Source organism: Nocardiopsis baichengensis YIM 90130, from assembly GCF_000341205.1.
Classification (GTDB): domain Bacteria; phylum Actinomycetota; class Actinomycetes; order Streptosporangiales; family Streptosporangiaceae; genus Nocardiopsis_A; species Nocardiopsis_A halophila.
In genome coordinates this window covers 171,032-228,702 of record NZ_ANAS01000009.1, presented here as the reverse complement: position 1 = coordinate 228,702, position 57,671 = coordinate 171,032, and the positions used below count along the sequence as shown (strand labels likewise).

Here is a 57,671-nt window from a genome sequence, read left to right as displayed (position 1 = left end):
GCGCTCGACCAGCTCGGCGGCGTTGCCCTCGCGCACCCCGCCGCCGGGCATCACCGCGATCCGCCCGGCCGAGCGGCGCACCAGTTCGGCGATGAGCTCGGCCCCCTCGGGCGCGCTCGCCTGCTGGCCCGAGGTGAGCACCCGGTCCACCCCCAGCCCGATCAGCTCCTCCAGCGTGCCCACCGGGTCGGCGCACACGTCGAAGGCCCGGTGGAAGGTGGTCCCCAGCCCCTCGGCGGCGGCGAGCAGCCGCTCCATGGCCGCGTGGTCGACGCCGCCGTCGGGGGTGAGCGCGCCCAGCACCACCCCGTGCGCCCCGGCCCGGGCGAACGCCCGCACGTCGCGCTCCATGGCCTCCAGCTCGCCGGCGTCGTAGACGAAGTCGCCGCCGCGGGGCCGGACGATGGGGAAGACGGCGATCTCCGGGGCGGCCGCCAGGACCGCCTCGACGGTGCCGATGCTGGGGGTCAGGCCCCCGTCGACCAGGGCGGTGACCAGCTCCACCCGGTCGGCGCCGGCGCGCTGGGCGGTGCGCGCCCCTGCGGCGCCCTCCACCACGATCTCGAAGGCGGTGCCGGCGCGGGCGGTTCGGGTGGTCACGGCGGGGGAGGGGACGGGGTCGGTCACGGCGGGCGCCTCCTGACGTCGCGGGTGCGGTCTAGACCAGTACACCATCCCCGCGGCGGACACGGGCGCCGCCGCGGCGATGGGAGGATGGCCGGGTGATCGTCATCACCCGATACACCGTTCCGCCCGAGCAGGTCGAGGACTTCCGCGCGCGTGCCGCCGAGGCGCTGCGCGTCCTCGGCGCCCGCCCCGGCTTCCTCGGCTCGCGGGTGGGCCGCGCCGCCGACGACCCCCGGCTGTGGACCGTGGTCACCGAGTGGGAGGGCGCCGGGTACTACCGGCGGGCCCTGTCCGACTTCGAGGTGCGCATGGCCGCGGTCCCCCTGCTCTCCCAGGCCAGGGACGAACCGACGGCCTACGAGATCGTGAACGTCCCCACGCCCGGGGGTGGCTGAATCGGTCGCAGGGGCCCCCGAGCCCGCGTATCGTCGTGGGGAGCGCGGGGCCGTCCGTGACGGCGCCCTCACCGGCCGCCCGGGGCCCGGGCGGCCGAGCCACCGAACCGACACCACCGAATCGCCGAAGCGCGATCCGCCGACCGCCAGCCGGATGGAGAGTCAGAGAGAACATGGCCGCCAAGTCTGAGGCAATGGACAAGCTCGTCAACCTCGCCAAGCGCAGGGGTCTGGTGTACCCCTCCAGTGAGATCTACGGCGGTCTGCGCGCCTCTTGGGACTACGGCCCGCTGGGTGTGGAGCTGAAGCAGAACATCAAGCGGCAGTGGTGGAGGTCGATGGTCCAGGAGCGGGACGACATCGTCGGCCTGGACTCCAGCGTCATCCTCGCCCGCGAGGTGTGGGAGGCCTCCGGCCACGTGCAGGCCTTCGTGGACCCGCTGACCGAGTGCCAGTCCTGCCACAAGCGCTTCCGCGCCGACCACCTGATCGAGGCCTACGAGGAGAAGCACGGCCGCGAGCCGGAGAACGGCCTGGGCGACATCGCCTGCCCCAACTGCGGCGCCAAGAGCTCCTTCACCGAGCCGAAGATGTTCAACGGGCTGCTGCGCACCTACCTGGGCCCGGTGCAGGACGAGTCCGGGCTGGCCTTCCTGCGCCCCGAGACCGCGCAGGGCATCTTCATCAACTACCTCAACGTCCAGCAGAGCGCCCGCAAGAAGATCCCGTTCGGCATCGGCCAGGTCGGCAAGTCCTTCCGCAACGAGATCACCCCGGGCAACTTCATCTTCCGCACCCGCGAGTTCGAGCAGATGGAGATGGAGTTCTTCGTCAAGCCGGGCGAGGACGAGGACTGGCACCAGTACTGGATCGACCAGCGCATGCAGTGGTACCTCGACCTGGGCGTGGGCAAGGACAACCTGCGGCTGTACGAGCACCCGCAGGAGAAGCTCTCGCACTACTCCAAGCGCACGGTCGACATCGAGTACCGGTTCAACTTCCAGGGCGCCGAGTGGGGCGAGCTGGAGGGCGTCGCCAACCGCACCGACTACGACCTGACCACCCACTCGGAGAAGTCCGGCGCCGACCTGTCCTTCTTCGACCAGGAGAGCAACGAGCGCTACATCCCCTACGTCATCGAGCCGGCGGCCGGCGTCGACCGCGCCATGCTGATGTTCATGCTCGACGCCTACCGCGAGGACGAGGCGCCCAACGCCAAGGGCAAGATGGAGAAGCGCTCGGTCATGGCGCTGGACCCGCGCCTGTCGCCGGTCAAGGCCGCGGTGCTGCCGCTCTCGCGCAACTCCGACCTCTCGCCCAAGGCCCGCGACCTGGCCGCGCGCCTGCGCAAGCGGTGGAACACCGAGTTCGACGACGCCGGCGCGATCGGCCGCCGCTACCGCCGCCAGGACGAGATCGGCACCCCGTTCTGCGTCACCGTCGACTTCGACACCCTGGAGGACGACGCGGTGACCGTCCGCGAGCGGGACACCATGTCGCAGGAGCGCGTCTCCCTGGACCGGGTGGAGACCTACCTGTTCGAGCGGCTGCCCGCCGGCTGCTGAGCGCGCGCCCGTCGCGGGCATGAGGGAGCGGGCATGAGAGAGGCGGCCGGACCCGGGGGGATATGGTCTCCGGCCGCCTCCGCTACGGGTTCCCCCGGCGCACACGCCGGAAGAACCTGTTCTCACGCTAGCCCGATACGCGCCGTCGGGTAAGGGGTGTCCGCCTCCGCGCCCGGCCGTGTAAGCGAATCGTGATTCCGTGCGTGACCGGCACCGGGGGAGAACGCGTCCCACCGGCCGCCTCCGCCGGGGCCGCGGCCCCGGCGGAGGCGGGGACCCGGGTCTCAGCCCTGGGCGTAGACGACCATCGACACCGCGATGTAGTGGCACACGTAGGCGGCGATGGTCAGCGAGTGGAACACCTCGTGGAACCCGAACCAGCGCGGGGCCGGGTCGGGCCGCTTGAGGCCGTAGACGACGGCGCCGGCGCTGTAGAGCAGGCCGCCGGCCAGCACCAGGATCCAGGCGGCCGGGTGCAGCCCGTGGACCAGCTGCGGGACGAACAGCACCGCCACCCAGCCGATGGCCAGGTAGAGCGCGGTGGACAGCCAGCGCGGGGCGTTCAGCCAGAACATCTTGAACAGCACCCCGGCCACCGCGCCGCCCCAGATCAGCGCGGTCATCGCGGTGCGCAGCGGGTCCTGGAGCACCAGCACCACGAAGGGCGTGTAGGTGCCGGCGATGATCAGGTAGATGTTGGCGTGGTCCATGCGGCGCAGCACCGCCACGGCGCCCGAGGACCACCGGCCCACGTGGTAGACGGCCGAGGTGCTGAACAGCAGCACCGCGGTGGAGGCGTAGACCGCCGCGCACACCCGCGCGGCGGTGGTCGGGGCCAGGCAGACCAGGACGATGCCCGCGGCCAGCGCGGGCGGGGCGGTGCCCAGGTGCAGCCAGCCGCGCAGGCGGGGTTTGACCGCCCGCAGCAGCTCGGCCGCGCCGTGGCGGGCGGAGTGCTGTGCGGATGCGCCGGACTGCGGCTGTCCTGCGGTCACGGGTTCGCCTTCTTCCTCGCGTCGGTGCGGGGCCCGGGAGGCGGCGCGCGGCGCCGCGGGGGGCGGCCCCCGACCGACTCTACCTACGGAAGCGTAGGTTACCGACGGGAAACAATGTGCGCTGCGGCACAGGGGGACATGATCTTTTCCCGAGGCCTGGGCCGCGGCACGGCGGGCGCCGCCTGCTACCGTGCTCTCAAGCGTCCCTGGCCGTGCCGATCGTCTGCGACCCCTATTCCGTTTTCCGACCCAGGGGAACGTCTACCCTTCCTGAACCATTGGTCTAGACCATTGAAAAGCTGATGACCAGTGAAGATGGAGAGAGGATTCGGGGAATGAAGGGGGCAGGCGGGCGGATTGGTCCAGGGAGGCGACGAGGTCGAGCGGTCCCGTCGGAGGAGATCCACGTGCTCAAGTACGTCTACGAGTTCAGCGAAGGCAACAAGGACCTGAAGGACCTGCTGGGCGGCAAGGGCGCGAACCTCGCCGAGATGACCAACCTGGGACTGCCGGTCCCGCCCGGGTTCACCATCACCACCGAGGCCTGCCGCGCCTACCTCGAGGGCGGCGCCATGCCCGAGGGCCTCGCCGGCCAGGTCGAGGACAAGCTCAAGGCCCTCGAGGCCGCCATGGGCAAGGGGCTCGGGCAACCCGACGACCCCCTCCTGGTCAGCGTCCGCTCCGGGGCCAAGTTCTCCATGCCCGGCATGATGGAGACCGTCCTCAACATCGGGCTCAACGACGCGTCGGTACGCGGGCTCGCCGCCCAGTCGGGCGACGAGCGCTTCGCCTGGGACTCCTACCGCCGCCTCGTCCAGATGTTCGGCAAGACCGTGCTGGACATCGACGGCGACCTGTTCGAGGAGGCCATCGAGGAGCGCAAGCGCGCCAAGGGCGCCGCCGCCGACCTCGACCTGGACGCCGAGGACTTCCGCGCCCTGGTCGAGGACTTCAAGGCCATCGTGCGCCGGGCCTCGGGCCGCGACTTCCCCGCCGACCCGCGCGAGCAGATGGAGCTGGCCGTGCGGGCCGTCTTCGACTCCTGGAACGCGCCCCGCGCCGCGCTCTACCGCCGCCGCGAGCGCATCCCCGCCGACCTGGGCACCGCGGTCAACGTGTGCGCCATGGTCTTCGGCAACCTCGGCATGGACTCGGGCACCGGCGTGGCCTTCACCCGCGACCCGGCCACCGGGCGCCAGGGCGTCTACGGCGACTACCTGCAGAACGCCCAGGGCGAGGACGTGGTGGCCGGCATCCGCAACACGGTGCCGCTCGCCGACCTGGAGCGCATCGACGCGGCGAGCCACGCCGAGCTGATGGACATCATGCGCACCCTCGAAGAGCACTACCGCGACCTGTGCGACATCGAGTTCACCATCGAGCGCGGCAAGCTGTGGATGCTGCAGACCCGGGTCGGCAAGCGCACCGCGGCCGCCGCCTTCCGCATCGCCGACCAGCTCCTGGCCCAGGGCATGATCACCGCCGACGAGGCGATCCTGCGGGTCAACGGCGACCAGCTCGCCCAGCTGATGTTCCCCCGCTTCGACGAGGGCGCCCCGCGGGACCGGCTCGGGCGCGGGATGAACGCCTCCCCGGGCGCCGCCGTGGGCCGCGCCGTCTTCGACTCGGCCGCCGCCGTCAAGCGCGCCCGCGCCGGGGAGCCGGTCGTGCTGTGCCGCCGCGAGACCAACCCCGACGACCTGGAGGGCATGCTCGCCGCCGAGGGCATCCTGACCAGCCGCGGCGGCAAGACCTCGCACGCCGCGGTGGTCGCCCGCGGCATGGGCACCACCTGCGTGTGCGGCGCCGAGGAGCTCGACATCGACGTCCGGAACCGCCGGATGACCGCGCCCGGGGGCCGGGTCGTGGAGGAGGGCGACGAGATCTCCATCGACGGGAGCACCGGCGAGGTCTTCCTCGGCCGGGTCCCGGTCGTCGACTCCCCGGTCGTGCGCTACTTCGACGGCACCCTGGACGCCGAGTCCGACGAGGCCGACGACCTGGTCCGCGCCGTGCACCGGGTGATGGGCCGCGCCGACGCCGACCGCCGGCTGGGCGTGCGGGCCAACGCCGACACCCCCGACGACGCCGCGCGCGCCCGGCGGATGGGCGCCCAGGGCATCGGCCTGTGCCGCACCGAGCACATGTTCCTGGGCGAGCGCCGACCGCTGGTCGAGCGCCTCGTCCTGGCCGAGGGGGACGACGAGCGCACCGCGGCGCTGGAGGCGCTGCTGCCGCTCCAGCGCACCGACTTCACCGGGATCCTGGAGGCCATGGACGGCCTTCCGGTGACCATCCGGCTTCTCGACCCGCCGCTGCACGAGTTCCTGCCCGACCTCACGGAGCTGTCGGTGCGGGTGGCCCTGGCCGAGGAGCGCGGCGAGCGCGACGAGGAGGACGTGCGCCTGCTGCAGGCGGTGCGCCGGCTGCACGAGCAGAACCCGATGATGGGGCTGCGCGGGGTGCGGCTGGGCCTGGTGGTGCCCGGCCTGTTCACCATGCAGGTGCGCGCCATCGCCCAGGCGGCCGCCGAGCGGCTGCGGGCCGGCGGCGCCCCGCGGCCCGAGGTGATGATCCCGCTGGTGGGAACGGTCCAGGAGCTGGAGATCATCCGCGAGGAGGCGCTGGGCGCCGTGCGGGAGGTCGCCGAGGAGTACGGCGTGGAGCTGGAGTTCCCCATCGGCACCATGATCGAGCTGCCGCGGGCGGCGCTGACCGCCGGGCAGATCGCCGAGAGCGCCGAGTTCTTCTCCTTCGGTACCAACGACCTCACCCAGACCGTCTGGGGCTTCTCCCGCGACGATGTGGAGGCCTCGTTCTTCTCCGCCTACCTGGAGAAGGGCGTGTTCGGCGCCTCGCCGTTCGAGACGATCGACACCGAGGGCGTCGGCCGGCTGGTGCGCACGGCCGTGGAGGAGGGCCGCGCCGCCCGCCCCGGCCTGAAGCTGGGCGTGTGCGGCGAGCACGGCGGCGACCCGGCCTCGGTGCACTTCTTCGACCGGGTGGGGCTGGACTACGTCTCCTGCTCGCCGTTCCGGGTCCCCGTCGCCCGCCTGGAGGCCGGCCGCGCGGCCGCCGAGGACGCCTGAGGCCGCTCCGGGCCGGGGGCGCGCCCCGCGGCCCGGACCTCCTTCCGGCGCCCTGGGCCGGGAGGCCCATGTCACGACATGTGACCTCCCCGTGATATACGCTCGGCCCCCAGGGTGAGCCGCACGTCCACTACTCTGTGGGCGCCGGGCGCGGACGCCCGGTCCGGCGCCGATGTCGGTTATCGTCAGGCGGAACCCACACGAACGGTCCCGGGGGTGAAGGTGCGGACAGCCGGCGAGGGGCGCGCGGACGACCCGCGCGAAGGGGGGCCAGGCGGTTCCCCGGACGCCGAGGCGACCCGGGTCTTCGAGCGCTCCCGGCCCGCCGGCGGAGCGGAGGCCACCCGGGTCTTCACCCGGGACGCGGCGCCCGTCCCGGAACCCGTTCCCGGGCCGCTGGAGGAGCTGGACGGGCCCGACGGGCCCACCGCCCCTGAGGGCCCACGCGGTCCCGGCGGCCCCGGGGAGGGGGAGGGCCCCGCCGGGCGCGGAGGCGGCGGTGGCGGCCCCCGGTCCCGTGGGCCCCGGCGCTGGTTCCGCCTGCGCCCCGGGCGCATCATCGCGCTGCTGCTGGTCGTGGCCATCGCCGTCCCGCCCGGCACCTGGGCCTGGGTGTGGTGGACCGCCCGCCAGGACGCCCGCCCGCCCTCCGACGCGATCCTGGTGCTGGGCGCCAGCCAGTACAACGGCCGCCCGTCGCCGATCTTCGAGGCCCGGCTGGAGCACGCGGCCCACCTGTACGAGGAGGGCGTGGCCCCGACCGTCATCACCGTCGGCGGCAACCAGCCCGGGGACAACTACACCGAGGGCGGGGCCGGGCGGGACTGGCTGGTCGAGCAGGGGGTGCCCGCCGGCTCCGTGGTCGCCGTGGAGGAGGGCAGCAACACCCTGCGCAGCCTGGAGGCGGTCGACGAGGTGGTCGACGCCAACGGGTGGCAGAGCGTCGTGATCGTCTCCGACCCCTGGCACAGCCTGCGCTCCCGCATCATGGCCGAGGACCAGGGCATGGAGGCCGCCACCTCCCCGGTGCGCTCGGGCCCGGCCGTCCTGGAGCGCCGCACCCAGCTCTGGTACATCACCCGGGAGACCGGGGCGCTCTGGTACTACTGGCTCTTCGGCGACACCGACGACGCCGACATCGGCTACGGGACCGACGCCGCGTGATGGACCGTTCCACCGACGAGCGGGCGGCCGACGGGTACACCCGCCGGGACCGCGAGCGCCGTGCACCCGAGCCGCCCAAGAGCCGCGGGCGCGGCCCCTTCGAGCGCGACCGGGCCCGCGTCCTGCACAGCTTCGCGCTGCGCCGGCTGGCCGCCAAGACGCAGGTGGTGCGCCCCGGGGCGAGCGACTTCCCGCGCACCCGGCTGACCCATTCGCTGGAGTGCGCCCAGATCGGCCGCGAGCTCGGCGCCGCCCTGGGGTGCGACGCCGACCTGGTGGAAGCGGCGTGCCTCTCCCACGACCTGGGGCACCCGCCCTTCGGGCACAACGGGGAGCGCGCCCTGGACGCGGCCGCGGCCGCCTGCGGCGGGTTCGAGGGCAACGCCCAGAGCCTGCGCATCCTCACCCGCCTGGAGGGCAAGGTGGTCGGCGGGGACGGGGCCGGTGCCGGGCTCAACCTGACCCGGGCCACGCTCGACGCCACCGTGAAGTACCCCTGGCAGCGCGGCGGGGGAGACGGGCACAAGTTCAACTGCTACCCCGACGACGCCCCGGTCTTCGCGTGGGTCCGCCGGGACGCCCCCGAGGGCCGTACCTGCTTCGAGGCGCAGGTGATGGACTGGGCCGACGACGTCGCCTACTCGGTGCACGACCTGGAGGACGGGCTCTACGCCGGGATGGTGCGCCTGGAGGCGCTGCGCAGCCCGGCCGAGCGCGCGGCGGTGTGCGCGAGGGCCTCGGGCCGCTACACCGGCGCCGGCACCGGGGAGCTGGAGGAGGTGTTCGCGGCGCTGCTGGCCGAGCCCTTCTGGCCGCGCCGCTTCGACGGCGGCCTGGAGTCGCTGGCGGCGCTGAAGAACCTGACCAGCGAGCTGATCGGACGCCAGTGCCGGGCGGCCGAGCGCGCCACCCGCGACCGGTACGGCCCGGAGCCGCTGACGCGCTACGCGGCCGATCTGGTGGTGCCCCGGCGGGCGCTGCTGGAGTGCGCCCTGCTCAAGGCGGTGGCCTGGCACTACGTGATGGACCGCTCCGAGGCGCAGGCCTACCAGGCCCAGGAGCGCGAGCTGATCGCCGAGCTGGTGGAGCTGGTGCTGCGCGGCGCGCCCGGGACCCTGGACCCGCCGCTGCGCCCGGCCTTCGAGAACGCCGCGGACGACGCGGCGGCCCTGCGCGTGGTCGTGGACCAGGTGGCGTCGCTGACCGACACCTCCGCCGCCGCCTGGCACGCCCGCCTGAGCGGCTGAACCGGGCGGGCGCTCCCGGGGTGTCGCCGGGGCGCCGGCGCACCGTCGATGCCGCGTCGGCCGCGCAGGCCGGAGGGGGCGGCCGCACCGCGTCGGCGCGGGATCGGCCCAGGCCGCTCCGCTGGACCCGGAGCCGCGGCACGACCTGGGCGACGTGGCCGAAGTCCCGGTCGCGGGGGACCGGGACGGCGCCGTTGCGCAGTGCGACAGCGGAGAACGGGCCGACGGCGGACACGCCGACGGCAGAGCCCCGGGCCCGATCGCTCCAGAACGGCCGGGCCGGCTCGGAGGCGGTCGACCGCCTCCGTCCCGGTGGACCGCAGAGCGGTTCGCCGGGCTTGCGGACGAGCGGTCCACGGGTCCGCGCCGGGCCCGGCAGGGGGCAGACGGACCGGGCCCGCTCCCGGAGAACCGGTCAGGCCGGCCTTGGGCGGTCCTCCTCCTGGTCACCGTTGTCATCGCTGCCCGGTTCGCCGACGCCGAACACGTCGGTGAAGCGGGGGCCTCGCATCTCCTCCAGGTCGCCGTCCCAGCCCGTTCCGTGCAGGCTGAGCAGGAGGTCCCGGTCGGGCCTCGGGCCGACCGCGCGCCTGAGCGCCAGGTCCACGGCCTCTTGTGCGGTGCGGGCACCGAACCCGTCCATCACGGCCGCGATGAGCCCGTCGTCGATCTCGATGGTGAACCTGCCCATGCACGCACCGTACACAGGCGCTGCGGCTCCTTCCCCGGCTTCGCCCCGATTCCGGCACCGTTTTCCCCACCCCCCTTGACGCCGTCTATGTTAGCGCTAACAATGTCTGCCACGTCACACCCCCGAGTGCAGTGGAGGACCAATGGCGGCCCCACCCGGGCGCATGCCCGTCATGGCCGACGTCGCGCGGGCGGCGGGGGTCTCGCACCAGACCGTCTCCCGGGTGCTCAACGGGCACCCGAACGTGCGCGCCGAGACCCAGGCGCGCGTGCTCGCCGCGATCGAGGACCTGGGCTACCGGCCCAACTCCTCGGCCCGGGCCCTGGTCACCCGGCGCACCGGGGTGATCGGCGTGGTCGCCGTGGACACCGCCCACTACGGGCCGGCGCGCACCCTGACCGGGATCGAGCACGCCGCCCGCGCCGCCGGCTACTACCTCAGCGTGGTCACCCTGACCGAGGCCTCGGCCGAACAGGTCCGCGACGCCATGGACCACCTGGCGCGCCAGGCGGTCGAGGGCTACGTCGTCATCGCCCCGCAGCGCTCGGTCCTGGAGGGCATGCCCGAGTGGGCCGGCGGGGCCCCGGTCGTCGCCGTCGAGGGCGGGGAGGCGCGCGAGCTGCCGGTGGTCTGCGTGGACCAGGAGGGCGGCGCCCGGGCGGCCGTGCGCCACCTGCTCGGCCTGGGCCACCGCACCGTCGGCCACATCGCCGGCCCCCGCGACTGGCTGGAGGCCGAGGCCCGCGTCGCCGGGTGGCGCCGCGCTCTGGAGGAGGCGGGCGCCCCCGCCGCCGAGCCGCTCTACGGCGACTGGCGCCCCCGGTCCGGCTACGAGCTGGCCCGCCGCCTGGTGGAGGAGGGGCGGCCGCCCGGCGCCCTGTTCGTGGCCAACGACCAGATGGCCGTGGGGGCGCTGCGCGCCTTCGGGGACGCCGGCGTGCGGGTCCCCGAGGACGTGGCCCTGGTCGGGTTCGACGACGTCCCCGAGGCCGCCTACTACGCGCCCCCGCTGACCACGGTCGCCCAGGACTTCGGCGAGGTCGGGCGGCGCGGCATCGGCGTCCTGCTGGACCTGCTGGAGAGCGGGGGCGCCGCCGCCGAGTCCGCCGCGCGCGAGGTGGTGCCCGCGCGCCTGGTCGTCCGCGCCAGCTGCGGGGCCTGAGCCGCAGCCGAACGCACCGCGAAGCGCCCCCGAGACGAGCGCCCCGAGAGGACCCCCCCGTGACCGACTCTGTTAACGCTCACACAATCCCCGACGACGCCGCCGTGGTCGGCGTCGACTTCGGCACCCTGTCCGGCCGCGCCGTCGTGCTGCGCGTATCCGACGGCGCCGAGCTGGGCTCCGCCGAGCACCCCTACGCCCACGGCGTGCTGAGCGACCGGCTGCCCGCCGGCGGCCCGGAACTGGCCCCCGACACCGCCCTGCAGGTCCCCGAGGACTACCGCGAGGTGCTCCGCCGCGCCGTCCCCGCCGCCCTCGCCGACGCCGGCGTCGCCCCCGAGCGGGTCGTGGGCGTGGGCACCGACTTCACCGCCTGCACCGTGCTGCCCGCCACCGCCGACGGCACCCCGCTGTGCGAGCTGCCCGGCCTCGCCGACCGCCCGCACGCCTACCCCAAGCTCTGGAAGCACCACGCCGCCCAGCCCGAGGCCGACGAGATCAACGCCCTGGCCGCCGAGCGCGGCGAGCCCTGGCTCGCCCGCTACGGCGGGAAGATCTCCTCGGAGTGGGAGTTCGCCAAGGGCCTGCAGGTGCTGCGCGAGGACCCGGAGGCCTACGCGCGCGCCGACCGCTGGATCGAGGCCGCCGACTGGATCGTCTGGGAGCTGTGCGGGCGGGAGACCCGCAACGTCAGCACCGCCGGCTACAAGGGGATCCACCAGGACGGCGCCTGGCCCTCCCGCGACTTCCTGGCCGCCCTGGACCCCCGCTTCGCCTCCTTCGCCGAGGACAAGATCGCCTTCCCGCTGTCGCAGCAGGGCGGGCGGGCCGGCGGCCTGACCGCCCGCGCCGCCGCCTGGACCGGCCTGCCCGAGGGCACCCCGGTGGCGGTGGGCGCCATCGACGCCCACGTTACCGCAGCCTCGGCGGACACCGTCGCGGCCGGGGAGATGCTCGCGGTGATGGGCACCAGCACCTGCCACGTGATGAACGCCGAGGCCGGCGCCGGCGCCCCGGCCGAGGTCCCGGGCATGTGCGGGGTGGTGCACGGCGGCATCGTGCCCGGACTGTGGGGCTACGAGGCCGGACAGAGCGGCGTGGGCGACATCTTCGCCTGGTTCGCCGACTCCTTCGCCGGGGGATCGGCCTCCCGGGAAGCCGCCGAGCGCGGGCTGTCCCTGCACGACCTGCTCTCCGGCCGCGCCGCCGGCCGCCCGCCCGGCGCGCACGGCCTGGTGGCCCTGGACTGGCACAGCGGCAACCGCTCGGTCCTGGTCGACCACGACCTGTCCGGCGTCCTCGCCGGGCTCACCCTGGCCACCCGGCCCGAGGACGTCTACGCCGCCCTGGTGGAGGCCACCGCCTTCGGCGCCCGCACCATCGTCGACGCCTTCGAGGCCTCCGGGGTTCCGGTGCGCGGCTTCACCGTGGCCGGCGGCCTCAAGCGCAACCCCTTCGTCATGGGCGTCTACGCCGACGTGCTCGGCCGCCCGCTGCACCTGGCCGACTCCGACCAGGGCCCGGCCGCCGGAGCCGCGATCCACGCCGCGGTCGCCGCCGGGGCCCACCCCGACCTGCCCGCGGCCTCGGCCGCCATGGGCGGCCGCACGCGGGAGGCGGTCCGCCCCGACCCCGCCCGCACCGCCGCCTACGACCGCCTCTACGCGGTCTACACCGAGCTGCACGACCACTTCGGCCGCGGCGGCAGCGGCGCACTGCACCGGCTGCGGGAGATCCGCAACACCGCCCTGGCCGAGGACCCCGCGGCCGGCGCCGTCCCGCCCCAGGCCGCGCCGGCCGGCACCGATCCCGCCGACACGGCACCCACCGACACCGCCCCGTCCCGGGCCGCGGACGCATGAGCCCCCGACCGGAGGAGCCGATGACCCAAGCACCGCTGCCGCCGGAGGCCGCCGAGGCCGCCGCCCGCACCCGCGACCGGGTGTGCGCGCTCCACGCCGAGCTGCCCCGCTGGAACCTGGTCACCTGGACCAGCGGGAACATCTCCGAGCGGATCCCCGGCACCGACCTGTTCGCCATCAAGCCCAGCGGGCTGTCCTACGACGAACTGACCCCCGCCTCCATGGTGGTCTGCGCCCTGGACGGCACCCCCGTCGACGGCGAGCACAGCCCCTCCAGCGACACCGCCGCGCACGCCTACGTCTACCGGGAGATGCCCGAGGTCGGCGGCGTGGTCCACACCCACAGCACCTACGCCACCGCCTGGGCGGCCCGCGGCGAGCCCGTCCCGTGCGCCATCACCGCCATGGCCGACGAGTTCGGCGCCGAGATCCCGGTCGGCCCCTTCGCCCTGATCGGCGGCGACGACATCGGCCGCGGCATCGTCGCCACCCTGCGCGGCCACCGCTCCCCGGCGGTCCTCATGCGCGGCCACGGCGTCTTCACCGTCGGCAAGGACGCCAAGGCCGCCGTCAAGGCCGCCGTGATGTGCGAGGACGTCGCGCGCACGGTGCACATCGCCCGCCAGGGCGGCCCCGTCGAGCCGCTCCCGCAGGAGCACGTCGACGCCCTCTACGACCGCTACCAGAACGTCTACGGGCAAAGGAGACAGCACCCGTGAGCGACCTTCCCCGCATCGGCCTGCTGGGCATCATGCAGCCGCTCTACGACGACATGCTGCCCGGCATCACCGAGCGCCAGTACGCCTACGCCCAGGAGGTCGCCTCCTCCCTGGAGGGCGTTGCCGAGGTCACCGCCGCGCCGCCGGTGCGCGGCCGCGAGGACGCCGAGGCGACGGTGCGCCGCTTCGAGGACGAGGGGCTGGACGGCGTCCTGGTGGTCATGCTGACCTACGGCCCCTCGCTGCGGGTGGCCCGGCTGTTCCAGCACATGCGCCTGCCGGTGTGCCTGGCCAACATCCAGCCCGAGCCGCGGATCACCGACCGCTGGGGCATGGCCGAGATGACCTACAACCAGGGCATCCACGGCGCCCAGGACACCGCCAACGCGATGGTCCGCGCCGGCCTGCCCTTCGACGTGGTCACCGAGGACCGGGGCAGCCCCGCCTTCCGCGAGCGGGTGGGCCGCTGGGCGCGCGCCGCGCGCGCGGCCACCGCGCTCACCGCGCTCAAGGTCGGCGTCTTCGGCTACCCCATGAACGGCATGGGCGACGCCCGCGTCGACGAGAGCGAGCTCCTGCGCCACCTGGGGCCCGAGGTGGTGCACATCGCCCAGGGCGAACTCCACCGCACCATGGCCGCCCTGACCGAGGGGGAGGTCGCCGAGCTGCTGGAGGCCGAGCGCGGCCGGTTCGAGATCGACGAGCGCCTGTCCAAAGAGGAGCTGGACGACCACGCCCGCCTCCAGCTCGGTATCGAGCGGGTGCTGGAGCGCCACGGCTGTGCGGCCTACTCCACCCACTTCGACGCCCTGGGCGAGGACGGGCGGTTCGCCCGGCTGCCCATGGCCGCCGCCTCCAGCCTGATGGCGCGCGGCTACGGCTTCGCGGGCGAGGGCGACGTGCCCGCCGCCGCGCTGGTCTACGCCGGGCACCGGCTGACCGGCCTCGGGCACTTCACCGAGATGTACGCGATGGACTTCCCCCGCGACGCGATCCTGATGAGCCACATGGGCGAGGGCAACTGGAAGGTCGCCCGGGACGACGAGCCCGTGCGGCTGATCAAGCGCCCGCTGGCCATCGGCGGCCTGGACGACCCGCCCACCCTGCTGTTCCGCATCCAGCCCGGCCCGGCGACCCTGGCCAGCCTGGTCACCCTCGGCGGCGGCCGGTTCCGGCTGGTGGTCGCCGAGGGCGAGGTGCTGGACGAGCCGCCCATGCCGTCCCTGGAGATGCCCTACGGCATGTTCCGCCCCGACAGCGGGGTGCGCGGCTGCATGGACGGCTGGCTCGCCGCCGGCGGCACCCACCACATCACCATGACCCCCGGCCGCACCGCCGCGGACTGGGAGTCCTTCTGCACCGCCTCCGGGGTCGAGTACCGCCCGGTCTGACCCGTCCGCCCCACCGGCCGCCGGCTCCTCCCCGGCGGCCGCCCGACGCCCCTCCGACGGCGCCGCCCTCCGCGCGGGGGAGCGGCGGCGCCCACCCTTCCCCCCTTGACTCCGCGACGTCCCAGGAGCACCCCATGAACGTCGACCCGCCTTCGGCCCCTCCCCCCGGCGTCGGCCGCCGCTCGCTGCTGGCCGGCGGGCTCGCCGCCGCCGGCCTGGCCCTGACCGGCTGCGGCGCCGGCACCGCCGTCGAGACCGGTGCGCGCACCCCGATCCGCCAGTGGAACCTGTTCACCGGGGGCGACGGGGCGCGCATGGTCGAGATGCACGAGCGGTTCGCCGCCGAGCACCCCGAGTACGACCTGCGCCCCACCACCTACCTGTGGGGCAACCCCTACTACACCAAGTTCGCCATGGGCGCCGCCGGCGGCCGCTCGTTCGACATCGGCACCCTGCACCTGTCCCGGGTCAAGGGCATGGGCGCCGGCACCCTCATCGACCCGGTCCCGCGCGACGTGCTCGCCGAGTTCGGCATCACCGAGGAGACCGTCCGGTCCTCCCTGTGGGAGAAGGCCACGGTCGACGGGGAGCTGTACGCGATCCCGCTCGACACCCACCTGGTGGTCACCTACTACAACCGGGAGGTCTGCGAGCAGGCCGGGGTGCTGGAGTCCGACGGCACCCTGGTGCGCACCTCCGGCGTCGAGGAGCTGTTCGACGTGCTGGCCGCCGTCAAGGAGGTCACCGGGCAGTACGGCATCGTCATGGACACCACCGGGGCCTGGCGCCAGTTCTGGTCGCTCTACCGCCAGCTGGGCGGGGAGATGACCCTGGAGGGCGAGCTGGGCATCGACGACGACAAGGCGCTGCAGAGCCTGGACTTCCTGCGCCGCGTCAGCCAGGAGGGCCTGGCCCCCGAGGCCTCCGACGCCCCCGCGACCCCGGCCAACTTCCAGAACGGCATCGCCGGGCTGATGCTGGCCGGGAACTGGGAGCTGCCCACCTTCCAGGACGCCGGCATGGACTTCGGGATGCGCCCCTTCCCCGGCGTCTTCGGCGACGAGCTCGGCCAGGGCGACTCCCACGTGTTCGTCCTCCCGCAGCGGCGCGACCGCGACGACGAGGCCGTCCGGGCCGCCGTCGCCTACGCCGCCTGGATGCTGAAGAACAGCCTCGTCTGGGCCGGCGGGGGCCACACCCCCGCCTACCTCCCGGTGGTGGAGAGCGAGGACTACGCGGCGCTGGAGCCGCAGTCGGAGTACCGCGCGGCCGCCGAGAACGTGCAGCTCGACCCGGACGCCTGGTTCAGCGGGTCGGCCGCGGCCCTGATGTCCGAGGCCAACTCGGTCATGGCCGGCGTGCACAACGGCTCGTCCACCCCCGAGCAGACCCTGGAGGGCTTCAAGCGCGCGGTGCAGAAGCTCATCGACACCCCGCCCCCGGCCTGAGCCCGCGCCCCCCGGCGCCCCGAACGGCGGGGCCCGAACCGACACCCCGCACCCCCTGACGACCGGCGGCCCGCACCCCCGCCACCGCCCCCGGCCCGGCCGGGCCCGGCCCCGCGAGGGGCCCACCCCCTCAGGCACGCTTCCGCGACCTTGGAGTCCGCCATGACGGCACCCCCGACGGCGGGCCAGGCGAGCAGATCCGACCCCCACGGAACCTCCGCCACCGGCTCCCCGCCCCGGCGCGCGCGCAGCCGCGCCGACCTCGCAGGCCCCGCCCTGGCCCTGCCCTTCGCCCTGCTCTTCGCCGTGTTCCTGCTCTGGCCGCTGGGCGCCGGGCTGTGGACCAGCTTCACCGACCGCTCGCTGACCGGGGCCGCGCCCTCGTTCGTCGGCCTGGACAACTGGGCCGAGATGGCCGCCGACCCCATGGTGTGGCGGTCGCTGTGGACGACCCTGCTGTTCACCCTGATGACCACCCCGCCGCTGGTGGCGGTCGCGCTGCTGATGGCGGTGCTGACCCAGCGGGCGGTGCGCGTGGGCTGGTTCCTGCGCTTCTCCTTCTTCTCGCCCTTCCTGCTGCCGGTCGCGGTGGTCTCGCTGATCTGGGTGTGGATCTACCAGCCCGGGTTCGGCATGCTCAACGGCGTCCTTACCGGTGCGGGCCTGCCCGAGGTGAACTGGCTCGGCGACGAGGGCACCGTGCTGCTCGCCATCGCGGGCACCACCGTGTGGTGGACGGTCGGCTTCAACTACCTGCTCTACCTGGCCGCGCTTCAGGGCATCCCGGGCCAGGTCTACGAGGCGGCCTCGCTGGACGGGGCCGGCGCCTGGCAGCGGTTCCGCCGCATCACCCTGCCGCTGCTCAACCGCACCACCGCGATCGTGGTGCTGCTGCAGATGGTGGCCTCGCTCAAGCTGTTCGACCAGGCGTACCTGATGACCAACGGCTCGGGCGGGCCGGACTACGCCGCCCGCCCGATCATCGGCTACATCTTCGACAGCGGCTTCACCAACCTGCGCATCGGCTACTCCTCGGCGATCTCCTACCTGTTCTTCGCGGTGATCATCGCCGTCTCCGTCCTGCAGTTCTGGCTGTTCACCAGGAAGGAGAACACCGCATGAGCGCCCCGACCGCGACCCCGGCGCCCGCCGCCGCACCCGCCCCCGCCCCCGCGGCGGCCGCGCCCCGCCGCCGGCGGCGCATCTCCCCGACGGGGGCCGCCGCCACCGTCTCCGCCCTCGTCCTGGCCGTGCTGTGGCTGCTGCCCCTGGTGTGGGCGCTGCTCACCTCCTTCAAGCCCGAGGCCGAGACCACCGCGGTGCCGATCCGCTGGCTGCCGATCGGGCCGACGGTCGAGGCCTACCGCCAGGTCATCGCGCGCGGCGACATCCAGCAGTGGCTGTTGAACAGCACCGTCATCTCCACCCTGGTGACCGCGCTGACCCTGGTGCTGTGCGCCCTGGCGGCCTACGCCTTCTCCCGCACCTCCTTCCGCGGCCGCAACGCCCTGCTGCTGCTGTTCATCGCGGGCATCATGGTGCCCCCGCAGGTGCTGATCGTGCCGCTGTTCGACCAGATGCGGCTGCTGGGCATGGTCGACACCTACTGGGGCGTGGCGCTGCCGCAGGTCGTGGCCCCGGTCATGATCTTCATCCTCAAGCGGTTCTTCGACGCGATCCCGCACGACTACCTGGAGGCCGCCCACCTCGACGGCGCCGGGCACCTGCGGGTGCTGGTCTCGGTCGTGCTGCCGATGTCGGGGCCCATCCTCGCCGCGGTCGGCATCTTCACCTTCGTCCAGGCCTGGAACAACTTCCTGTGGCCCTTCGTGGCCACGACCGACCCCGCGCTGATGACGGTCCCGGTCGGCCTGGGCACCGTGCAGGGCGCCTACGGCATCCAGTACGCCCAGCAGATGGCCGCCGCCGTGCTGGGCGCGGCGCCCCTGATCGCCGTCTTCATGCTCTTCCAGCGCCAGATCGTCAAGGGCGTGACCGACGCGGGCCTCAAGTAGCCGCACCGGCCCGCCCGCCCCCGGCCCCCGGCCCCGACCCGCACCCCGAAACACCCACCGGAGGTACCCCCCATGCCCCGCACCCCGATGACCGCGGCCGTCGCCGCGGCCCTGGCGGTCCTGGCCGCCTGTGCGGCCACCCAGCAGGCCGCGGCGGACCCCGCGGCCCCCTCGTCCGCCCCTCCGCCCCCGCTCACCGGCGACGTCCGCGTCCACGACCCGGCCCTGGTCGCCGGCGGCCCGGGGGAGGACTGGTACGTCTTCGGCACCGGCGACCAGGCCGTCGGCGACGGCAACGTCCAGATCCGCACCTCGGCCAACGGGAACCACTGGGAGAACGCCGGCACGGTCTGGGACACCAAGCCCGCCTGGCTCTCCGAGGAGGTCCCGGGCGTGGAGAACCTGTGGGCGCCCGAGGTCTACGAGCACGACGGCACCTACTACCTGTACTACTCCGCCTCCACCTTCGGCTCCCAGCGCTCGGTCATCGCCCTGGCCACCAACACCACCCTCGACCCCGACGACCCCGACTACGCCTGGGTCGACCGCGGCAAGGTCTTCGAGAGCCACGAGGGCGACCCCTACAACGCCATCGACCCCGGGATCGTCGAGGACGGGTCGGGGAACCCGTGGATGGCCTTCGGGTCGCACTGGGGCGGCATCTACATGCTCCCCCTGGACTGGCCCGGCGGGAAGCCCGCCGACGGCGCGCAGCCGTTCAGGATCGCCGACCGCGGCGAGGGCGACAACCGCATCGAGGCCCCCTACATCGCCGAGCACGGCGGCGACTACTACCTCTACGTCTCCTTCGACGCCTGCTGCCAGGGCACCGACAGCACCTACAAGATCGCCGTCGGCCGCTCGGACGCGCCCACCGGCCCCTTCACCGACGCCGAGGGCGTGCCCATGACCGAGGGCGGCGGCACCGTCATCCTCGCCGAGCGCGGCGGGGACGTCGCCGCAGGCGGCCAGTCCCTGTCCGAGGGGCGCATCGCCTACCACACCTACGGGCCCTACGGCACCCCCGGCGACTTCCGCCTCGGAATCGAGCGCGTGCGGTGGACCGGGGACGGCTGGCCCGTCCTGGCCCACTGACCCCCGCCCGCAACCCCGGCTCCCCGCCGCGGGAGCACCGCCCCGGGGGCGGCCCGCCGCCCCCGGGGCCACCGGCCCCACCGACCCGCCCCAGAGAGGACACCGCGTGCACAAGGCCGAACTCACCCTCGACCCCGCATTCGCCGTGGCGCCCGTCCACCGCCGGCTCTTCGGCTCCTTCGTCGAGCACATGGGCCGCTGCGTCTACACCGGCATCTACGAACCCGACCACCCCGCGGCCGACGCCGACGGGCTGCGGAGCGACGTCGCCGCGCTCGTCCGCGAGCTCGGCGTGACCACCGTCCGCTACCCGGGCGGCAACTTCGTCTCCGGCTACCGCTGGGAGGACGGCGTCGGCCCCAAGGAGGACCGGCCCGTCCGCCGCGAGCTGGCCTGGCACAGCACCGAGACCAACCAGTTCGGCCTCGACGAGTTCATGCGCTGGACCCGCGGCCTGGGCATCGAACCGATGATGGCCGTCAACCTGGGCACCCGCGGCATCCAGGAGGCCCTGGACCTGCACGAGTACGCCAACCACCCCGGCGGCACCGCCCTGAGCGACATGCGCATCGCCAACGGCGCCCCCGACCCGCACGCGATCGGCATGTGGTGCCTGGGCAACGAGATGGACGGCCCCTGGCAGCTGGGACACAAGACCGCCCGCGAGTACGGGCGCCTGGCCGCCGAGACCGCACGCGCCCTGCGCACCGCCGAACCCGGGCTGGAACTGGTGGCCTGCGGCTCCTCCGGCCGCTCCATGCCCACCTTCGGCGCCTGGGAGGCCGAGGTGCTGGGCGAGTGCTACGACGAGGTCGACTTCGTCTCGCTGCACGCCTACTACGAGGAGTACGACGGCGACCTGCGCAGCTTCCTGGCGGCCCCCGCCGACATGGACCGCTTCATCGAGGAGGTCGTGGCCACCGCCGACCACGTCGGGGCGCGCCGCAAGAGCTCCAAGAAGATCATGCTCTCCTTCGACGAGTGGAACGTGTGGTACCTCAGCCGGTTCCAGCGCGAGGAGGCCGAGAACCCGCCCACCGACTGGCCGGTGGCCCCGCGCGTCATCGAGGACCGCTACCACGTGGCCGACGCCGTCGTGGTCGGCGGCATGCTCAACAGCCTGCTCCGCCACGCCGACCGGGTCACCGCCGCATCCCAGGCCCAGCTCGTCAACGTGATCGCGCCGATCATGACCGAGCCCGGCGGCCGGGCCTGGCGCCAGACCACCTTCCACCCCTTCGCCCGCACCGCCGCCGCGGCCCGCGGGCAGGTGCTGCGGGTCGAGCCCGCCGCGCCCCGCCACGACACCGCGCTCTACGGCGAGGTGCCGCTCCTCGACGCCGCCGCCACCTACGACCGCGACGCCGGACGGGCCGCCCTGTTCCTGGTCAACCGCTCCACCGACACCCCCATGGAGGTCGCGGCGGACCTGCGCGGGCTGGACGGCATGGCCGCGGCCTCCGCGCTCACCCTGGCCGACGACGACGTGTACGCCGCCAACACCGCCGACGACCCCGAGCGGGTCGTCCTCAAGGAGAACAAGGACGTGCGCCTGGACGGCGGGCGCCTGACGGCGGTCCTGCCGCCGGTCTCCTGGACCTGCGTGGAACTCACCGGGCCGCAGGCCTGACCCCTGAACCGAGGAGGCGAAGAGCGATGAACGCCATGAGCGAGAACCGCACCGGGCGCACAGGGCGCACCGGGCGCACCGTACGGGCCGCGGCCCTGGGGGCCGCCCTGGCCCTGGCCGCCGGCGCCTGCGGGGGCGTCGGCGACGCCGCCCGGCCCGAAGGCGAGAGCGGCACCGTCGGCATCTCCATGCCCACCAAGTCCTGGGAGCGCTGGGTCCAGGACGGCGAGAACATGGTCGCCTCCCTGGAGGAGGCCGGCTACGGCACCGACCTGCAGTACGCCGAGGACGTGGTGGAGGACCAGGTCGCCCAGATCGAGAACATGATCACCAAGGACGTCGACGTCCTGGTGGTCGCCCCGGTCGACGGCGAGGCCCTGACCGAGGTGGTGGGCTCCGCCGAGGACGCGGGCATCCCGGTGCTCTCCTACGACCGGCTCATCATGGAGAGCGAAGGCGTGGACGCCTACGCCACCTTCGACAACTTCGGAGTGGGCGTGCTCCAGGCCGAGTACATCGTCCAGGAGCTCGGCCTGGACGAGGCCGAGGGACCCGTGTCGATCGAACTGTTCGGCGGCTCCCCCGACGACAACAACGCCTACTACTTCTTCGACGGGGCCATGTCGGTCCTGCAGCCCTACATCGACGACGGCGTGCTGGAGGTCCCCAGCGGCCAGACCGAGATGAACCAGATCGCCACCAACCGCTGGGACGGCGCCGTCGCCCAGGACCGGATGGACAACCTGCTCGGCGCGCACTACTCCGACCGGGAGCTGGACGCGGTGCTCTCGCCCTTCGACGGCATCAGCACCGGCGTCATCTCCTCCCTCAAGGGCGCCGGGTACGGCACCGACGACAAGCCGCTGCCGGTGGTGACCGGCCAGGACGCCGAGACGGCGTCGGTCAAGTCGATCATCGCCGGGGAGCAGACCCAGACGGTGTTCAAGGACACCCGGGCCCTGGCCGACTCCGCCGCGGAGATGGCCGACGCGCTGGCCCGCGGCGAGGAGCCCGAGGTCGACGACACCGAGACCTACGACAACGGCGCCAAGGTGGTGCCGGCCCGCCTGCTGGAGCCGGTCTCGGTCGACGCCTCCAACTACGAGGAGGTCCTCATCGACAGCGGCTACTACGAGGAGTCGGACCTGAAATGACCGCTCCGACCGAGGGGCCGCCGGTGCTGCGGATGCGCGGCATCCGCAAGACCTTCCCCGGCGTGGTCGCGCTGGACGGGGTGGACCTGGAGGTCCGCCCCTCCGAGATCCACGCCCTGACCGGGGAGAACGGCGCCGGCAAGTCCACCCTGATGAAAGTGCTCAGCGGGGTGCACCCGCACGGCTCCTACCAGGGCCGGGTGGAGGTGGAAGGGGACGAGCGCCGCTTCGCCTCCACCTCCGACAGCGAGCGCGCGGGCATCGCCATCATCCACCAGGAGCTGGCCCTGGTCCCGCAGCTCACCGTCGCCGAGAACGTGTTCCTCGGCAACGAGCGCGCCCGCCGGCGGCTCGGACTGTCCTTCGTCGACCAGGAGGCGTCGGTCTCCCGGTCGAGGGCCCAGCTGGAGCGGGTCGGCCTTGACGTCGACCCCTCCACCCCGCTGGGCGAGCTGAGCGTGGGCCGCCGGCAGCTCGTGGAGATCGCCAAGGCCATCGCCAAGCAGGTGCGGGTGCTCATCCTCGACGAGCCCACCTCCGCCCTCAACGAGGCCGAGAGCGACGCCCTGCTGCGCCTGCTGCTGGAGTTCAAGGAGCAGGGCATCGCCTCCATCCTCATCTCCCACAAGCTCGACGAGGTGACGCGGGTCGCCGACCGGATCACCGTGCTGCGCGACGGCCGCAGCATCGAGACCCTGGACGCGGCCCGCGGCGAGGCCACCGAGGACCGCATCATCCGCGGCATGGTCGGCCGGGACCTGGAGCACCGCTACCCCGGCCCGCCCGGCGGCGCCGGGCCGGCCCGCTTCGAGGTGCGCGACTGGACCGTGGACCACCCGGTGCAGCGGGGCCGCCGCATCGTCGACGGCGCCCACCTGCAGGTCCGGGCGGGGGAGGTCGCCGGGCTCGCCGGACTGATGGGCGCCGGCCGCACCGAGCTGGCCATGAGCCTGTTCGGCCGGGCCTACGGGCGCTACGTGCGCGGGACGCTGCTCAAGGACGGCGCGCCCGTGGCCCCGCGCCACCCCGCCGAGGCCGTCGCCGCCGGGATCGCCTACGTGCCCGAGGACCGCAAGGAGCTCGGCCTGGTGCTGGACGACCCGGTGCGCACCAACCTGACGCTGGCCGGGCTCGGGCGCCTCGGCCGGGCCGGGGTGGTGGACGCCGCCGCCGAGCAGGCCGCGGCCGAGGAGCTGCGCACCCGGATGGGGGTGCGCTGCCGGGACACCGGGCAGGCGGTGGTCGAGCTCAGCGGCGGCAACCAGCAGAAGGTCGTGCTCGGCCGGTGGGTCTACACCCGCCCCGACCTGCTCATCCTCGACGAGCCGACCCGCGGCGTCGATGTGGGCGCCAAGTACGAGATCTACGAGGCGGTGCGGGCGATGGCCGCCGAGGGGGCGTGCGTGCTGCTCATCTCCTCGGAGCTGCCCGAGCTGCTGGGCATGTGCGACCGCGTCTACGCCATGTGCGAGGGGCGGATCACCGGCTGCCTGCCCGCCGACGAAGCCGACCAGGAGGCACTCATGACGCTGATGACCGGCGCGCCGGGCACGCCCGGACCCACCGCCCGCGCGGGCGGGGCACGCGAGGGGGGCCGGTGAAGGCGGCGGCCGGCGGGGCCGCCTCCGTGCGCGCGGTGCTGCGCGGCAACGCCCGCCGGTACGGCATGGTCATCGCCCTGGCCCTGATCGTCGTCCTGTTCCAGATCCTGACCGGCGGGCTGCTGCTGCAGCCCGCCAACGTGAGCAACCTGGTCCTGCAGAACTCCTACGTGCTGATCCTCGCCGTGGGGATGATGCTGGTGATCATCACCGGGCACATCGACCTGTCGGTGGGGTCGGTCGTGGCCTTCACCGGCGCCGTGTCCGCCATCATGCTGGCCGAATGGGGCCTGCCCCTGCTCCTGGTCCTGCCGCTGTCGCTGCTGGTCGGCGGCCTGATCGGGGCTTGGCAGGGGTTCTGGGTGGCCTACGTGGGGCTGCCCGCGTTCATCGTCACCCTGGCCGGGATGCTCGTCTTCCGCGGCCTGACGCTGCTGGTGCTCGGCGGCGAGTCGGTCGGCGACCTGCCGTCCTCGGCGCGCACGCTGGCCACCGGGTTCGTGCCGGGCTTCGACGTCGCCGGGGTCGACATCGTCCCGCTGGCCCTGGGGGCCGCGGTGGCGGCCCTGGTCGTCGCCGGCCTGCGCGCCTCCCGCGCCCGGGCCCTGCGGCACGGGATCAGGGTCCTGCCCGCCCCCGCGGCGCTGGCCGTCCAGGCGCTGGCCGCCGCGGCGGTGCTCGCCCTGTGCACCGCCTTCGCCCTGCACAGCGGGATCCCCGTGGTCGGCGCCCTGCTGCTGGTGCTCATCGCCGGATACGCGCTGTTCATGGCGGCCACCGTGCCCGGCCGCCGGGTCTACGCCACCGGCGGCAACCCCAAGGCCGCCGAGCTGTCCGGGGTGCGCACCAAGCGCACCGTGTTCTGGGTGTTCGTGAACATGGGGGCGCTGTCGGCGCTGGCCGGGCTGGTGTTCACCGCCCGGCTCAACCTCGCCGCGCCCGGCGCGGGCACCATGTTCGAGCTGGACGCGATCGCCGCCGCCTTCATCGGTGGGGCGTCCGCCTCGGGCGGTGTGGGCACCGTCGTCGGCGCGGTGGTCGGCGCCCTGGTCATGGGCGTGCTCAACAACGGCATGTCGATCATCGGGCTGGGCGTGGACTGGCAGCAGGCGATCAAGGGCCTGGTGCTGCTCATCGCGGTCGCCTTCGACGTGCTGGGCAAGAAGGGGCTGCTCGCCTCCGGCCTCGGCCGGCTCCGCGCGGCCCTCGGGGCCCGCGGCGGCGGGGGCGGGTCCTCCGGGGGCGACGGCACCGGGGGGCCGGAGGCCGCCGAGGGATCCGGGGACCCCGCCCGTCAGGCCGGGGACGAATCGGGCCGCGGCACGGGACGGGGGGCGGAGGTCCGCCCGACGCTCTAGCCGGATCCGCACACCGGCCCCCGGTGCGCGGCCACCGCCGTGCGCGTCGGCTCGGGCCCGGACGACGGGTCCGGGCCGACGCGGCCGCCCGGCAGGGGGTCACCCCTTCATGGCGCCTCCCAGGGAGAACCCGCCGCCCAGGAAGCGCGAGACGGCGGCGTAGAGCAGCACCACCGGCAGGGTGTACAGCAGCGCGTACGCCGCCAGCGGGCCGTAGTCCATCGAGCCGTACTGGCCGAAGAAGGTGTAGATCCGCACCGCGGCCGGCAGCCGCTCGGGGGACTGCAGCAGCACGAACGGCACGAAGAAGTTCCCCCAGGCCAGCACCAGGGTGAACACGCCCACCACGGACAGGCCCGGCAGCGCCAGCGGCACCACCACCCGCAGCAGCGACTGCCGGGCCGAGGCCCCGTCCGCCCAGGCGGCCTCCTCCAGCTCCACCGGGATGCCGTCCATGAAGCTCTTGGTCAGCCAGATCCCGAACGGCAGCCCGGCCGCGGCCAGGAACAGCATCGCCCCCCAGCGCGAGTCCACCATCCCCACCCGGGAGAACAGGCTGTAGACCGGCACCATGATCGCGGTGATCGGCAGCCCCGTGGCGAACAGGACCGTGTACAGGAACGGGCGGCCGAACCGCAGCTGGAAGCGGGAGAGCGGGTAGGCCGCCAGGACCGAGGCCGCCACCGTCACCACCGCCGCGCCGCCGCAGATCCACAGCGAGTTGCCCAGCGGGACGAACAGGGTGTCGGCGGTGGCGACCGAGGCGAAGTGCTCCAGCGTCGGCTCCGCCGGGAGCCGGGCCCGCGCCGAGGCGTCGGCGTCGAAGGCCGCCAGCAGCCACAGCGCGGGGAGCGCGAAGGCCGCGGCCAGCAGCGCCAGCAGTGTGTGCACCAGCACGGCGGCGGCCGCCCGCCGGGGCGCCGCCACCGTCCAGGCGCGCCGGGCGGGCCGGGCCGTGCCGACGGGGCGGACGGGGCGGACGGGGCGGGCCGTGCGGCGGCCGGCCGGGGAGCGCGCCGTCATCGGACCTCCTCGGGGCGGAGCGTGCGCAGGTAGACCGCGGAGAACAGGGCGGCCACCGCCAGCAGCGCCAGGGCGACCGTGGTGCCGTAGGCGATGTCGCCCAGCCGCAGCGCCTCGGTGTACATCAGCAGCGGCAGGGTGGTGCTGCGCCCTGCCGGACCGCCGGCGGTCATCACGTAGATCAGGGTGAACACCTGCACCGTCTGCAGGGTCACCAGCAGCAGGGTGGCCGCGACGGTGCGGCGCAGCAGCGGCAGCACCACGTGCCGGACCACGCCGAGCGGCCCGGCGCCGTCCACCCGTGCCGCGTCCTTCAGGTCGGTGGGCACCTCCGACAGCGCGGCCGAGTAGGCCATCATCGAGAAGGCGGTGCCCTTCCAGGTGTTGGCCAGGATCACCGCCAGGATCGGCAGGGCGGTCAGCCACGCCTGCTGCGGTGCCCCCAGCGCCTCCAGCATCCGGTTGAGGGTGCCCTCGCGCTCCAGGAACGCCGCCCACACGAACCCGGCCACCACCTCGGGCAGCACCCAGGCGCCCACCACGATGCCGCCCACGACCGTGCGCACCCACGGGCGGCGGCCCTGCATCAGCAGGGCCAGGAGCATGCCCAGCACGGTCTGCCCCACGATCCCCGACCCGATCAGGAACACGGCGGTGAGCAGGGTCGCCCGCAGGGCGTCGGGGTCGGTGAACAGCCGCTCGAAGTTGGCGAGCCCGACGAAGGAGGTCCGCGCCGCCCCCGCCCCGGTCAGCGCGGCATCGGTGAAGGAGGCCCACACCGTCCACACCACCGGGGCGGCGAAGAACGCCAGCAGCAGCACGGCGGCCGGAAGGACCGGGAGCACCCGCACCCCCGGCGCGGGGGTGGTCGCCTTCCCGACCCGTCGCCCACCACCACCCTCATTCGGGCCGCTGCGCGGCGCAGTCCGCTGGACCCGTCGCCCACCACCACCCTCATTCGGGCCGCTGCGCGGCGCAGTCCGCTGGACCCGTCGCCCACCACCACCCTCATTCGGGCCGCTGCGCGGCGCAGTCCGCTGGACCCGTCGCCCACCACCACCCTCATTCGGGCCGCTGCGCGGCGCAGCCCGCTGGACCCGTCGCCCCTGCCGCCCACCGCCTTCCCCGGTGTCCTCACCCACCGGTGACCTGGTCCTCACCCACGATCTCGGCCAGCTCCCGGTCGTAGGCGGCCGCGGCCTCCTCCGGTGTCGCCTCGCCCAGCAGCACCTGCTCCGTGGCCTCCTGGACCGCCAGCGACACCCGCGGGTACTCGGCGTAGGCCGGGCGGAAGTGGGTGACCTCCACCAGCTCGTTGGCCTCCTCGACGATGGGGGAGCGCTCCCTGTACTCCTCGGACTCGGCCACATCGGCCCGGACCGGGATCTGCGCGCCGCGCACCGCGAACTCGGTGGCGTTCTCCTTGTTCAGCGCCGTCGCCATGACCTCCCAGGCCAGGTCCGGGTCGGCGGTCTTCGCGCCCATGGCCAGCGTCCATCCGCCGGACAGGCTGGTGGCGCCGGGGTCCGCCCCGTCCTGGGTGGGCATCGCGGTGAAGGCCATCTCCTCCTCCCACTCGGGCCAGGGGCCGGCGCCCTCCTCGATCCAGGTCTGGGTGGCCCACGACCCGTCGAGGCTGATGGCCATCTCCCCCTGGGGCATGCGCTCCTCCAGGTTGAGGGTGGGGGCGTTGGCGTTGAGCATGTCCCGGGTGTCCAGGGCCAGGCCCTCGGAGTAGACGGTGTCGTAGAACTCCAGGGCGTCGGTGAACCCCTCCGACCCGGCCGTCCACTTCTCCGCGTCCTCGTCGTAGAGCCGGTCCCCGGTCCCGGTGAGCAGCATCTGGAAGCCCTGCATCGAGGAGACCTCGCCGGCCGGGGTGCCGCCGAACAGGTTGAAGGCGGTCACCTCGTCGCCGAACTCCTCCTGCACCGCCCGGGCCGCCTCCAGCACCGCGTCCCAGTCCTCCGGCTCCCAGGGGACCCCGACCCCGGCCTGCTCCAGGAGTGTGCGGTTGTACCAGAGGCCCCGGGTGTCGGTGCCGAGCATCACGCCGTACCGCGACCCGTCCCGCGCGGTCACCGCCGCGTCGGCCTGCTCGCTGTACTGGTCGGCGTCCTCCCAGGACCCCCAGTACTCGTCCAGCGGGTGCAGGTAGCCGGCCTCGACGTCCTGGTTGATGGTGAAGCTGTCCTCATAGAGGATGTCGGGCGCCTCGGCGGCCGACCGGTTCATCAGGTTGACCTGGGTCTGGTACTCCTCGGCCGGCGCCTCGATCGGGTGCAGTTCGACCGTCACGCCCTCGTCGGCCGCCTCGAACTCCTCCTTGACGGAGCGCATGATCGCGTCCGCCGCCCGGAACGCGCCGAAATCCTGGTAGACGACCTTCACCGTGCCGGGATCGCGCCCGCTCCCCTCGCACCCGGCCGCCGCCGGGAGCGCGGCCAGGAGCAGGGCGGCCGCGGCCGCCGGTGCCCGCTTCATCGGCCACCTCCTCGTCCCGCACCCCGACCCTATGGACCGTGTGAGGTGCGCCACTCGAATGTCGCACGAGTGGGCCCGCCCGATCCACGGCCCCCTGAGGCCCGTGCGCCCGGAGTCACGGGCGAGGACTACCCTGGCGTCCGTGGCAGGACGGATCAGAGACGAAGACATCGCCCTCGTGCGCGAGCGCTCGCCCATCGCCGAAGTGATCGGGGAGTACCTCCAGCTCCGCAACGCCGGCGGCGGGTCGCTCAAGGGCCTGTGCCCCTTCCACGACGAGAAGTCCCCGTCCTTCAACGTCACCCCCTCGAGGGGCCTTTACCACTGTTTCGGCTGCGGGGTCGGCGGGGACGTCATCACGTTCGTCCAGGAGATGGAGCACATCTCCTTCGTGGAGTCCGTGGAGGCCCTGGCCGCCAAGGCCGGGGTACGGCTCCGCTACGAGGAGGGCGGCTACACCCAGCGCGGTGACCAGGGGCAGCGCCAGCGGCTGATCGAGGCGCACCGCATCGCCCAGGAGTTCTACGCCGAGAAGCTGCACGCCCCCGAGGCCCGGCACGCCCGGAAGTTCCTCACCGACCGGGGCTTCAACGGGTCCCACGCCGCGCAGTTCGGCGTCGGCTACGCCCCCGGCGGGTGGGAAGCGCTCACCTCCCACCTGAGGTCCAAGGGGTTCAGCGACAAGGAGATCGTCACCGCGGGCCTGGGCGGCCAGGGGCGGCGCGGCGCCTACGACAAGTTCCGCGACCGGCTGGTGTGGCCGGTGCGCGAGGTCACCGGGGAGACCGTCGGATTCGGCGCCCGCAAGCTCTCCGAATCCGACGACGGCCCCAAGTACCTCAACACCCCCGAGACCCCCGTCTTCAAGAAGGGCCACCTGCTCTACGGGCTGGACATGGCCAAGCGCGAGATGGCCCGGGAGGGCCGGGCGGTCGTCGTCGAGGGCTACACCGACGTGATGGCCTGCCACCTGAGCGGGGTGCCCACCGCGGTCGCCACCTGCGGCACCTCCTTCGGCGAGGACCACGTCAAGCTGCTGCGCCGGATCCTGTTCGACCGCGGCCACACCAAGGCCAAGGTCGTCTTCACCTTCGACGGGGACGCCGCGGGCCGCAAGGCCGCGGTGCGCGCCTTCGCCGAGGAGCACAACTTCGCCGGGCAGACCTTCGTCGCGGTCGAGCCCGGCGGCCTCGACCCCTGCGACCTGCGGCTGCAGAAGGGCACCGAGGCGGTCGAGCACCTCATCGACGAGGCCAAGCCGCTGTACGAGTTCATGGTGCGCGAGGTCATCGCCCGCTACGACCTGGACACCGTGGAGGGGCGCATCGCCGCGCTCGACGCCGGGGCCGAGATCGTTGCGGGCATCCGGAACGAGGGGGTGCGCAAGGTCTACGCCGTCGAGCTGGACCGCTGGCTCGGCCTCATGGACGAGGAGTTCGTGCAGCGCCGCGTCGAGCAGCACGCGCGCGGCGCCCGCACCGCGGGGCGCGCCGGCGGGCGCACGCGGACCGCCCCGGCGCCCGCCGCGTCGGCCGGCGCCGCCCAGTCCGCCCCCTACGACCTGCGCGACCCCTCCCTGCAGCGGGAGCGCCAGGCGCTGAAGATCGCGATCCAGGCGCCGGGGCTGGCCTCCGGCTTCGACGAGCTGGACGAGGACGCCTTCAGCGTGCCCCAGCACCGTGCGGTGCTCGGGCTGCTCCGGGAGCAGGGGGGCGTGGCGGCCGCCGACGACCCGGCGCAGTGGGCGGCGCGGCTGCGCGAGGCCGCGCCCGGCGAGGCGCTGCGCTCCTTCGTCACCGAACTGGCCGTGGAACGCGTGGAGGTCGACGGCGAGCTCGACGAGCGCTACGCCCGGAACATCATCGACACGATTCTCGTTCATTCCGCCAATCGGGCCGAGGCAAACCTGAAATCGCGCCTGGCCCGGCTCGACCCCGCCGCCGACGCCGAGGAGTACAACCGCGTCTTCGCCGAGCTCCTCGCCGCCGGCCAGCGCAAACGCGCGGTGCGCGAGCGCATCGCCGGGGCGGGGTAGCAGCGGGGTGACAATACTGGTTCTCTCTATTCGGCTGCACGAGCGGGCACACTGTAGGAGTGGCTCTATCGGTGCTGCCCAGCGAAACGCCTCCGGTCCGGCAGGTGGCGCACCTGGTGGCGGGCTCCGGATCCGGGGAACCGGTCACCGTGGCCGACGTCGCCACGGCGCTTGAACGGCTGGACATCTCCCCGGACTCCCTGGACCAGGTCGTCCGCGGACTCGCCCAGCAGGGGGTCGACGTCGTGGACCCGGCCGCCGAGGAGGCCGCCGCGGCCGACCTCGGCCGCCGGGCGCCCACCAGCGACCTGGTGCGCATCTACCTGCGCGAGATCGGACGCGTTCCGCTCCTGACGGCAGAAGAAGAAGTCGAACTCGCCAAATCGATCGAGGTCGGGCTGTTCGCGGCGGAGAAGCTGCGCCGGGCCCGCGCCGGTCCGGTACCCGCCCAGATGGCGGCCGGGTCGGCCGAGGACCTCGAGGCCATCGTCCGCGAAGGCGAGCGCGCCAAGCGCCGCCTGATCGAGTCGAACCTGCGCCTGGTGGTGTCGATCGCCAAGCGCTACATCGGCAGGGGCCTGCTCTTCCTGGACCTGATCCAGGAGGGGAACCTGGGGCTCATCCGCGCCGTGGAGAAGTTCGACTACACCAAGGGATTCAAGTTCTCCACCTACGCGACCTGGTGGATCCGCCAGGCCATCACCCGGGCCATCGCCGACCAGGCCCGGACCATCCGCATCCCGGTGCACATGGTGGAGACGATCAACAAGCTGATGCGGGTCCAGCGCCAGCTCCACCAGGAACTGGGGCGCGAGCCCACCCCGGCCGAGCTCTCCGGTGAGCTCGGGTGCGGCGACGAGCGGGTCCAGGAGATCCAGCGCATCGCCCAGGAGCCGGTGTCGCTCCAGGCCCCCATCGGGGAGGAGGACTCCGACTTCGGCGACTTCATCGAGGACTCCGACGCGGTGGTCCCGGTGGAGGCGGCCGCCTTCATCATGCTCCAGGACCACCTGGTGGACCTGCTGGGCGGGCTGTCCGACCGCGAGCAGCGCATCATCCAGCTGCGCTTCGGGCTGGCCGACGGGCACCCGCGCACCCTGGAGGAGGTGGGGCGGGAGTTCGGGGTGACCCGCGAGCGCATCCGCCAGATCGAGTCCAAGACCCTCGCCAAGCTGCGCCACCCCTCGCGCGCGCAGATGCTCCGCGACTACCTGGACTGACCGCACCACCTGGACCGGTCGCTCGGACCGGCCGCGGAGGCCGGCCGTGGGCCGGGGCGCGGAGGGCGAACGACCGGCGCCGCCGCCGGGTTCCCGATCCCGGCGGTTCGGCCTGATGTGGCCGCGTGCGCCGGTCCGTGTCATCCGCGCCGGGGGCTGGGGCTACCTTTCTAGGTGATGTCAGCGCAGCGGCAGACGGCGCCCCGCAAGGGGCGGGTACTGATCGGTGTCGTCGCGGCAGTGGCCCTCGGCACCCTGTTCTTCGGCGCGTTCACCCGTGTCGTCGACTATACCGGTTCGCCTGTGGGCGAGGACGGGCTCCGCAGGCTGGCCTACTTCGCCGACTGGAACACGGCCAACCGCGGCTATTCGATCAAGGACGTGCGCGACAGCGGCGCGGCCGACCGGGTCACCCGCCTGATGTGGGCCTTCGGCGAGGTCAGCGAGGAGGGGCGGTGCTTCATCGACCCCGAGGCCGACCAGCCATGGGAGATCTACCAGCGCCGCTACGAGGCGGGGGAGAGCGTGGACGGCGAGGCCGACACCTATGAGCAGGAGCTCGCCGGCAGCCTCAACCAGCTGCGCAAGCTGCGCGAGGAGACCCCCTCGCTCGCGGCCTCCATCTCCCTCGGCGGCTGGAACACCTCCACCTACTTCTCCCGGGCGGTGCGCACCGAGGAGTCCCGGGAGGAGTTCGTCGCCTCCTGCATCGACCTGTGGATCCGCGGGAACCTGCCGCGGATGAACGACGAGCCGCAGGGCGGGCAGGGCGCGGCCGCGGGCGTCTTCGACGGCATCGACCTGGACTGGGAGTGGCCCGGCGGGTCGGGCCGCCCCGACAACGTCGAGCACCCCGACGACCCGCGCAACTTCACCCTGGTGGTGCAGGAGTTCCGGCGGCAGCTGGACGCACTGGAGGAGGAGACGGGCGAGCAGTACGCGCTGTCGGCGTCGCTGGCCAACGACGCCGAGATCATCGAGGCGAGCTACGAGCCCGAGGTGTTCGCCTCCATCGACTTCGCCACGGTCCAGGGCTACGACTTCACCGGGTCGTGGAGCAGGACCACCGACCACCACTCGCAGCTGTACGCGCCCACCGGGGACGACGACGATCCCAGCAGCGACCGGGCGGTGCGCCAGCTGCTCGGCCACGGGCTGCCGGCGGACAAGCTGGTTCTGGGCTTCCCCGGGTTCGGGCGCGGCTGGTCCGGCGTCTCCCCGGAGGGGTTCGGCCGCTACGCCCCGGCCCAGGGGCCCGCCGAGGGTGACTACGGGGAGGCCACCGACTCCTACGGCGACCTGCGGGGCCGCCCGGGGCAGCGCTTCTTCGACCCGGTCCACGGGGCGTACTGGCTCTACGACGGCGATGAGTGGTGGACCTACGACACCCCGAAGATCGTCCGGATGAAGGGGGAGTACGTGCGCCGCGAGGAGCTGGGCGGCCTGATGCTGTGGAACCTGGACATGGACCCCGACGCCGAGTTGGTCGAGGCGATGGACGAGTCCCTGGAAGAGGACTGACCCCGGGCTGCGAGAGGCCCGGGAACGGTGGCAACGACGGGACGGCTGGTGCCCCGCTCGGGGCTGCTTGCCGGGCGGCGGGGCTCTTCGGTGCGATGGGGACGGCGGCGACGAAGAGGCGGGGCGGTTCCCCGGTGCCGCCGGTCGGCCGCCGGGTTGCCGCGTGGTCCGGGGCGGTGGCGGCGACGGCGCAGCCGGTACCCCGCTCACTCGCCGCGGCCGGATGCCGGAGCACCGCCGGTACCGGCGATGAACAGCAACGACGGCTCAGCAGGTACCCCGCTCCGGCCTGCTTGCCGGCCCACGGGTTCCTTCAGCGCAGGGAGACGGGCAACAACGACAAGGCGGGCCGGTTTCCCGGCCCTGCGCGTCGACCGCCCGGCCTCTCACGGTCCCGGAACAGCGGCAACGACGGCACGGCGGGTGCCCCGCTCACGGGCCCCGGCCGGGCGGCGAGCCGCCGGAGTGGCAGGGGCGATGGCAGCGACGAGGGGCGGCGGGTCCCCGGGGGGACGGCGGTCGGGCCGGGCCTCCCACGGCCCGGGAACAGCGGCGGCGACGGCTGAGGGGCCCTGCTCCAGGGCGGCCGCCGGGCGGCCCGCCGCCCGCATCGACACCCCCGTTGATCTCGGGGAAGTCGGGGTAATACTCGCCGGTATTACCCCGACTTCCCCGAGATCAACGGCGAGGAGGGGGTGCGCACCCGGGGCGGGGCCGCCGATGGCGCCGCAGGGGTCGCACCGCTCACAAGGACGCGGCCGAAAGTTCCACCACTCCAGCGGACACGACCGCCCTTCCGGGCCGGTCTCCGGCGAACCCGGCCCGCCGGGCGTCCCGTTCGTCCGGATCGAAAGGGGGTGAGGTCTCGCGCGCGCTCGGAGCGCCGCCCGGGGGCGGGCGGGCGTGCGATCCCGGCCAGACCAGAACCGGATTCGGTACCCGACACCCCCTCTACCGGCACACCGGACCCATTTACGGCACCCTCGGTCGCTCCGCGTAGCCGGGAAGGGGTCGACGCCGGCGCCAGGCCCGGAGCGAGCGGGCACCCCACTCCTCCTCCGCCACCCCGCTCCCCTCGACGGGCGGACGAATAGGGGCAATACGGGCACGGCGGTACCGAACCCCGTTCTGGTCTGGCCGGGATCGCACCCAGGGGCCGTCAGGGGGCGTCGGTCAGCGCGCTTCCGCCCGCCTGACCCTATGACGGCGCGTATTCCCGCAGGTCAGCAGGGGGCCACTGGTCAGGGGGCGCCCGGCGCGGGCCGGGGCGGGGCGCCGCGAGCACGGGCGGGCGACACCGGGCCTGCTCGCGCACCCTGCCCGCACCGCTTCAGGCCCGGAAGCCGACCGGAGGCCCCGGGGAACCGCCCCGCCTGCTCGCCGCCGCCCTCCCCCCTGGCACCCCACGGCCCGCCGCCCGGCCGGGGCCCATGAGCGGGGAACCGGCCATTCCGTCGCCGCCATCTCCCCGGACCACGGGCGACCCGGCGGCCGACCAGCAACACAGGGAAACCGCCTCTGCTTCGTCGTCGCCGCCTCTCCCCTGCACTGAAGGGCCCTGCCGCCCGGCAGGCAGGCCGGAGCGGGGCACCAGCCGCGCCGTTGCCGCTGCTCATCGCCGGTGCCGCAGAGACCTCGCGGCCGACCGCCGGCACTTGGGCAACCGCCGCCTCTCGTCGCCGCCAACGCCCCCGGCACCCCGACGACCCGCCGCCCGGCCGACGGCCGTGAGTGGGGTACCGGCTGTGCCGTCGCTGCCCTTCCTCTGCACCGAAGGGTCCCGCTACCCGGCAGGCAGGCCGGAGCGGGGCACCAGCCGTGCCGTCGTTGCCACTGTTCCGGGAGCGCGAGAGGCCCGGGGGTCGACAGGCAGGGCAGGGGAATCGCCCCGCTCATTCGTCGCAGCCCTTCCCACCCCGACCGGCGGCGTCCTGGCGTCCGGCAAGCGGCCGTGAGCGGGGTACCTGCTGTCCCCTTGGGCGGTGTCCGCTGGAGCGTGAGGTTCCGTCCGAGCAGGCCGGCGCGGCCGGTCGGCTTCGGGGCGGTCCTGTCCCGGGCTCGGTGTCCTGACCTGTACCTCGCCATCGGTGCCTCGCCATCGGCGGGCGGCCTTCGGCCGCCGAAAGCGACACCGCTCCAGCGGACGCCGCCTCACTGCCTGTGGTGCTCGGCCACGTCCTCCCCCGGGCGCCAGTGGCGGATCACCAGCTCACCGCCCTCCACCGCGGTGAGCACCACGTCGGTCGGCATCAGCCGGAACAGGTGGAACGGCCCGGGAGGGACTCCCACCTCCCGGAAGGCCTCCAGCTCCCCGGGATCGGTCACCTCGACCGCCGTCCCCGCCACCTTCGCGTCGCCGTCGCCCATCGCCTCCTCGGCCCCCTCCCGGGTCACCTCGCCCGGGTTGGCGTGCAGGGCGAATCTGCCGTCGCGCTGGAGGTCGCGCGCCTTGACCGCGCCCGGCATCGAGCCGATGGTCAGGTGCCGACCGTAGAACTGCACCTCGGTGCCGCTGACCCGGGGCGCGCCGTCGGCGCGCAGGGTGGCCAGCACATGGTGCAGGGTCCGCTCGAACCGTGCGCGCACCCGCGCCGCCAGCTCGGGGGCCTCCTGCTCGAACTCCGCCCAGGCGACGCCGCGCGCGGCCGTCCCCTTCGTGTCGATCGCGTCCATGCGGACCACCCTGGCACCGCCTCCTGCCATCTGCTGTCAGGTATCCCGGCGGCGCGCCGCACGGTGCGACGGTTGTCACGCGGCACCGCCGCGCGCCAGGGTGGGGGCCATGCGCGACACCCTCAGCGGCTCTGACATCCCCGACGGCGTCGACGCCGAAGGCCTCCGGCGCGCCCTGCGGGCCGAGGTCTCCGGACAGGTCGCCTTCGACCCCGGCACCCGCGCCCTCTACACCGCCGACGCCTCCAACTACCGCAGTGTCCCGCTGGGCGTGGTGCTGCCCCGCACCGTCGACGACGTCATCGCCGCCGTCGCCGCCTGCGCCGAGTACGGGGTGCCCGTCACCCCGCGCGGCGGAGGAACCAGCATCGCCGGCAACGCCATCGGGCCCGGGGTGGTCGTCGACGCCTCGCGGCACCTGACCGCGATCGAGGAGATCGACCCCGCCGCCGGCACCGCCCGTGTGCAGCCCGGCGTGGTGCTGGACCGGCTGCGTGAGGCCGCCGCACCGCACGGGCTCACCTTCGGCCCCGACCCCTCCACCCACAGCCGGTGCACCCTGGGCGGGATGATCGGCAACAACGCCTGCGGATCGCACTCGGTGGCCTGGGGCACCACCGCCGACAACGTCGAGTCGCTGGACGTGCTGCTGCCCGACGGCACCCGGATGCAGGTCGGCGCCACCTCCCGGGAGGAGTTCGACCGCAGGGCCGCCCTGCCCGGGACCGAGGGCCGGGTCTACACCGAACTGCGCGACCTGGTCTCGGCCACCCTGGGCGGGCTGCGCACCGGCATGCCGAAGCTGGCGCGCCGGGTCTCCGGGTACGGGCTGGACCGGCTGCTGCCGGAGAACGGCGGCAACATCGCCCGCGCGCTCACCGGGACCGAGGGCGGCTGCGTCACCGTCCTGGGCGCCACGGTGAACCTGGTGCCCGCGCCGCCCGCCAAGGCCCTGGTGGTCCTGGGCTACCCGGACGCCCCCACCGCCGCCGACGCGGTCCCCGACATCCTCGCGCACGCGCCGCTGACCGTGGAGGGGCTGAACGAGCGGCTGGTGGCCGGCCTCGACCGGCCCGGCGCCCGCTCCGGGGTCGCGCTGCCCGAGGGGCGCGCCTGGCTGCTGGTGGAGCTGGCCGGGCCGGACTCCGGCGAGGCGGCCGCCGCGGGGCGGGCGCTGGTCGCCGCGCTCAAGGGCGGTGTGCGCCCCACCGGGTCGGCGGTGGTCACCGACCCCGCGCACACCCGCGCCCTGTGGCGGATCCGCGAGGAGGGGGCGGGGCTGACCTCCCGCACCCCGGACGGCCGCGAGGCCTGGTCGGGGTGGGAGGACGCGGCGGTGCCCCCCGAACGGCTCGGCTCCTACCTGCGCGAGTTCGACCGGTTGATGGGGCGGCACGGGCGCGACGGGGTGGTCTACGGCCACTTCGGCGAGGGCTGCCTGCACGTGCGCATCGACTTCGAGCTGGGCACGCAGGCGGGCATCGGCGGCTACCGGGCGTTCCTGGAGGACGCCGCCGACCTGGTGGTCGAGCACGGCGGGTCGATCTCCGGCGAGCACGGCGACGGGCGGGCCCGCTCGGAGCTGCTGCCGCGGATGTACGGCCCGGAGCTGATGCGCGCCTTCGGCGCGTTCAAGGCGGTGTGGGACCCCAAGGGGATCATGAACCCCGGCGCGGTGGTCGAGCCGCGCCCGCTCGACGCCGACCTGCGGGTCCCGGCCTCGGGGCGGACGCCGCTGACCGTGCTCTCCTACACCGAGGACGGCGGCGACTTCGGCAAGGCCCTGCGGCGCTGCTCGGGGGTGGGCAAGTGCCGACGGCACGACGGGCCGGGGGTGATGTGCCCCAGCTACCAGGTCACCCGGGAGGAGAAGCACTCCACCCGGGGGCGGGCGCGGATGCTGTTCGAGATGCTCAACGGCGAGGTGATCACCGACGGGTGGCGCTCGGAGGAGGTGCGCGAGAGCCTCGACCTGTGCCTGTCGTGCAAGGGGTGCCTGAGCGACTGCCCGGTCGACGTGGACATGGCCTCCTACAAGGCCGAGTTCCTGCACCACCACTACAAGGGGCGGCTGCGGCCGGCCGCGCACTACTCGATGGGGTGGCTGCCGCTGTGGGCGCGCCTGGCCGCGCTCGCCCCCGCCGAGATCGACCGGCTCACCCGCGCCCCCGGGCTGTCGGGGCTGCTGAAGCGGGCCGGGGGCATCGCGCCCGAGCGGGACCTGCCGTCCTTCCCCCGCACCACCTTCGCCCGCTGGTTCCGGCGCCGCCCGCCGGCCCCGGGGCACCGGGGCGCGGTGGTGCTCTGGCCCGACACCTTCGGAACCTACCTGGAGCCGCGCGTGCCGGCGGCCGCGGTGCGGGTGCTGGAGAACGCCGGGTTCCGGGTGGTGCTGCCCAAGGGGCCGGTGTGCTGCGGGCTGACCTGGGTGTCGACCGGGCAGCTGGGGGTGGCCCGGCGGGTGATGCGGCGGTCGGTGCGTGCGCTGGAGCCCTTCACCCGGGCGGGGGTGCCGGTGGTGGGGCTGGAGCCGAGCTGCACCGCGGCGCTCCGCACCGACCTGCGCGAGCTGCTGCCGGGGCCGGACGCCGACCGCACCGCAGACTCGGTGCGCACCCTGGCGGCGTTCCTGCGCGAGCACGCCCCGGACTGGGAGCCGCCGCGGGTGGAGGGTGACGCGGTCGCCCAGGTGCACTGCCACCAGCACGCGGTGATCGGGTACGACCCCGAGCGCGAGCTGATGGACATGGCGGGCATCCGCACGCGGGTCCTGGACTCGGGGTGCTGCGGGCTGGCGGGCAACTTCGGCTTCGAGGAGGGGCACTACGAGGTGTCGAAGGCGGTGGGGGAGCAGGCGCTGCTGCCCGCGGTGCGCGAGGCCGACCCCGGGACCCTGGTGGTGGCCGACGGCTTCAGCTGCCGGACCCAGGTCGCCCAGGAGACCGACCGCACCGCCGTCCACCTCGCGGAGGCCTTGGCGGCAGGCCTGCCGAGGTCGTGAGCGCATCCGGTGCCCTCCGCCTCCTTGAGGGGGCGGAGGCCGCACCCGGGGGCCGGCGGTCTCCGCGCGGGCCGCGGGGCACGGACACTCGGGTCCGACCCCCTCCTCCCCCCTTCCACGACTCGGGCCCGGCACCGTGAGAACGGTGCCGGGCCCGTCGTCCCTGCGGGGAGGCCGGGGGTCAGACGCCCCAGAAGTCCCGACCGCAGTCGTACTGGTCCTCGGAGAGGTACGCGGGCAGGTCGGGGTTGTTCTCCTCCAGCAGCGTGGAGTGCTCCGCCGCGCCCATGTTGTACTCCTCACGGGCGCCCATGCAGTCGTACATGTTCTGGAACAGGGTCTCGATCTCCTCGGCGCTGGCGCCGTCGCCGGTCGAGGACTCGACGAAGTCCTGCATCGACGACTCCAGGTCGTCGCTGAGCGTCGTGACCTCGTCGTACAGGCCGGGCAGGTCGGCGTTCTCGTAGGCCTCCTGCGCCTCCTCCGCGCGCGCCTCGGCCTCCTTCTCGGACTCGTCGATCTGCCCGCCGAGGTCCTCGACCTGGCCCTGGGCGGAGGCGAGCTCCTCGGAGGTCTTCTCGTTCTCCATGTAGAAGAACGCGGTCGTACCGCCGCCGATGAGGGCCAGCACGGTCACCACAGCCAGCGTGATGATCAGGCCCACCGGGCGCTTCTTCGGCGCGGGCGCGGCCTGCTGCGGCTGCCACGGGTTCTGCGGTCCGCCGGGGCCCTGACCACCGGGGCCCTGCCCTCCGGGGCCACCGGGCCCCTGGTGCTGGGCGCCGGGGGGCGGGCCGGGCCGCTGCGGGCCGGACGGCGGGTTCGGCCCTGGCGGTACGCCCGGACCGCCGGGGGCGCCCGGAGAACCGGGGCCGCCGGGGGCGCCCTGGCCCGGGGCGGGCCCGGGACCGGGGCTCCGGTACGGGTCGGAGGGGCCGTGCGGGGGGACGGGAGGGTTCGGGGACCCCATGGTTCTCCTGTCTTCGACGCTGGGTGGTCTACGGGCCGGTCGGCGCGGGCCGGGGCGGCTCGGGTGGGCCGCCGGGGCGGCGGCTGAGGGGAGTCCGGTTCCGGAGAGTGCGCGGACCGTGACCGGCCTTCCCCACGTTAGAGGGCATTCGGGGCTGGAATGTTCCCAGGGGCGGGGAAAACGGTGAATCGTCCGACTCCGGCCGCGCGGCCCGGTTCGTGGCACCGGATGTGCGGACGGGAGCGGGGGCCGGGCAGGGGGACGGAACGCGTGGCGGCGGGGGACATCTCAGACCCCGGTCCGCTCGCGCACGGCGGCCAGCTCGTGCTGCACGGCCTCCTGGACACGGGGGTCGCCCGGGTCCAGCCCGTCGTCCAGGTGGACCCGCCAGTCGATCTCGGCGCCGCCCGGCGGCCGGCGGGCCACCAGGCGGAACCCGGCGCCCTCACCGGGCAGTTCGCCGCGGTGGCTGACCACGATGGTGGCGGTGACCCGCTCGTGCACGGTCTCGGCCAGCCGCCCGGGGTCGGGGACGGTGAACACGCGCTCTCCGGCGCCCTCCTCGGTGAAGGTGAACGCCTCGCTCTCGGCGTCCCAGCGCGCCCGGTCGATGTCCTGCCAGGGGACGCGGTGCCCGTCGGGCAGGTGCAGGGCATGGTCGGTGGCCACCAGCACGCCCTCCCGGGAGCCGGCGTGCGCCAGCACGCGCTCACCCCGCTCCAGTCGGAGCCGGTCGCGGACCTCCCGGGGGACGGAGGGGCGGAGCCATCTCATGGCCCCACCCTAATGTCCTGGGCCCCTCCCGCGGCAGGGGCGGTGCCCGGGGCGGTAGGGGCGCCGCCGGCCGGGCCCGGAAGGCGCGCGGCCCGGCCGACGGGCGTCACCGCGTGGAGCCGGGCCGCGCGCTGTCCGGGCCGGTGCCGTTGAGGCCGGTCCCGGCGTCCGCGGAGGCCGCGTCCATGTCCTGCGCCTCCTCGGGGGTGGGGCGGGCCAGGAAGTCCCGCACGGACGTGACCGGGAGCCGATCGCCCACCTTGGTGGCGACCGTCTTGCCGGCGCTGCTGACCTGGGCCCCGACGATGCCCGCGGTCTCCTGGACCGCGGGGCTCTCCACGACCCTGCGGGCGGTCCCGGCGATCTGCTCGTAGCGGGCGCGCCCGGCCTTGGCTCCGAGGACGTAGCCGACGGCGAGGCCGGCGATGAAGGTGATCCGGTAGCGCATGGGTACCCCTCGGCATCGAGTGCTGACGGGTCCGACGTTACCCCGCGCGGGCGCGCACGACCCGGAAGGCGCCCACGGGGAGGAGAAGCTGTCACGAGCACGCCTCAGGGTGCGCTAGAGTATTACCTGTCGCCGCGGGGGAGAGCCCCTCCGGGGCGGCGGGAACACCATCCCGCGTAGCTCAATCGGCAGAGCAGCCGGCTGTTAACCGGCAGGTTACTGGTTCGAGTCCAGTCGCGGGAGCCAGAGACGCACTACTAGAACCGTTGCCCAAACGGTTACCGCCTAGCAGTACGTCCACGGCATCGAACGCAGCAGGGTCCTTCCCCGAACGGGGCGGGACCCTGCTTGCGTTGTGGGGCGGTGTATCACCCACTGCCGCTTCGGATGCGAGTGCCTCGCCCTCATTGCCGATGGTGTGCTCCGCGGCGTTCTGCACCGCATGCAGCCGCGCGAACGGCTCCTTGAGAGCGTGCCCCGTCACACTGCCGCCGTCCGGATCGAGCGGATCCTCCACCACATACAGCCTGTGAAAGGTCGCCTGGTTCAGCATTCGCCGCGGTGCGGCTGTGGGCGAGGGGGATGGTGCGGCGTGTCTCCCCGTCGCCGTCGACGTGCTCGATGCGGTAGTGCTGCGCGGTGGCGGAGATGCTGACGCAGTCGGCATGTAGGAAGACGAGCGTGAGGCCGTCATGGTCGGTCGCCACCTGCACACCCGCCTCGTAGAGGCGGAGGCGGAGGCGTTCGAGTGCGGCGGGGGCGGTGGTCTGCTTCATCGATGCTGTCCCTGCACCACCCAGATACGGGCGCCGGTCTCGTGTTCGATGTGCTGGCGCATGGCGTCTTGCAGCCCTGGCAGTCGGGCGAAGTGCCACAGCGAGGGCACCAGGACGTCTCTGACGCGGTGGCGCTTGCGTGCCTCCAGCAGCGTGTGAAACGCCGACTCCGAACACGTGGTGCCTTCGGCGAACACTTCGCCGAGACAGAATCCCTCACGGGTGGCGTATTCGGTCAACTCGTGCTTTATGCGGAGCAATTCGTCATTCGTGGCATGATCGCTTGCCACACGCATATAGCCATACATTGTGGGCTGCACGTTCGGGCTCCTCCAGGTCAAGGGCCAACCGGTTCGGCGGCGGTCCCCGGCGTGCGCCGGTGGACCGGCCTGGTGGCCAGACAAGCGGGTTGACCTGGAAAAACCCAGAGCACAAGGGGTGCAGGGCTGAGGCAAAAATGGCGCAGAGGTGGCCCTGGACTGGGCATATACGCCCTGGCCTGGCTAAGCTGGGACCGCCCCTATTACCCCCGGAGGAAATAGCCATGGCGGCCAGGCGCGTAGGGCTGTCTCAGCGTCGCAAATCGGCGGGCTACAGCCAAGAGAAGCTGGCCGAACTCCTCGGCGTCGAGCGTTCCACGGTAGTGCGCTGGGAGAGGGCCGAAACCGACCCCCAGCCATGGATACGCCCCAAGCTCGCCCGCGCCCTGAAAGTCACGCCCGAAGAGCTGCGGACACTCCTCGATGACGTGACCGTCCCTCAGGCCCGGCCCGGCGAACGCATGCGCTATGGGCTGGAGCACCCCTCGCAGGTCGATCTGGTGGCGGTGGCCTCGCTGCACGAGCGCATCCGCCAAGTTGACGAGCAGTACCACACGGTGCCCTCCACCGCGCTGCTCAGCTCCGCCGGCCAGCTCCACGGCCAGGTGAGGTTCCAGCGCGAGAACGCCGCCAACCCGCGCGTCCGCAAAGCCCTGCTCGAGGTCGAAGCCGAGTCGGCCACCATCATGAGCCAACTGGTCTGGGACGTCAGCCAGCGCCGCGACCACGACGCACCGCTCACCTACCTGGACGAAGCCATCGAGGCAGCCCGCCAGGCCCGCGATGCGAGCACCGAGGCGTATGCGACCCTGCGCAAGAGCTACCTCGCCCTCTACGGCGAGACGACCCCCGAGCACGGCGCGATCCTGGCCGCCGGCGCCGCCGAGATCGCCAACCCCGTCAGCCCGGCCCTGACCGGACTGTCCTTGCTACACGTCGCCGAAGGCCGCGCCATGCTGGGCGACCACACCGCCTGCGAGCACGCCCTCGCCAAGGCCGAAGCCCAGTTCGACCGCCCCAGCACCGATGATGTGGCCGCGGAGTACTACACCCGCACCGAGTTCCACCGCCTGGCCGGATCCTGCTACCTCTTCCTCGGCCGGCCCGAACGCGTCGAACCCCTCCTGCGCACCACCGCCCATTCCCTCACCGAGCGGAAGAAGAGCCAGGCCATCGCCTACGGCAACCTCACCCTCGCTCTCATCCGGCAACACAAGCTCGACGAAGCCGCAACCACCATGCACCGCACCATCGACGCCGTCGAGCTGACGCGGGGTGGTGGCGGGCTTAACCTGGCATTCACCGCAGGGCAGGAACTTCGCCCCTGGCGCCACGAGCCGTGGGTCCACGACGTCCAGGACCGGCTCCTCGCCCTGATGGCAGCCATCTAGCAGCAACGACAGTAGGCGCGCATGACCGACCTCGACCAGGCCAAAGCAGCCGTGCGCGACCGCGTATGGCGCCATCTCCTCACCGAAGGCGTCGTTCCCGACGACTCCTACGGCACCATCCCCGGCTTCCACGGCGCCGAGGCCACCGCCGAGCGCCTGGCCGAGCTGGACGTCTGGAAGAACGCGGAGACCATCAAGGCCAACCCCGACTGGGCGCAGCTCCCCGTGCGCATCCGCGCCCTCCAGGACGGCAAGCTCCTCTACATGGCCGTGCCGCGCATGGCCAGCCTCAAGCCGTTCTATCTGCTCGATCCCGCCGCGCTGAGGCTGCCGCCGGAAGAGGCCGCAGAGAAGAAGGGCGCCGAGATGACCGCCCAACGTATCGGTGTGGACGAGATGCGTCCTATCGACGTCGTGGTCTGCGGGAGCGTGGCCGTCAACCGCACGGGAGCCCGCATCGGCAAGGGCGCCGGCTACTCCGACTTGGAAGTGGCACTGTTCATCGAGGCGGGGTTGGTGTCAGAGGCGACAACTATCGTGGCGCCGGTGCACCAACTCCAGGTCATAGACGAGGAGATCCCCGAAGCCGAACACGACTTCAGGGTGGATCTGATCGTGACGCCGGATGAGGTCATCCCGTGCGAGGAGCGGCGACGGCCGAGGGGGATTGTGTGGGAGAGTTTGACGAAAAAGAAGGTGACAGAAATTCCGGTGCTTGAGAAGATGTTCGATGCGAGGTCTTCAACACCGTTTTTTGATTGACTGACTTCTCAAGACTGCGTGAGTCGTCGGGTGGAGGGCTAGACATGGAAGATGCTGAACCCATCAACGAAGATTCTGATTTGACTGGAGAACCGTCTTCGGAGGAATCCACTCAGGAGCCACTGACCTATACACATGATCCCGGTCTTGTGTCAGTTTTGGCGCAGCTTGTTGACTCAGCTTGCGAAGATGCTGATACCTTCCGCGCAGTGAGTATTAACTTGAGGCAGCTGGCGACAAGCCTAAATCCTCCGCTTCCCTCTGCGGCTGAGCGTGAACTGGTGATGACTTTTGGCTACTCTTTGCGGTCGACGCCAATCGGGTCATCTAGGCCGGATGCTTCTCTCGTTCCATTGGATGGACCTTCTTATTTTCCGCGATCACTGAATGACGCCGATGATCAGACGCGAGCGTTGTGGGTCGATCTCGCATCGGCTGTGACGCATCCTGTAGCTCGGGCTCGATTTGCAGATATTCTATTTACGCTAAAGCTGACAGAAAATCGCCGTGATGCTGCTGAGCGAGCTATTAGAGCCTACCTGGATACAGTGGGGGGAAGCCTTCAAGATCATGAGCAAGGCTTTGGTCTACTCAGGGCGTTGACTCTTGCTCGCTCAGTAGGACTCTCAGATCTGGAGCAGCAGGTTGCCTCTGCCATGGTGGATATGGCAGAAGGCGCTCTCCTCGAGAGTAATCCTGCTTACGTAGCCGTGCCGCTACTGGATGCCATTGCGGTTTCGCCGCGCAAGAACAAGACTCAGCCAATAAATCCAAAGGTTGATGATCTTCTCGATACGGCGTTGCAGGCCTACGCGGAAGCGCATGTCGTTAAAGAAGTTGCCGATATTGTTCGGCGAAGGGCCGCTGGCGATGATGCTCGCATACAGCGTGCTAGCGAGGCGCAAATTCATGCCCTGCTGAAGGAAGCCGATAACGGGAGAGAAGCCCTTATTAAAGTCTATTATCTGAATGAGGCAGCATCAACCGCACGTCGGTACGGCGTCTCGCACCTTGAAGAAGTGGCGGTTTCGAGGTTGCAGTCTGCTCCACAGGTGGAGTGGAAGACCTTGCAAACTGAGTTCAGCATCCCATCTGAGATATTTCGCAACTACCTGATTCCCTACGAGCGTGCCCAGACGTGGCAGGAAGCTTTGGCGTACTGGTTCCAGAGTGACTCTCCTAGCGGTAGCGTTTCGAACAACGAAGAGACGGCACGCAACCTCAAAGAAGTCTCAGTCGTCGAACAGATTGCTACAAATGTCAAATTTGGGCCAGAAGGATTCCCCAAGCGGGTTATATCTGGTGAAGAGGATTCTCTTCAGCGTCAGCGCGTTCGTGCAGCTAGTGCGAACATCCAACTTAATGGTCTGCGCTTGGCTAGCGCACTAGATATGATACGCGCACGATTTGGAATCCCTTCTCTGGAAGATATTGAAGCATGTATTTCTGATTTCGGAACCCACCCGTCCTTGGCTAAGGCTCTCGCTAAAGCGCTTCAACTCTACTGGGTAGATGAATTTGCGGCTAGTGTGCATCTAGCGGTTCCAAAGATTGAAGCATCGGCTCGATCCATATTGCTGGAGCTCAACGAGCCTGTGTATCGGGCGGCAGTTGGTGATGCGGACGGCCAGTTTCCTGGACTAGGATCCTTGCTGGATAAATTGGAGGAGAAGTGTGACTTCGATCCTGATTGGGCTTGCTTCCTGAGGGTGTTCCTGTTGAAGGATGGTTACAATGTTCGTAACCTCGTGGCACATGGATTTATGGACGAAGTAGATTGTAACACAGCCGCTTTGGCGCTGCGTGCGTGTGTGCTCCTCGTTGTGCTTGCCTCGAACGAACCGGCTGAACGCGATATAAAGTCTGTGAAGGATGCGCTAGCAGGGTCGAATGGTGAAGAATCGTAATCTATCAGTCCTGACCGCGCGCCAATGGTGTGACGGAATCGCCGGTTTCTTCGATGGCGTCGAGCAGGATACTGAGACTTCGGTCGGCTGAGTTTTTCTTCAACAGAGTAGGGTTATCGTAGAGCCAACGCAGCGCATCCAGGGCATACCTTATTGCTTCCTGGCGGTAGGTGTATATGGCGCTCCTTGTGGGCTCCTTGCCATGGCTACCATGGATAAGATCACTTCGCGCCGCATAAATCTCACCCAGGCGAGATTTAAGCTTCTTTCGATCGTCGAAAGAGTTTTGTTCTAATATCTTTGCCATTGCTCCAGTTACTCTTAGTGTCGCCTCCTGTGGGCTGCCGAACATATTCTCCCAGGCTACGACGGCATCGATGAGTGCGTCGGTTGCATCGAATCGTGTCGAGACAGCGGAAAGTAGACGTCGTGCAGCGATATTAAGGCTCTTCGGATGCCTCTCTTTGAGAATGTTAGACCAGTTTTTAACTCGCAATGCAGTCTCAGCGCTAATATTCACCGATGCACCACTGAAGTCGATGGGAAGCCAACTGTAGCCACTGCTGCTCGTGAGTGGTTCAAGCGTGGTTTGAAAGGTGACCGGTGAAGCCACAAGTCTTTCATCTGTCGAAGCGAGGAGCAGTGCTAGCCTAGTGCGCAAGATATTATATTCAAGGTCCCCTCTATGAGACTCAAAGACATCGCTATTTTTCTTGTAGAACTGATCGACTTCAGCGTCACCGCTGATATTCCCCATGATTTTTAGGGGTGTCGGTACAAGTAGGAATGCCTGAGTGCGCTGTTGCAGATCACGGTGTCTGACGATGGCTTCCAGCGCAGCTTCCTGTACCGCTATGAGCCGACCGAAGGAAAGATCGATAGATTGATTATCTTCAAGCCTAACTCCTCCAAGGCCGACAATGGTATAAACTTGTGCTTGTTTGCCCTCGACTATTCTTCTTGCTACACCAAGCGTTGTACGCACCTCCTCCAGGTATTCATCTATCTCGGCACCACCTTTCGCAAGACATATTTGCCATGCATAGTCCAATAAGGAGTCAGGGAGTGAAGTTAGCTGAATGCCACCACTTTTTCCATTTGAGAAGAAAAGAGGATCTGACTGTATCCCAAGGTGACTCTGTTCGGAAGTGTTATCGTGATCACTCTCTGGCGAATGAGCAAAAATGCTGCTCAGCAGTTCATCCCTCATTACACTTGTATAGAAGTCATGCCTGTTTGTGTGGTTGAAAGTGGCAGCCATGGAAAGTTTGCCTGGGAATGTATGGTCCTTGGGTGGTGAGATCAGGAGGAGTGGATATACGTCGATAGCAAATCGAACTAGGTTCGCTACAAGTGGATCTTCATCATTAACGACAGGGAGGATTCCTCCACAGTGAAGGCGCATTTGGTTGGCAAGAGATGGCCCTCCTTGGAGAGTCTGAGCTACGAAATTTTGGAGAGTAGAGTATCTGTTCAGTCCATCGATGTTTTCTTGATCTAGTCTTGCGATATTGTCTTCTAGAAGGGAAATGGTCTCTCTCTGTTGAGGCGTTGGATCCGCATCAAGATGTGTGGTTGCGAGCACGTACTTGAGGAACTTCTCCCCGAACGCTTGGAGTGCCTTGTCCATGGACTGAAGTCTACTCATTCTTCGGCAGGGGCGAGGATGGAATGGACTTGTCTGCGCTGCCTCATAAGGAGACGAGGCTGGCTACGAGGTGCGTTCATACGGTTCGCGCATCTTGACCCCGTTCTGCTTCAGGATCTTGCTGACGGTCACTCGGTCAATCCGGTACTTGACGGCCAGTTGGCGGATGGTGGCGCCCTCCCGGTACTCGGCCACGATGTCGGAAATGTGCTTTTCGGTGGGACGCTGTATCGCCCGCGGCACCTGTTGCTGCTCCTTCGTTGGGAGAAACGACTCCAGGTTGGGCAGCTTGCGCCACAGCGCCCCAAGGGTCTCCGCCAACCGATCGGGGTTAGCAAAGGTCGTCCAAGGCACAGGTTCGACACCCGTCTACCGCCGGTACCGATCCCGCATCCGCACCCCTCGCTCCAACAGTCGAAGCCGCACCGTATCAGGACTGACCTCCATCTTCTCGCCGATTCGGGCCAGCGACCACCCTTCCTCGTATAGCCGCGCCGCCTCGTCGATCTGGTCGAGGGAGAGGCCCGTGCGGCGCATCTGCGCGCCGTGACGCTTGAGGATCTTGCTTACCGTCTGCCGGGCGATGCCGAAGCGCCGGCCCAGCTCGTAGACCGTGGCTCCGGCCTCATAGGCGGCGACGATCTCCCGCGCTTGGTCGCCCTTGATCTGCTTGGCGCGGGCGGAGAGAGCGGCGCGACCGGTGCCGAGGTATCAGGAAGCTTGGCCAGCAGCGCCTCCAGCGCCCTGCGCTGCCGCGCCGGGTTAGAGACAGGAGTTGCCAGGGGAGCACCCACCGAAAGGCCCGCAGGGAGACCTGCGGGCCTTTCGTAATGTTCGGCGTCAGTAGGGGTCCCAGCGCTGCTGGTTGCGGGCGAGGGCCATGTGGTCCTCGGGGCCCGCGAGGCGGACGGTCTCGGCGAGGGCGACCAAGGCGTCGGTGTCCGTGAGGTCGGCGGGCATGGCCCATGACCGTGCGCGGAGCACGGCCCATCGGTCGCCCAGGTCGACGTAGGCGGCGGGATCCTGTACCCAGTCCGGGCCGACCGCCCGATCCTCGCCCCAGGAATCGATGATGTCCTTCGGCCTGACGACGGTGATGTCTTCGCCGTGTCTTCGGCAGTACGCCCACACCCGATAGCAGGCGGGGTCCGAATCCTGAAGGGCCAGCTCCACGTGTTCGAACGTGCCGTTGTAGTAGGAGACGGTCCCGGAGGGCAGCTCGGCCTTGTCGATGTTCCAGTCGGGATGGTCGAGCACGGGGACGGCGAACATCTCGGCGGGGGTGTTCTCGATCAGCACTCTGGCGCGCACACCATCGACGGCCGTGGGGACGGGGAGGACGACCGCCGTTACCGCGGCGGCGAGGAGGGCGGTTCCGCGCCGTGTATCGGTGTCTGCGACCTGTTCCCGAAGGAGCGCCCAGACGGCCGCGCTGAAGATCGGAAGGACGACCAGCGTCTCCGGGACGTCCACGCCTCGCGGCTGACCGGGCACCAGGAAGGGGACGGCGAGGTAGATGTGGACAGCGACCCCGGAGAAGACCAGGAGGAACGACTTCTTGAAGGAGAGCTCCACCCGGTTGGCGTTCAGCCAGAGCTTCAAGGGGAGCGCGGTCAGTGGGACTGCGAACACGCCGAAGAGCGCCATCCAGGCGATGAAGTACACGGAGGTGAACGCCGAGGACCCCGAGGTGAACATCACCGTGAAAGTCCCAAAGAGCCACCCGAGGTAGGACACGGGGATGCAGGCCGCCACCACCCCCAGCAGCGCGCAGGCGGTGCCGATGGCAAGGGACGAGCGGGATACAGGCGCCATTCGGGCACGCCTTCCGTCTGTGGCCGACCCCCCGGGCTTACGTTGCCGTGCCACTCGCCGCCGCACAACCACGATGGCCGTGCTCGGCCGTGCCCGGCCGTTCCTGGCGGGACCGGAGCGGTACCACCGGGCGCCTACCTAGCCCTCCAGGCGGGCGTCTCCCCAGGTGGCGAAGCGGTCTCTGTCGCCTCCGCCGGCGTCGGGGGTGGTGATGCGCATGACCAGCTCCAGCTTGTTCCCCGCCGAGACCGGGACGTCGAAGGCGCGGCTCTCCTGCATCTCCAACTCGCGGCTCTCCGCCACGACCCCGCCGTCGACCCGGACCTCGAACTCCATGGTCGTCCCGAGCCGCGACGCGTCCGAGACCCCGACCACGGCCTTGAACGAGGTGAAGCCCTGGGGGACCGTGTAGGTGAAGGTCTTCTCGTCCGCGACCGCGTTCAGCCGGTAGTAGATCGACTTGGGGTACTTCGTACCGGCGATGGAGGCGATCCCGTCGCTGACGACGACGCCGTCCCCTTCTTCCCGCAGGTCTTCCAGGTACGCGACCTCCACGGCTTCCGCCTGTACGGAAGGGGAATTCCCGCCGGGCTCCACGTCGGGCCGCTCTGGGGAGTCGCCGTCGCCGTTCTCCGAGGCGTTCTGATCGGCGGGCGCCCCCGTCCCTTCAGCGCCGTAGGGCGGGCCCGGGAGGAGCCCGGTGCCGAGGGCCGTGGACACCCCTGCCACCAGCACCGCGGTCAGGGTCAGTGCCATGAGCAGCAGCCGCCTCCGGTGACGATCGGGCCGCTTACCGGGCCCTGGCTCCGTCTTGCCTCCGGGCGGTCCGCCTCCGGGCGGTGGGGAGGACCGCGCGCCGTGGAAGTGGATCTCGCGGATCTCCTTGGCCTGGAACACGTTTTCGGCGTTCCCCGAGTTCTCGTTGTGGTGGTGCTCGGGTCCGGGGGTGCGCCCCGAAGGGCCCCTTCCGCCCATCCGTCCTCCTGAGAGCGCGTGGCCTCGCACTTCCGTGCCGCCACCGGAGGAGCGGAGCGGGGGCGGTGGCGGGGACGAACCGAGCGATGCACCGGGCGACGTCACGGGAATCGTAGCGCTCCCCGGGCCCGCCGACAGGGGGTCCGGCGAACCGGGAGACCCCTACCGCTCTTCTGTGCGCACCCCCACCGGGACCACCAGGGGCGATCCCGACACCGGGTCGGGGACCACCTTGCACTCCAGGCCGAACGTCTCGGCCACCAGGTCGGGGGTGAGCACCTCCCCCGGGGCGCCGGAGGCCCGGACGGCACCGTCGCGCATGGCCACCAGCAGGTCGCTGTAGCGTCCCGCCAGGTTCAAATCGTGCAGCACCATCACCACGGTCCGGCCGTGGTCCCGGTTGAGGGCCCGCACCAGTTCCAGCACCTCGATCTGGTGGGCCAGGTCCAGGTAGGTGGTCGGCTCGTCCAGCAGCAGCAGGTCCGTGCCCTGCGCCAGCGCCATGGAGATCCACGCCCGCTGCCGCTGCCCGCCGGAGAGCCGCTCCAGCGGGCGCTCGGCGAAGCCCGCCATGCCGGTCATCTCCAGCGCCCGGGCCACCTCCCCGGCGTCGGACGAGGACCACTGCCGGTACCAGCTCTGGTGCGGGTGCCGGCCGCGCATCACCAGGTCGCCCACGGTCAGCCCGGGCGGGGCCAGCGGCGCCTGCGGCAGCACCGCCACCGTCCGCGCCACCTGGCGGGGCGGGGTCCGGGCGATCGGGCGCCCGTCCAGCAGCACCTGGCCCGAGCGCGGCCGCAGCAGCCGCCCCAGCGCCCGCAGCAGCGTCGACTTGCCGCAGCCGTTGGGCCCGATGATGGAGGTCACCGCCCCGTCGGCGACCGCGAAGTCCAGGTCGCGGGCGACCACGGTCTCGCCGTAGCCCAGGGTGGCCCCTTCGGCGCGCAGCCGCGGGCCCGGCCCCTCGGGGCCGGTCGGGGAGGAGGAGCGGTCGGTGGTCACAGGCGGGCCTCCCGGTGCCGGAGGATGATCAGGTACATCAGGAACGGCGCCCCCAGGACCGCGGTGAACACGCCCACCGGCAGCTGGGTGGGGGCGAACAGCCCGGCGGCGAGCTGGTCGGCGCCGAGCGTCAGCGCGGCCCCGGTCAGCGCCGAGGTCAGCGGGGGCGGCTGGGCGGTCCCGCACAGCCGCAGGGCGATCTGCGGGGCCGCCAGCGCGACGAAGGTGATCGGGCCGGCCGCCGCGGTGGCCGCGCACACCAGCAGCGCCGCGCACGTCAGCAGGACCAGGCGGGCGGCGTCGACCCGCACGCCCAGGCCGCGCGCGGCGTCGTCGCCCAGCCCCAGCGCGGCCACGGTGGCCGCGGCCGCCAGCGCCACGGGGAGCAGCACCGCCAGTGCGGCGGCGGCCGTGCCGACGCGCTCCCAGTCGGCGGCGTGCAGGCTGCCGGTCACCCAGGTCTGGGCGCGGGCCGCGTCCTGCAGGTCGGACCAGGTCATCGCCCAGTAGACGAGGTTGGCGCACATCAGCGACACGGCCACGCCCACCAGCAGCAGCCGGGTGCTGGAGACCCCGGCCCGCCAGGACAGCCCGAAGACCGCGACCGCGGCCGCCAGGCCGCCGACGACCGCCCCCGCGGGGACGCCGAACTGCGACACCGCGCCGCTCCCCCCGCCGGCGCTGCCGCCCAGCACGATGACCAGGACGGCGCCCACCGAGGCGCCCCAGCCGATGCCCAGGGTGTCCGGGCTGGCCAGGGGGTTGCGCGCCACGCCCTGCAGGATCGCCCCCGACAGCCCGAGGCCGGCGCCCACCAGGGCGCCGGTCAGCGCCCGGGGCATGCGCAGCTCCATCACCACGAAGCGCTCCCCGCCGTCGCCGCCGCCGGCCAGCACGGCCAGGACGTCGGCGGCGCCCATCGGGTAGTCGTCGAAGGCGGTGAGGGCGCGGACGAACAGGGCGGCCAGCGCGGCGCAGACGAGCAGCGCGACGGCGGCGGTGCGCGGCCGCCAGGTCCACGACACCGGGCCGGCGCGCAGGGCGCGGCGGCCGGCCGGGGGCGGCGGGGGAGCGGTGGCCGCGCCCGGTGCGGGGGCCGGTGCGGGGGTCACGGGGCGATCATCCTTCCCCTGCGGATGAGGGCGATGAAGAACGGGGCGCCCAGCACCGCCAGCACGATGCCCACCTCCACCTCGCCGTTGCCGCGCACCACGCGCCCGGCGATGTCGGCGGCCAGGACCAGGCAGGCCCCGGCCGGGGCGGCCAGCGGGACCGTCCACCGGTGGTCGGGCCCGGTGATCGCCCGGGCCAGGTGCGGGGCGGCCAGGCCGACGAACCCGATCGGCCCGGCGGCGGCGGTGGCGGCGCCGGTCAGCAGGGCGATGGCCAGCACGCCGGCGGCGCGGGTGAGCCGGACCCGCTGCCCGAGCGCGGTGGCCACGTCGTCGCCCAGGGCCAGGGCGTTGAGCCCGGGCGCGTTGGCGGCGGCCAGCGCCAGCCCGGCCGCGATGAACGGCAGGACCTGCCAGAACACCTCCATGGGGCGCCCGGCCAGAGTGCCCAGCCGCCAGAACCGGTAGACCTCCAGGCTGCTGTGGTCCAGCAGCACGATCGCCGAGATGACCCCGCTGAGCAGGGCGCTCATCGCGGCCCCGGCCAGGACCAGGGTGATCGGAGTGGGCCCGCGCGATCCGCCCGAGGCGATGGCGAAGACCGCCGTGGAGGCGATGACGGCCCCGGCGATCGCCAGCCAGACGAAGGAGGCCAGGTCGCTCATGCCCAGCAGGAAGACGCCGAGCACCACGCCGAGCGCGGCGCCGTGCGAGACGCCGAGGATGCCGGGGTCGGCGATGGGGTTGCGGGTGTGGCTCTGCATGAGCACCCCGGCGGTGCCCAGCGCCGCCCCGACCGCGATCCCGATGGCGGTGCGGGGCAGGCGCAGCGACCACACGACCGCGCTGGCCTCGCCCCCGTCCGGGGCGGTGAGCACGCGCCAGACCTCGGCCGGCGCGATCGCCCGGGCGCCGATCAGCAGGCTGCCGGCCGCGCACGCGGCGAGCAGGACGAGCAGTACCGCCAGGCCTGCGGTCCGGCGGCCGCGCAGGGCCGACCCGGGCACCGGTGCGCCGGGCGCACCTGGCGCACCGGGCCCGGCGGGGGCCCAGACGGCGGGGGCGGAGGGCTTCACGGTCGCGGACTCCTCGGGGACGGGGGACGGCGGGCGGCGCGCCCCGTCCGGGCCCCGGACGGGGCCCAGACTGGACAAAAGGCGCGTCGGACCGCATACTGCCTGATCGCGGGCGCAAGCTCCGCATTAGGCAAGACAAACCTAAGGCATTCTCCCATCCGTCCCCTCGGAAAGGTCCGCGATGTCCCCCACACGACGCCGCACGTCCCCCGGCGCCCTCGCGGGCGCCCTGACCGCCTCCGCCGCGCTGCTGCTGTCGGCGGCGTGCGGCGGCGGAGGCGCCGAGTCCGAGTCCGCCGGGGGCGGGGACGGCGCCTTCCCGATCACCGTCGAGCACGCCATGGGCGAGTCCACAATCGAGTCCGAACCGGAGAAGGTCGTCGTCCTCGACACCAGCTACCTGGACTCGGCCATCGCGCTGGGCCTGGACGTGGTGGGCCGGACCGACTACTCCGACGGCGGGGACCTGCGCGACTACCTCGGCGCGGACGGCAGCACCTACGCCGGCGACGCCGAGGTGGTCGGCACCCTGGAGGCACCCGACCTGGCCGCCATCGCCGAGCTGGAGCCCGACCTGATCCTGTCGGCCAAGGTGCGCCACGAGGACGTCTACGACCAGCTCTCCCAGATCGCGCCGACCGTGTTCTCCGAGACCACCGGGGCGACCTGGAAGGAGAACCACGTCATGGTCGGCGAGGCGGTCGGCGACAAGGAGACCGCCGAGCAGCAGATCGCCGACTACGAGGAGCGCGCCGCCGAGCTGGGCGGGCGGATCGCCGAGGCCGAGGGCGGCGAGATGCCCACGGTGAACCTGGCGCGGTTCGCGGGCGAGCCGACGGTGCGGCTGTACCAGCCCGAGTCCTTCCCCGGCATCGTCCTGTCCGACGTGGGCCTGCCGATGCCCGAGGACGCCCCCGAGGGCGAGGACGGCGCCATCGCCGCGAACCTGGGCCAGGAGGAGATCCTCGACCTGGACGCCGACCACATCTTCGTCTCCACCTGGGACGACGGCAGCGGCGACTCGGCCGAGAAGGCGAAGGACTTCACCGGCAACCCGCTGTGGGAGCAGCTGGAGGGCGAGCAGCACGAGGTCGAGGACCAGGTGTGGCTGAGCTCGGTCAGCCTGCAGGGCGCCGACGCGATGCTCGACGACATGGCCGAGGCCTTCGGCGTCAACCCGGTCGAGTAGGGACGCCTCCCGAGGAACGCGCGGTACCGGCGCACCGGGTCCCGCTTTCCAACGGCGACGGTCCGTTCTACGGGGCGCCCCGCCGCGCACTTTCCGCAGGGAATGCGCGGCGGGGCACGCCCATCACGGCTTCTTCGCGATCCCGCCGATGATGATGTGCTTGTTCCGGGGCGGCATCACATAGTTTCCGGCCTGCGCGCTCTCCTTCGGCAGCGGGTGCCAGTCGTTGAGCGGCACCAGTCCCGGCGGCACCATCGGCCACCCCTGGAAATAGGAGAGGATCTCCTCCCTGCTGCGCCAGAGCCCGTGGCCGAGTTTCTCCATGAACGCCTTCTGCAGGGAGGCGGCCCTCTTCGCGCTCTTGGGCGAACGCGCGGCGTCGGGGCGGCAGAAGTGGCTGATCACGATGTGGCTCCCCGGGGCGAGCGCGTCGCACAGCTCCCGGGTGACCCCCAGCGGGTCGTCGTCGTCCTGCAGGTGGTGAAGGATGCCGCCGAGCATCAGCCCCAGGGGCCGGTCCAGGTCGATCAGCCCGGTCGCCACGGCCTGCTGCAGTACCGCCTTGGGGGAGGTCAGGTCGGCCTTGAGCACGATCGTGGTGTCGTTGTCGGCGAGCAGCGCACGCGCGTGCGCCAGCACCATGGGGTCCTTGTCGACGTAGACGACCCGGCCGTGCGGGGTGCTCTCGTGCACCACCTCGTGCACATTGCCGTCGGTGGGCAGCCCCGAGCCGATGTCGAGGTACTGCTCGATCCCGGCCTCGGTCGCCAGGTGGCGGGCCGCGCGCTGCACGAAGGCGCGGTTGCCCAGAGCCAGGTCGGTGACGCCCGGAACGACCCCCTCGGCATAGTTCGCCATGTCGCGGTCGGCCTCGAAATGGTCTTTCCCGCCGAGGAAATACGAGTAGACGCGCGCGATCGACGGCTTGGTGAGGTCGATATCGGGCGGGGCGGTGTACTTCTGGCCGGTCCGCTTCAGGAATTCGGGGGGGTCCGGTCGGGCCATCGGGGTCCCATCGTCTTACAGGAGGGCGAGGGTTACGCTCCGGATTCTATTCCTCGCAAGGGCCCTTGGTAACCGTCCGGTGAGAAAGGCCCGGGGCGGGGTGTGGCCGCGACCGGCCAGGGGCCGGTCGCGGCCACACCCCGCCCCGTTCTCGCCTCGTTCCCGCAGCGCCCCGGGCCTCAGCCGATGGCGCGGCCCGCGTAGGCGGGCGCCTCCCCGGCCCCGGCCCCGGCCCCGGCCTCCAGCAGGGCGGCGACCTCCTCCGGGAAGGGGACGGTGCCGCCGTTCACCTGGTCGACGTGGAGCGCCATGATCTCCTCGGTGGCGCGCAGCACCCCGTCCAGCCACATCTCGTGGCACAGCCGGACCTTCTTGGCGCCGACCGCCACCACCCGGGTCCACACCTCCAGTTCGGCGTCGGGCGGGACCTCGCGCAGGTAGCGCACGTGCGCCTCGACCGTGTACAGCGAGCACCCGGTGCGCTCCCGGTACCCGGCCCCCATGCCGGAGCGGTCCATGAGCGCGTCGGTGGCGAAGCCGAAGACCAGGACGTAGTAGGCCTCGCTCAGGTGGCCGTTGTAGTCGATCCACTCGGGGCGGACCCGCTGGAGCAGGTGCGGCCCGCTCATGCGGCGCCCTCCCCGGCGGCGCGCTCCGAGGCGGCGCGCTCCGCGGCCTCCTCGGCCTCGACCTCGGCCAGCGCCCGCATCACCGCGATCATGCGGCGGTCGCGCTGCTCGATGAGCTCGGCGTTGCCGCGTCCGGCCACCACCTCGTCGGTCCCGGCCACCATGGCGTCGCGCAGCTCCGTGGTGAGCTCGGGCGCGGCGAGCCGGGTCCACGGCGCCTCCAGGGAGGGGCCGAAGTGGTCGAGCATGTGCGCCATGCCGCCCTCGCCGCCGGCCAGGTGGAAGGTCAGGCACGGGCCGAAGAACGCCCAGCGCAGCCCCATCCCCGCGGTCATGGAGCGGTCGATCTGCTCCACCGTGGCCTCCCCGTTGGCCACCATGTGCAGCGCCTCCCGCCAGGCCGCCTCCTGGATGCGGTTGCCGATGAAGCCCGGCAGCTCCCGGTCCATGGTGATGACCTGCTTGCCCGCGGCCCGGTAGAACTCCGAGGCCCACTCCACGGCCCAGCGCTCGCTGGACGCTCCGCCCACGACCTCCACCAGCGGCACCAGGTAGGGCGGGTTGAACGGGTGGCCCACCACCAAGCGCTCCGGACGCGCCGCCTTGACCTGCATTTCCGACATCGAGTAGCCGGAGGTCGAGGAGCCGATCACCACGTGCTCGGGCGCGGCCTCGTCGATCTCGGCGAGCAGGGAGACCTTGAGGTC

At 72.0% G+C, this 57,671-nt stretch carries 47 protein-coding genes and 1 tRNA gene (2 of these 48 running past the window's edge); 26 read left to right on the top strand and 22 right to left on the bottom strand.

Annotated elements, in window-relative coordinates:
- Positions 1-627, bottom strand: the 5' portion of a protein-coding gene (locus C892_RS0109665) for a copper homeostasis protein CutC (protein ID WP_017557019.1). 180 nt of this gene lie to the left of the window's left edge; the window shows 627 of its 807 coding nt (coding positions 1-627); its start codon is at positions 625-627; its stop codon lies off the left edge, out of view.
- A 95-nt stretch (positions 628-722) separates the two neighbouring features.
- Between C892_RS0109665 and C892_RS0109660 the strand changes: the two genes are divergently transcribed.
- Together C892_RS0109660 and C892_RS0109655 are read left to right on the top strand one after the other, a co-directional pair.
- Positions 723-1,022: an antibiotic biosynthesis monooxygenase family protein gene (locus tag C892_RS0109660; RefSeq protein WP_017557018.1), complete on the top strand. Its 300-nt coding sequence runs from the start codon at positions 723-725 to the stop codon at positions 1,020-1,022.
- Between the two features lie 173 nt (positions 1,023-1,195).
- Positions 1,196-2,587, top strand: coding sequence for a glycine--tRNA ligase (locus C892_RS0109655; protein ID WP_193374764.1), 1,392 nt, complete (start codon positions 1,196-1,198; stop codon positions 2,585-2,587).
- Between the two features lie 284 nt (positions 2,588-2,871).
- On the opposite strand, the gene trhA is transcribed toward C892_RS0109655, so the two are convergent.
- Positions 2,872-3,582: a PAQR family membrane homeostasis protein TrhA gene (gene trhA / locus C892_RS0109650; protein ID WP_017557016.1), complete on the bottom strand. Its 711-nt coding sequence runs from the start codon at positions 3,580-3,582 to the stop codon at positions 2,872-2,874.
- A 407-nt stretch (positions 3,583-3,989) separates the two neighbouring features.
- Here trhA and ppdK point away from each other — a divergent pair, with 407 nt between their 5' ends.
- The 3 genes from ppdK (at position 3,990) to C892_RS0109635 (ending at position 9,082) form a co-directional block, all read left to right on the top strand.
- Positions 3,990-6,671 carry a pyruvate, phosphate dikinase gene (gene ppdK / locus C892_RS0109645; protein WP_017557015.1) on the top strand — a complete coding sequence of 894 codons (2,682 nt, stop codon included), beginning with the start codon at positions 3,990-3,992 and terminating at the stop codon, positions 6,669-6,671.
- Between the two features lie 216 nt (positions 6,672-6,887).
- A complete protein-coding gene (locus tag C892_RS0109640; protein WP_017557014.1) occupies positions 6,888-7,835 on the top strand; it encodes a YdcF family protein in 948 nt (315 codons plus the stop codon).
- The gene (locus C892_RS0109635) at positions 7,835-9,082 is read left to right on the top strand and encodes a deoxyguanosinetriphosphate triphosphohydrolase (RefSeq protein ID WP_017557013.1); all 1,248 of its coding nucleotides are present in this window, start codon (positions 7,835-7,837) and stop codon (positions 9,080-9,082) included. Before C892_RS0109640 ends, C892_RS0109635 begins: the two co-directional genes overlap by 1 nt.
- A gap of 415 nt (positions 9,083-9,497) precedes the next feature.
- On the opposite strand, the gene C892_RS28725 is transcribed toward C892_RS0109635, so the two are convergent.
- Entirely contained in the window at positions 9,498-9,773 is a 276-nt protein-coding gene (locus C892_RS28725) for a type II toxin-antitoxin system VapB family antitoxin (RefSeq protein ID WP_017557012.1), read from the bottom strand.
- A gap of 142 nt (positions 9,774-9,915) precedes the next feature.
- Between C892_RS28725 and C892_RS0109625 the strand changes: the two genes are divergently transcribed.
- From C892_RS0109625 to mmsB, 12 genes are all read left to right on the top strand, one after another.
- Positions 9,916-10,935, top strand: coding sequence for a LacI family DNA-binding transcriptional regulator (locus C892_RS0109625; RefSeq protein WP_026124259.1), 1,020 nt, complete (start codon positions 9,916-9,918; stop codon positions 10,933-10,935).
- 104 nt (positions 10,936-11,039) lie between these two features.
- Positions 11,040-12,797, top strand: coding sequence for a ribulokinase (araB, locus tag C892_RS0109620; protein WP_017557010.1), 1,758 nt, complete (start codon positions 11,040-11,042; stop codon positions 12,795-12,797).
- A gap of 20 nt (positions 12,798-12,817) precedes the next feature.
- Positions 12,818-13,516 (top strand): L-ribulose-5-phosphate 4-epimerase, encoded by a 699-nt coding sequence (locus C892_RS0109615; protein WP_017536640.1) that lies wholly within the window; start codon positions 12,818-12,820, stop codon positions 13,514-13,516.
- The gene (locus C892_RS0109610) at positions 13,513-14,907 is read left to right on the top strand and encodes an L-fucose/L-arabinose isomerase family protein (protein WP_017557009.1); all 1,395 of its coding nucleotides are present in this window, start codon (positions 13,513-13,515) and stop codon (positions 14,905-14,907) included. The genes C892_RS0109615 and C892_RS0109610 overlap by 4 nt, the downstream gene beginning before the upstream one ends.
- 134 nt (positions 14,908-15,041) lie before the next feature.
- Positions 15,042-16,355 carry an ABC transporter substrate-binding protein gene (locus tag C892_RS0109605; protein WP_017557008.1) on the top strand — a complete coding sequence of 438 codons (1,314 nt, stop codon included), beginning with the start codon at positions 15,042-15,044 and terminating at the stop codon, positions 16,353-16,355.
- A gap of 162 nt (positions 16,356-16,517) precedes the next feature.
- Positions 16,518-17,477, top strand: coding sequence for a carbohydrate ABC transporter permease (locus C892_RS0109600; RefSeq protein WP_017536637.1), 960 nt, complete (start codon positions 16,518-16,520; stop codon positions 17,475-17,477).
- A complete protein-coding gene (locus C892_RS0109595; RefSeq protein WP_017557007.1) occupies positions 17,474-18,370 on the top strand; it encodes a carbohydrate ABC transporter permease in 897 nt (298 codons plus the stop codon). The genes C892_RS0109600 and C892_RS0109595 overlap by 4 nt, the downstream gene beginning before the upstream one ends.
- 72 nt (positions 18,371-18,442) lie before the next feature.
- Positions 18,443-19,465, top strand: coding sequence for an arabinan endo-1,5-alpha-L-arabinosidase (locus tag C892_RS0109590; RefSeq protein ID WP_017557006.1), 1,023 nt, complete (start codon positions 18,443-18,445; stop codon positions 19,463-19,465).
- 106 nt (positions 19,466-19,571) lie between these two features.
- A complete protein-coding gene (gene arfA, locus C892_RS0109585; protein WP_017557005.1) occupies positions 19,572-21,095 on the top strand; it encodes an arabinosylfuranosidase ArfA in 1,524 nt (507 codons plus the stop codon).
- 26 nt (positions 21,096-21,121) lie between these two features.
- Positions 21,122-22,249, top strand: coding sequence for a multiple monosaccharide ABC transporter substrate-binding protein (chvE, locus tag C892_RS0109580; protein ID WP_017557004.1), 1,128 nt, complete (start codon positions 21,122-21,124; stop codon positions 22,247-22,249).
- Positions 22,246-23,850: an ATP-binding cassette domain-containing protein gene (locus C892_RS0109575; RefSeq protein WP_017557003.1), complete on the top strand. Its 1,605-nt coding sequence runs from the start codon at positions 22,246-22,248 to the stop codon at positions 23,848-23,850. The genes chvE and C892_RS0109575 overlap by 4 nt, the downstream gene beginning before the upstream one ends.
- Positions 23,847-25,208, top strand: a complete 1,362-nt coding sequence (gene mmsB / locus C892_RS0109570) for a multiple monosaccharide ABC transporter permease (protein ID WP_017557002.1) — start codon at positions 23,847-23,849, stop codon at positions 25,206-25,208. Before C892_RS0109575 ends, mmsB begins: the two co-directional genes overlap by 4 nt.
- Positions 25,209-25,307: 99 nt before the next feature.
- On the opposite strand, the gene C892_RS0109565 is transcribed toward mmsB, so the two are convergent.
- The 3 genes from C892_RS0109565 to C892_RS0109555 all read right to left on the bottom strand — a co-directional run bounded on the left by C892_RS0109565 (position 25,308) and on the right by C892_RS0109555 (position 28,715).
- Positions 25,308-26,231: a carbohydrate ABC transporter permease gene (locus C892_RS0109565; protein ID WP_017557001.1), complete on the bottom strand. Its 924-nt coding sequence runs from the start codon at positions 26,229-26,231 to the stop codon at positions 25,308-25,310.
- Positions 26,228-27,082 (bottom strand): carbohydrate ABC transporter permease, encoded by an 855-nt coding sequence (locus tag C892_RS0109560; protein ID WP_017536629.1) that lies wholly within the window; start codon positions 27,080-27,082, stop codon positions 26,228-26,230. Before C892_RS0109560 ends, C892_RS0109565 begins: the two co-directional genes overlap by 4 nt.
- A gap of 283 nt (positions 27,083-27,365) precedes the next feature.
- Positions 27,366-28,715: an extracellular solute-binding protein gene (locus C892_RS0109555; RefSeq protein WP_017557000.1), complete on the bottom strand. Its 1,350-nt coding sequence runs from the start codon at positions 28,713-28,715 to the stop codon at positions 27,366-27,368.
- A 142-nt stretch (positions 28,716-28,857) separates the two neighbouring features.
- Between C892_RS0109555 and dnaG the strand changes: the two genes are divergently transcribed.
- The 3 genes from dnaG to C892_RS0109540 all read left to right on the top strand — a co-directional run bounded on the left by dnaG (position 28,858) and on the right by C892_RS0109540 (position 33,491).
- A complete protein-coding gene (dnaG, locus tag C892_RS0109550; RefSeq protein WP_026124258.1) occupies positions 28,858-30,750 on the top strand; it encodes a DNA primase in 1,893 nt (630 codons plus the stop codon).
- A 71-nt stretch (positions 30,751-30,821) separates the two neighbouring features.
- On the top strand, positions 30,822-31,970 hold the full coding sequence (gene rpoD, locus C892_RS0109545) for an RNA polymerase sigma factor RpoD (protein WP_017556998.1): 1,149 nt from the start codon (positions 30,822-30,824) through the stop codon (positions 31,968-31,970).
- A gap of 177 nt (positions 31,971-32,147) precedes the next feature.
- Entirely contained in the window at positions 32,148-33,491 is a 1,344-nt protein-coding gene (locus C892_RS0109540) for a glycoside hydrolase family 18 protein (RefSeq protein WP_394296672.1), read from the top strand.
- 2,151 nt (positions 33,492-35,642) lie between these two features.
- Here the strand turns inward: C892_RS0109540 and C892_RS0109535 are convergent.
- Positions 35,643-36,164 carry a pyridoxamine 5'-phosphate oxidase family protein gene (locus tag C892_RS0109535; protein WP_040685343.1) on the bottom strand — a complete coding sequence of 174 codons (522 nt, stop codon included), beginning with the start codon at positions 36,162-36,164 and terminating at the stop codon, positions 35,643-35,645.
- 109 nt (positions 36,165-36,273) lie between these two features.
- Between C892_RS0109535 and C892_RS0109530 the strand changes: the two genes are divergently transcribed.
- Entirely contained in the window at positions 36,274-39,165 is a 2,892-nt protein-coding gene (locus tag C892_RS0109530; protein ID WP_017556995.1) for an FAD-binding and (Fe-S)-binding domain-containing protein, read from the top strand.
- 181 nt (positions 39,166-39,346) lie between these two features.
- On the opposite strand, the gene C892_RS0109525 is transcribed toward C892_RS0109530, so the two are convergent.
- The 3 genes from C892_RS0109525 to C892_RS0109515 form a co-directional block, all read right to left on the bottom strand.
- Positions 39,347-39,829: a hypothetical protein gene (locus tag C892_RS0109525; RefSeq protein ID WP_017556994.1), complete on the bottom strand. Its 483-nt coding sequence runs from the start codon at positions 39,827-39,829 to the stop codon at positions 39,347-39,349.
- Positions 39,830-40,423: 594 nt separating this feature from the next.
- Complete coding sequence (locus tag C892_RS0109520) at positions 40,424-40,909, bottom strand: hypothetical protein (RefSeq protein ID WP_017556993.1); 486 nt, start codon at positions 40,907-40,909, stop codon at positions 40,424-40,426.
- 106 nt (positions 40,910-41,015) lie between these two features.
- On the bottom strand, positions 41,016-41,357 hold the full coding sequence (locus C892_RS0109515; protein WP_017556992.1) for a hypothetical protein: 342 nt from the start codon (positions 41,355-41,357) through the stop codon (positions 41,016-41,018).
- A gap of 170 nt (positions 41,358-41,527) precedes the next feature.
- Between C892_RS0109515 and C892_RS0109510 the strand changes: the two genes are divergently transcribed.
- Positions 41,528-41,603, top strand: a tRNA-Asn gene (locus tag C892_RS0109510).
- Between the two features lie 526 nt (positions 41,604-42,129).
- Here C892_RS0109510 and C892_RS0109505 read toward each other — a convergent pair.
- The gene (locus C892_RS0109505; RefSeq protein ID WP_017556991.1) at positions 42,130-42,453 is read right to left on the bottom strand and encodes a recombinase family protein; all 324 of its coding nucleotides are present in this window, start codon (positions 42,451-42,453) and stop codon (positions 42,130-42,132) included.
- Positions 42,454-42,677: 224 nt separating this feature from the next.
- Between C892_RS0109505 and C892_RS0109500 the strand changes: the two genes are divergently transcribed.
- The 3 genes from C892_RS0109500 to C892_RS30465 are packed head-to-tail and all read left to right on the top strand — an operon-like array spanning position 42,678 to position 46,513.
- A complete protein-coding gene (locus C892_RS0109500) occupies positions 42,678-43,844 on the top strand; it encodes a helix-turn-helix transcriptional regulator (protein WP_026124257.1) in 1,167 nt (388 codons plus the stop codon).
- A gap of 21 nt (positions 43,845-43,865) precedes the next feature.
- Complete coding sequence (locus tag C892_RS0109495) at positions 43,866-44,606, top strand: 5-formyltetrahydrofolate cyclo-ligase (RefSeq protein ID WP_017556988.1); 741 nt, start codon at positions 43,866-43,868, stop codon at positions 44,604-44,606.
- A gap of 44 nt (positions 44,607-44,650) precedes the next feature.
- On the top strand, positions 44,651-46,513 hold the full coding sequence (locus C892_RS30465; protein WP_083934351.1) for a DUF7380 domain-containing protein: 1,863 nt from the start codon (positions 44,651-44,653) through the stop codon (positions 46,511-46,513).
- A gap of 4 nt (positions 46,514-46,517) precedes the next feature.
- On the opposite strand, the gene C892_RS31250 is transcribed toward C892_RS30465, so the two are convergent.
- From C892_RS31250 to C892_RS0109450, 8 genes are all read right to left on the bottom strand, one after another.
- Positions 46,518-48,143, bottom strand: coding sequence for a HEPN domain-containing protein (locus C892_RS31250; protein WP_152513366.1), 1,626 nt, complete (start codon positions 48,141-48,143; stop codon positions 46,518-46,520).
- Between the two features lie 81 nt (positions 48,144-48,224).
- The gene (locus tag C892_RS0109480) at positions 48,225-48,482 is read right to left on the bottom strand and encodes a hypothetical protein (RefSeq protein WP_017556985.1); all 258 of its coding nucleotides are present in this window, start codon (positions 48,480-48,482) and stop codon (positions 48,225-48,227) included.
- A gap of 48 nt (positions 48,483-48,530) precedes the next feature.
- Positions 48,531-48,803 (bottom strand): helix-turn-helix domain-containing protein, encoded by a 273-nt coding sequence (locus C892_RS32780; RefSeq protein ID WP_026124255.1) that lies wholly within the window; start codon positions 48,801-48,803, stop codon positions 48,531-48,533.
- A gap of 198 nt (positions 48,804-49,001) precedes the next feature.
- Positions 49,002-49,976 (bottom strand): hypothetical protein, encoded by a 975-nt coding sequence (locus C892_RS0109470; protein WP_017556983.1) that lies wholly within the window; start codon positions 49,974-49,976, stop codon positions 49,002-49,004.
- Positions 49,977-50,114: 138 nt separating this feature from the next.
- Positions 50,115-50,951, bottom strand: a complete 837-nt coding sequence (locus C892_RS28720; RefSeq protein WP_017556982.1) for an NPCBM/NEW2 domain-containing protein — start codon at positions 50,949-50,951, stop codon at positions 50,115-50,117.
- Positions 50,952-51,113: 162 nt separating this feature from the next.
- Positions 51,114-51,953, bottom strand: a complete 840-nt coding sequence (locus C892_RS0109460) for an ABC transporter ATP-binding protein (protein WP_017556981.1) — start codon at positions 51,951-51,953, stop codon at positions 51,114-51,116.
- Positions 51,950-53,065, bottom strand: a complete 1,116-nt coding sequence (locus C892_RS0109455; protein ID WP_017556980.1) for a FecCD family ABC transporter permease — start codon at positions 53,063-53,065, stop codon at positions 51,950-51,952. The genes C892_RS0109460 and C892_RS0109455 overlap by 4 nt, the downstream gene beginning before the upstream one ends.
- A complete protein-coding gene (locus C892_RS0109450; protein WP_017556979.1) occupies positions 53,062-54,141 on the bottom strand; it encodes a FecCD family ABC transporter permease in 1,080 nt (359 codons plus the stop codon). Before C892_RS0109450 ends, C892_RS0109455 begins: the two co-directional genes overlap by 4 nt.
- A gap of 181 nt (positions 54,142-54,322) precedes the next feature.
- Here C892_RS0109450 and C892_RS0109445 point away from each other — a divergent pair, with 181 nt between their 5' ends.
- Complete coding sequence (locus C892_RS0109445) at positions 54,323-55,330, top strand: ABC transporter substrate-binding protein (protein WP_017540250.1); 1,008 nt, start codon at positions 54,323-54,325, stop codon at positions 55,328-55,330.
- 123 nt (positions 55,331-55,453) lie between these two features.
- Here the strand turns inward: C892_RS0109445 and C892_RS0109440 are convergent, their stop codons facing one another.
- The 3 genes from C892_RS0109440 to C892_RS0109430 form a co-directional block, all read right to left on the bottom strand.
- On the bottom strand, positions 55,454-56,335 hold the full coding sequence (locus tag C892_RS0109440; RefSeq protein WP_017540251.1) for an SAM-dependent methyltransferase: 882 nt from the start codon (positions 56,333-56,335) through the stop codon (positions 55,454-55,456).
- Between the two features lie 179 nt (positions 56,336-56,514).
- The gene (locus C892_RS0109435) at positions 56,515-56,964 is read right to left on the bottom strand and encodes a thioesterase family protein (protein WP_017556978.1); all 450 of its coding nucleotides are present in this window, start codon (positions 56,962-56,964) and stop codon (positions 56,515-56,517) included.
- On the bottom strand, positions 56,961-57,671 hold the 3' portion of the coding sequence (locus C892_RS0109430; protein ID WP_017556977.1) for a 3-hydroxyacyl-CoA dehydrogenase NAD-binding domain-containing protein. It continues 315 nt past the right edge of the window; only the last 711 of its 1,026 coding nucleotides appear in the window; the start codon falls outside the window, past its right edge; it ends in the stop codon at positions 56,961-56,963. Before C892_RS0109430 ends, C892_RS0109435 begins: the two co-directional genes overlap by 4 nt.

Bases quoted from the DNA above. Each gene is read 5' to 3' on its own strand.
- C892_RS0109575 (WP_017557003.1), top strand. From the start codon at position 22,246: ATGACCGCTCCGACCGAGGGGCCGCCGGTGCTGCGGATGCGCGGCATC.
- C892_RS0109565 (WP_017557001.1), bottom strand. From the start codon at position 26,231: ATGACGGCGCGCTCCCCGGCCGGCCGCCGCACGGCCCGCCCCGTCCGC.
- C892_RS0109530 (WP_017556995.1), top strand. From the start codon at position 36,274: ATGCGCGACACCCTCAGCGGCTCTGACATCCCCGACGGCGTCGACGCC.
- C892_RS0109635 (WP_017557013.1), top strand. From the start codon at position 7,835: ATGGACCGTTCCACCGACGAGCGGGCGGCCGACGGGTACACCCGCCGG.
- C892_RS0109500 (WP_026124257.1), top strand. From the start codon at position 42,678: ATGGCGGCCAGGCGCGTAGGGCTGTCTCAGCGTCGCAAATCGGCGGGC.
- C892_RS0109470 (WP_017556983.1), bottom strand. From the start codon at position 49,976: ATGGCGCCTGTATCCCGCTCGTCCCTTGCCATCGGCACCGCCTGCGCG.
- C892_RS0109555 (WP_017557000.1), bottom strand. From the start codon at position 28,715: ATGAAGCGGGCACCGGCGGCCGCGGCCGCCCTGCTCCTGGCCGCGCTC.
- C892_RS0109495 (WP_017556988.1), top strand. From the start codon at position 43,866: ATGACCGACCTCGACCAGGCCAAAGCAGCCGTGCGCGACCGCGTATGG.
- C892_RS30465 (WP_083934351.1), top strand. From the start codon at position 44,651: ATGGAAGATGCTGAACCCATCAACGAAGATTCTGATTTGACTGGAGAA.
- C892_RS0109515 (WP_017556992.1), bottom strand. From the start codon at position 41,357: ATGCGCTACCGGATCACCTTCATCGCCGGCCTCGCCGTCGGCTACGTC.
- C892_RS31250 (WP_152513366.1), bottom strand. From the start codon at position 48,143: ATGGACAAGGCACTCCAAGCGTTCGGGGAGAAGTTCCTCAAGTACGTG.
- C892_RS0109435 (WP_017556978.1), bottom strand. From the start codon at position 56,964: ATGAGCGGGCCGCACCTGCTCCAGCGGGTCCGCCCCGAGTGGATCGAC.
- C892_RS0109535 (WP_040685343.1), bottom strand. From the start codon at position 36,164: ATGGACGCGATCGACACGAAGGGGACGGCCGCGCGCGGCGTCGCCTGG.
- C892_RS28720 (WP_017556982.1), bottom strand. From the start codon at position 50,951: ATGGGCGGAAGGGGCCCTTCGGGGCGCACCCCCGGACCCGAGCACCAC.
- C892_RS0109540 (WP_394296672.1), top strand. From the start codon at position 32,148: ATGTCAGCGCAGCGGCAGACGGCGCCCCGCAAGGGGCGGGTACTGATC.
- C892_RS0109595 (WP_017557007.1), top strand. From the start codon at position 17,474: ATGAGCGCCCCGACCGCGACCCCGGCGCCCGCCGCCGCACCCGCCCCC.
- C892_RS28725 (WP_017557012.1), bottom strand. From the start codon at position 9,773: ATGGGCAGGTTCACCATCGAGATCGACGACGGGCTCATCGCGGCCGTG.
- C892_RS0109445 (WP_017540250.1), top strand. From the start codon at position 54,323: ATGTCCCCCACACGACGCCGCACGTCCCCCGGCGCCCTCGCGGGCGCC.
- C892_RS0109655 (WP_193374764.1), top strand. From the start codon at position 1,196: ATGGCCGCCAAGTCTGAGGCAATGGACAAGCTCGTCAACCTCGCCAAG.
- C892_RS0109605 (WP_017557008.1), top strand. From the start codon at position 15,042: ATGAACGTCGACCCGCCTTCGGCCCCTCCCCCCGGCGTCGGCCGCCGC.
- C892_RS0109615 (WP_017536640.1), top strand. From the start codon at position 12,818: ATGACCCAAGCACCGCTGCCGCCGGAGGCCGCCGAGGCCGCCGCCCGC.
- chvE (WP_017557004.1), top strand. From the start codon at position 21,122: ATGAACGCCATGAGCGAGAACCGCACCGGGCGCACAGGGCGCACCGGG.
- C892_RS0109440 (WP_017540251.1), bottom strand. From the start codon at position 56,335: ATGGCCCGACCGGACCCCCCCGAATTCCTGAAGCGGACCGGCCAGAAG.
- C892_RS0109590 (WP_017557006.1), top strand. From the start codon at position 18,443: ATGCCCCGCACCCCGATGACCGCGGCCGTCGCCGCGGCCCTGGCGGTC.
- C892_RS0109600 (WP_017536637.1), top strand. From the start codon at position 16,518: ATGACGGCACCCCCGACGGCGGGCCAGGCGAGCAGATCCGACCCCCAC.
- C892_RS0109625 (WP_026124259.1), top strand. From the start codon at position 9,916: ATGGCGGCCCCACCCGGGCGCATGCCCGTCATGGCCGACGTCGCGCGG.
- C892_RS0109520 (WP_017556993.1), bottom strand. From the start codon at position 40,909: ATGAGATGGCTCCGCCCCTCCGTCCCCCGGGAGGTCCGCGACCGGCTC.